The organism is Corallococcus caeni (assembly GCF_036245865.1).
GTDB lineage: Bacteria > Myxococcota > Myxococcia > Myxococcales > Myxococcaceae > Corallococcus > Corallococcus caeni.
Genome location: NZ_BTTW01000001.1, coordinates 1,601,636 through 1,659,306, shown reverse-complemented (window position 1 = coordinate 1,659,306; position 57,671 = coordinate 1,601,636). Strand labels below are relative to the sequence as shown.

Below are 57,671 nucleotides of genomic sequence, written 5' to 3'. Positions count from 1 at the left end.
GTACTTCTCCCCGTCGCGGCGCACCTGCCACTCGTCCACGGTGCTCTGGCGGTAGTCGAAGAAGTCCAGCTCGCCGTCGCGCATCACCAGCCGGAACTGGTCGCCCACGCGCGACTTGCGGAAGTCGAACACGCCCTCCAGCGCGGCGATGACGGCCTCCACCTGCGCGTCGGGCAGCGCCGCTTCATGCAGCGCGCCCGCCAGCGTCTGGCGCGGCTCGATGCGGCGGTTCTTGATTTCGAAATGGGTGGCGGCTTCGGACGTCGAAGCCACCCCGAGGGCGGCCAGGCAGAGGAAGGAAGCGGTCTTCATGGGGGGCGATACAGGAGTGTAGAGGACTGTTGGTCCTCCGCCCAAATCCTGACCGCACTCCCCGAGCCCGCCTGCCTGCTTCCGGTGCCCCGGCCTTACAGCTCCACTTTCTTTTCCGAGTGGTGCTGCCCGTCGTAGCGCAGCAGGGTCCCCTTGCCGTCGTAGCGGGTGACGATGTTCACCGGCCGGCGCCAGAGGCTCTGGAGGTTGCGCAGCGTCTCCCGCGCGTAGTCGCCCTTCAGGTCCTGCCCGTCGTGCTTGTGCGCGAGCAGCAGCTCCGAGCGGTTCTCGTAGTTGCCGTCCACCACTTCGATGATGGGCTGGCCGAAGTTGGTGAGCGACGTGAGCAGCTTGTTCTTCACCTTGCGGAACTCGCGGTCCAGGATTTCCCACGAGTTGCGCTTGTCGTTGAAGCCGTAGACGAAGAGCTTCTGCTGCTGGGCGAACTCGGCGGTGAGGAACGTGTCGATGAAGGTGATGTCGTTGTAGTGCTTGCGCACCTCGAAGATCTTCTCCCGCCCCGCGCCCAGCTTCCGGTCCCAGGCCTGGCGCGCGCGAAGGTCATCGCACTCGTCCCACTCCTTGCCGAACTTGCCCTTGTTCCACCGGTCCTCGATGTCCCGCCACAGCTCGATGCCCAGCTTGTACGGGTTGATGGCGCCGGGGCGCACGCCCATGGTGCCGGAGTGGTGGTCCGCGTAGTCGATGATCTCATCGTCCCGCAGCGCCCGGCGGGTCATGATGGTGGAGTGCCAGTAGCTGGCCCACCCCTCGTTCATGATCTTCGTCTGGCCCTGCGGCGCGAAGTAGTACGCCTCGTCGCGCAGGATGGAGAGGATGTCCACCTCCCACGGCTCCAGCGGCGCGTGCTCCAGCAGGAAGTAGAGCACGTCACGCTGCGGGCGCTCCGGGAAGCGCTTGCGCTGCTGCTTCTCGTCCTCCGCGCGCTTGCGCTGGGAGTCCATGAACTCGGAGGGGTTGATGAAGCCGCGCATGTACTCGCGGTTCACCTTGAAGCCCTCCACGCGCTCGTTGGACTTCGCCTCCTCCTCCGCGCGCTGCGGATCCGGGTTGCGGCGGATGTGGGGCGCGTGCTGGTCGATGAGGTTCTCCAGCGACAGCGTCCGGTCGATGAAGTCCTCCACCTTCTCCACGCCAATCTTGTCCACCCACCGCCGGACGCGGGTGGCGTGGTTGGCCATGTCGTCAATCATCCGGCGGTTGGTGTGCCGGAAGGAGAAGTTGTTCTTGAAGAAGTCGCAGTGACCGTAGACGTGGGCCATCACCAGCTTCTGGTCCACCTCCGGGTTGCTCTCCATCAAGTAGGCGTAGCAGGGGTCGTTGTTGATGACGAGCTCGTAGATCTTCGACAGCCCGTACTCGTACCCCTTCGCCAGCTGCTCGTACTCCATGCCCCAGCGCCAGTGGGGATAGCGGGTGGGGAAGCCGCCGTAGGCGGCCACCATGTTCATCTCGTCGTAGGACACCATCTCGAAGACGGTGTCGAAGAAATCCAGGCCGAACTCCTTGGCGTAGCCGTGGATTTCATCCCGAAGCGCTGCGAGTCGCGGTGTGAGGCTCTTGGGCATGGGGCGGTGGCTCCGGTGGGGGATGAGACAGAAGCGCTCTTCGTCAGCGCCCCTTGCCGAGGAAGTCCTTGATGGAGGCGTAGATGGCGTCCTTGTCGGAGATCTCGCTCAGCGCGACGTTGGTCGTGTCACCCACCGCCTCGCGCAGGTCCTTGATGAACTGCCCGCTGCCGTAGGGGGACTCCACCTGCCCGTAGGCGAACTGGTTCACCTGCGGGAGGATGTCGTTGCGGAGCATCTCGATGCACTGGCGCGTGTCGTCCGCGCTCCAGTTGTCCCCGTCGCTGAAGTGGAACGGGTAGATGTTCCACGCGCTCTTCGGGTAGTCCGCCTGGATGATGTCCCGGCACAGCTTGTACGCGCTGGAGATCATCGTCCCGCCGGACTCGCGGGTGTGGAAGAACGTGTCGCGGTCCACTTCGCGCGCCACCGCGTCGTGGATGATGTAGCGCGACTCCAGGCCCTTGTACTGGTGCTTGAGCCACGTATCGAGCCAGAAGCTCTCGATGCGGACGATCTCCTTCTGCTCGTCCCCCATCGAACCGGACACGTCCATCATGTAGATGATGACCGCGTTCGTCTCCGGCAGCTCCTGCAGCTTGTAGCTGCGGTAGCGGCGGTCCTCGCGCGTGGGGATGATGACCGGCATCTTCGGGTCGTAGGTGCCGGTGGCGATCTGCCGCTTCAGGGCCTGCTTGAAGGTGCGCTTGAAGTGGCGCAGCGACTCCGGGCCCGTGGTGTTGACGCCCGTGTACTTCACCTTCTGCGTGACGATGCGCTCGTTCTGCCGCCGCTCAATCCGCGGCAGCTGGAGCTCTTCCCCAAGGATCTGCGCCAGCTCCTCCAGCGTGACGTCCACCTCCAGGGCGTGGTCTCCCTCGCCCTGGCCGGCCTGGTGCCCGTCCCCGGGCTCTACCGCCCCGGGGCCGAGCTGCTGACCTACGTCACCGTCACCCTGTCCGACGCCGCCCTGCTCCTTGTGGCCGTACTTGAAGCGCGGGATGTCGATGAAGGGGATGGGGATGCTGATGGCATCCTTGCCCTTCTTGCCCAGCATCTCGCCCTTCTGCACGTACTTGCGCAGGTTGGCTTTGATCTTCCCGCGGACGATCTGTTTGAAGCGGGAGTGGTCCTGGTGGATCTTCAAGGTCACGGTGTCACGTCCCTCTTGGGCAAGTCGCTAGGCGTTACTCCTTGGCATCCCCGCGGGCGAAGATGCTGGCCACGAAGTTCAGCACGTCCGTGGAGCAGATCTCGCAGTACCCGTAGTTCTTCATCATCCGGTCCTTCACCAGGTCGATCTTCTCCTGGGTCTCCTTGTCCACGACGGAGGACACCAGGTTCTTGAGCTTGATGCTGTCCTTCTGGTCCTCGAACAGCTTCAGCTCCAGCGCCTTGTGCAGCCGCTCGTTGGTCCGGTAGTTGAAGGTCTTGCCCTCCACGGCGAGCGCGCCGATGTAGTTCATGATCTCCCCGCGGAAGTCGTCCTTGCGGCTCTCCGGGATGTCGATCTTCTCTTCAATCGACCGCATCAAGCGCTCGTCCGGCACCTCGTAGATGCCGGTGTACTTGTTGCGGACCTTCTCCTTCTGGGTGAAGGCCTTGATGTTGTCGATGTAGTTGCCGCACAGCTTGCCGATGGCGTCCTCGTCGGCGCTGATGGCGCGCTGGACCTCGTTCTTGACGATGTCCTCGTACTCCTGCTTCACCGTGGTGAGCAGCTCCTTCATGCGCTTGCGCGCGTCCTCGGTGTTGATGAGGGAGTGCGTCTTCAAGCCGGCTTCCAGCTCGTTGAGCACCATGAAGGGGTTGATGCAGCCCTCGCCCTTGTCGCTCACCAGGGCGTTGGAGATTTTATCCTGGATGTAGCGGGCGCTGATGCCCTCCAGGCCCTCGCGCACGGATTCCTTGCGCAGCTCCTTGATGTTGTCCTCGGTGAAGTTGGGCAGCGTCTTCCCGTTGTAGAGCTTGAGCTTCTGCAGGAGCGACAGGTTGTGCTTCTTGGGCTCCTCCAGGCGCGTGAGGACGGCCCACATGGCGGCCATCTCCAGCGTGTGCGGCGCGATGTGCTTGCCCTTGATGGCGCGGGAGTTGAAGTCCTTCTCGTAGATCTTCACCTCCTCGGCCAGCTTGGTGATGTACGGGATGTCAATCTTCACCGTACGGTCGCGCAAGGCCTCCATGAACTCGTTGTTCTCGAGCTTCTTGTACTCGGGCTCGTTGGTGTGCCCGATGATGACCTCGTCGATGTCCGTCTGAGGGAACTTCTTCGGCTTGATCTTGTGCTCCTGCGACGCGCCGAGCAGGTCGTAGAGGAACGCGACGTCCAGCTTGAGCACTTCGACGAACTCGATGACGCCGCGGTTGGCGATGTTGAACTCGCCGTCGAAGTTGAAGGCGCGCGGGTCGGAGTCCGAGCCGTACTCGGCGATCTTCCGGTAGTTGATGTCGCCGGTGAGCTCGGTGGAGTCCTGGTTCTTCTCATCCTTGGGCTGGAACGTGCCGATGCCCACGCGGTCCTTCTCGCTGAAGATGAGCCGGTTGACGTGCACGTGGCCCATGACCTTGGCGAAGTCACCGCCGTACTGGGTCATCAGCTCCTTGAAGACGAAGCGGCAGGCCGGGCACAGCTCGCAGCCGTTGGGAATCGTGTAGCCGGACTCCGGCGGGGACAGCTCCAAGAAGACCTTGTCACGCCACTCGCGCGGGATGAGGTTGAGGGGCTCCTCGTTCATCGGGCACTTCATCTTCTCCTTCGTCACCGTGCCGTCCGGCTGCTTCTTGTCGGTGAGCCAGGAGAAGGTGTACGCGGCGCCCTCCGGCGTCTTCGAGTACTCCTCCATGCCCTTCTTGAGCAGGCGGGCGATGGTGGACTTGGACGAGCCCACGGGGCCGTGCAGGAGGATGACGCGCTTCTCCGTGCCGTAGCCCTGGGCGGCGGACTTGAAGACGTTGACCAGCTTCATCAGCGGCACGTCCAGGCCGAAGATGGCGTCCCGGCCGCCGAAGCGCTCGTCACTGAAGAAGTGGTAGCGGGTGAGCTTCTTCTTGTTGTCGATGTACTCCGACTTCCCGTGGCTGAGGATCATGTCGTAGATCCTCTGGAAGGCAGTGCGGGTGACCTTCGGGTTCTTCCGGACGATTTCGAGGTAGTCCTCGAAAGAGCCCTCCCAGTTGAGTTCCGCGTAGGTCTTCACGTCCTGGAACGCGGCGATTCTGGAGACCCACGAGCCCTTCTCAGCGTCCTTCATGTCTCTCCCTCGTAGCCTCCCAGGAGGACGCGAGGACTCGCGTGCTTCCGGGGGGCCAACATGGTGAACCTGGAGGGCTGGAAGGCCATTCCACACCCACTCCGAAGAGGTCCCAGGCGACGACAATCGCGATGCTTCAGCCCCTTCGGGACCCCGCCGCGGAGTGGGACCGCGCGTTCGGCTCGTGTCGGAGGGGAGCCGCCCTCCTCCACGGGGTGAAAAGGCACTTCGATTATAAGGACCGGGACGCGCGCTGGGAGGAGCCCCCCCGGTGCGATGTGTCCGGTCCCACCTCGCTCAAGCGCGTACTTCCCGACGCTTGGCCTTCCGCTGGAGGACACCCCGTCCAGGCAGGCCCTCACTGTGGGGCGGCGTCCGTGTCCGCTCCACATGTCGGCGTGACGGCCGGCGCACCGGTTCCGTCCCGCCCGGAAGGGTGCGTAACGGCGCGAACCCCCCGGTGCCCGGGGATTTGGCGCGCGGGGCGGGGCAGGCGGGCGGGCATCAGGCAGGTGGGAGGGTCGCTGGCTTGGCTTTGAGCCCTGCCTGCGTATCCTCGCGCGCGCCATGGTTCCCGCATCGAGTCCCGCCGCCCTTGCTTCCCCTTCCGCCGCCGTGCCCGGCCTGTCCGCGGTGCCCGCACCCCAGCCCGAGCCGTCCACCCGGTGGTTGGTGGGCCTGTTGCTGGTAGCGGCGCTGCTCCCCCGGTTGGGGGTGTTCTTCATCAACGAGAACCTCTTCGGTGACGCGGTGGTGCGCACGGAGCTGGCGGAGCGGTGGCTGGCCGCGCCGCACGTCATCACCTCGTACAAGGACGGCACGTACCAGTTCGGCCCGCTGCACCTGTACCTGGTGGGCGCGGTGCTGTCGGTGTTCGAGCGCGACGTGGCGGGCCGGCTGGTGAGCCTGGTGTTCGGCGTGCTGTCGGTGGTGCCGCTGTTCGCGCTGACGCGGCGGCTGTTCGGCTGGCGCGCGGGCGTGGCCGCGGGGCTGGCCTTCAGCGCGTGGGGCATGCACCTGCAGTTCTCCACCACCGCGGGCAGCGAGGCGGTGTCGCTGTTCTTCATGCTGGCCGTCTTCGCGCTGGTGGCGGAAGGGGTGGAGGAGAACCGCTTCCAGCCGCTGTTCTGGGGCGCGGTGCTGCTCAACTTCGCGTGCGCGCTGCGCTACGACGCGTGGCTGTACATCCCGCTCATCACGGTGGCGCTGGTGTTCAGCAGCGAGGACCGGGTGGCGTCGCTCACGCGCGCGGTGGGCTTTGGCCTGGTGTGCCTGCCGTTCCCGCTGTTGTGGATGCAGGGCAACGAGCTGGCGCACGGCGACCCGTTCTTCCCCATCAAGGCGGTGGAGGACTTCCACAAGCAGTGGGTGGCCGACTCCGGCGGCGCGGGCGGCGCGCTGGGCTGGCGGCTGCAGCAGCTGGGGTTCTGGCCCGCGGTGGCGCTCTTCACGCTGACGCCGGGCGTGGCGCTCCTGGGCGGGGTGGGCATGGTGCGCGCATGGAAGAAGCACCCGGAGACGCGCTGGCTGGTGGTGATGGCGGTGCTGCCCGCGCTGTACTTCACCTTCCGCGCGGCCGTGCTCCTGAGCTTCGTGCCCCTGGCCCGCTTCACGGTGACGCAGCTGGTGCTGGTGCCCGTGTTCCTGGCGCCGGGTCTGGCGGCGGTGGTGGGCAGCCGGGGTGACTTCGCGCGCCGGGCGGTGGTGGGCGTGAGCGCGGTGCTGGCGGTGGTGATGCCGGTGGCGCTGGGCATCTACACCTTCCGCACCGAGGGCGGGCTGCACGACTCGCTGCGCCCGGTGAGCCCCACGTCCACGAACCCCGTGGCGGTGATGCAGGTGGCGCGCTTCCTCAAGGAGGAGGTGGCGGCGAAGGGCGGCGCGGCGGCCATCGACGACGACCCGCGCTACATGGACCTGCAGGTGGCGTTCTTCTCCGGGCTGCCGGAGATGCGCATGGCGCGCGTGCGCTGGGACACCTTCCGCCAGCGCCTGGGGGACGCGCGCCCGGAGGTGCTGGTGCGCTTCGACGGGGGCTCGCTGGTGAAGGACCCGGGCGTGAAGCTGGACGGGCGGATGCTGACGCTCGACGGCGTGGCGTACCATGAGCAGGACGGCTTCTCCTCGCCGCTGCACGTGTACCGGCGCCAGCCGTAGCAGGGCGGGTCGTTCCCGGAGGCGGGGACCAGGTGGTGCTCAGGCCTCCGGGTCGTAGTCGTCGTAGCCCGTGTCGTAGCCGTCCGTCCTGGGACGGTGCGCGTCCAGCCAGCCCTGAAGGATGAACTGCGCGGCCAGCTGATCAATGACCTCCCGCCGCTTCTCCCGGCGCACGTCCGCCTCCAGCAGGGTGCGCTGGGCGGCCACGGTGGACAGCCGCTCGTCCCATAGCTCCACGGGCAGCCCGAGCGCGCTCTCCAGCACCTCCGCGAACTTGCGCGTGGCCTCCGCGCGGGGCCCCTCCGAGCCGTTCATGTTGAGGGGCAGCCCCAGGACGAAGCGCGTCACCTCGTGCTCCTTCACGAGCCGGGACAGCTCCGCGAGGTCCGCCTTGAGCGACGCGCGCCGCACGGTGGTGACCGCCTGGGCGGTGAGCCCCAGTCCATCCGAGACGGCCACGCCGATGGTCTTGGTGCCGTAGTCCAGCCCGAAGGTGCGCATGGGCGCGGGACTCTAGCCGCAATCCTCCGCGACGGACCGGACCGTCCGCGGGTGGGGACGCGGACCGGGGGCCCTCGCGCACAACCCCCCGAATCGACTCGACCCGCGCGCTGCTGCGCCCGGCACCGCCGCTGCAATGCCTGCCCGCGTCCGAAGAGACGGCGCGCGGCACCCTGGCAGCACCCACTTCAACCCGTCGCGCGGGAGTATCGATGCTCGACATCCTCAAAGGCGTGGCGAACCTGCTGGGCGGTCCCATGGCCGCCGTGACCGACCTGGCGGGGGACGCACTGGGGCTTCCCCCCGTCCTCACGAACTCCATCAAGACGGCCGCGGGGGTGATGACCGGCAACGTGATGATGGCGGCCAGCGGCGCGCTGGGCGTGGCGGATGAGCTGAAGAAGAACCCCTCCGCGAAGACGGAGTACTGCGCGCCGCAGGACGTGGCGAAAGCGGGCCAGGGGTACGCGGGCGCCTCGTCGGCGGGGGGAGCGCAGGTGGGAGGCATGTCCGGGAGCCGCAGCCCGCTGGACCCCAAGCTGCTGGACTACGCGGACTCGCTGCGCACGCTGGAGGCGAACTTCGGCTACCTGGACCTGCTGGACGGCAAGAAGGACGGCTCGCTGTCGCACGCGGACCTCCAGCGCATCTCGCAGGACCGGAACGTGTCGCCGTCGCTCCGGGACGCGGCGAGGTTCCTCGTCGACAACCGCACCTTCTTCGAACAGGTGGACACGGCGAAGAAGAAGGTGCTCGGCCTGCCGATGCCGGTCTTCAACGACGACCGCATCGACCTGATGGGCCTCCAGCAGGAGTCCAAGCGGCTGGCCGCGGACTTCGCGAAGTACGGACGGCCGGACCGCCCGGGCCAGCCGTCGCCCACGCCGTCGGACTGCAAGCCGGCGCCGTCGGACTGCGCGCCGCCCTCCAAGGGCGGTGGCTCCGGGCCGGGAGGCGGGGTGGGGCGGCCGGGGAGTGGTGGCCCCGGGAAGCCGGGCAGCGGCACAGGGAGCACGGACGGCGTGTCGGGCCGGCCGGGCCATGGCAGCGGGGGAACCGGGGGCACGGGGCGGCCGGGGAGTGGCGGCGGGAGCAGCGGAGGCACGGGGGCGCTGGACCCCAACCTCGCGGGCTACGTCGACGCGCTCCAGGTGCTGGACCAGAACTGGGACACCTTCGATACGGCGGTGGGGGCGAAGGACGGCAAGCTGACGATGGCGAACCTGGAGGCGGTGCTGGCCAACCCGGCGGCCTCCCCCACGCTCAAGCGCGCCGCGCAGTTCTTCAAGGACCACCCGGAGTACTTCCGTCGCCTGGAGATGGCGGAGAGCGGCGGCGGCCCGGACGGCGTCGCCAGTTGGAAGGACCTGGACGCGGAGCTCGGCGAGGTGGCGAAGCCGCCGGGCGGCGGCCGGAGCACGGGCGGCTCGCGGGCGCGCGACATCGTGGACAACCCGAACATGAGCATCGAGCAGAAGGTGCAGGCCCTGCTCATGGGCATCACCGAGGACACCGACTCGGAGCTGCTGGGCGTGATGAACGAGATGGCCAGCGCCCGCGAGGAGCGCGCCACGCTGGGCACCAGCGACTCGGACAAGGCGCGCGGCGCGAAGCTGGACACGAGCATGCAGGAGCTGGAGCTGCGGCTGCAGACGCTGATGGAGAAGCGCAAGGCGATGTTCGACCTGATGAGCAACATGTCGTCGAAGTTCAACGAGATGGCGAAGACGGCCATCTCCAACCTGCGCAGCGCGTGAGGGCCGCCATGGGACGCATCATCAAGCACGAAGGCGGCGGGGAGCAGCGGATGGAGACCGGAACGGCGCGCAGGCTGAAGGCGTTCGCGCGGGGGGAGACGACCTGGGCGGAGGTGGAGGGGATGACCTTCGAGGAGGCGAAGGCCATCGCGCAGGTGGGCTGCGACCTGGCGGCGGCGGGCCGGCTGGAGGAGGCGCGCATCCTCTTCGAGGGGCTCGTGGAGGGGAACCCGAAGGACTCGGCGGCGCACGCGGCGCTGGGCACCGTGTACCAGAAGCTCGGGAGGGTGGAGGACGCGCTCACCGAGTACACGCACGCGCTGTCGGGCGACCCGCGCAACCCCGTGGCGCTCACGGGCCGGGGTGAGCTGCACCTGCGCCGGGGCGAGCGGCAGGGCTTCACGGACATCGCCAACGCAGTGGAGGTGGACCCGCACGGCGAGACGTCCGCGGGCCGCCGCGCGAAGGCCCTGGTGAAGGCCATCACCCTGGTGGCGGTGGAGAAGCTGAAGGAGGGCGCACCGCCGACGTAGCGGGCCGCTTTGCGCGCGGGCCGCCGTCAGGAACGCGGACGCCCGCGCGAGAGGAGCACGGAAGGGAGAGACGCTTTCAAGACGGATGTGCCGCCGGACAGTTGGGGAGCGGTCCGGGGGCGGCCGGCCGGAGGGTGGGCCTGGATGGCGAGGGGGAGTGGAGTGGAGGCCCATCCACCGGCGGCTTCTTGAAAGGCGGTCAGGGCGCGTCGAGCGCGGCGAGCCGTTCCCCGATGGGCGGATGGCTCATGCCCTTGAGGACGACCCAGCGGGGCGGCTCCGGGTCCATCTTGTTCACCCGGGCGGCCTTCACCAGCATGCGGCGGAAGGCGCCCGGGTCGCCGGTGAGGTTCAGGCCGTAGCGGTCCGCCTCGCGCTCGCGCTCACGGGAGAGGGCCCCCGACACGGGGGCCGCGAGCGTGATGAGGAGGAACACCCCGAGCGACACCAGCGGCAGGGTGCGGATGTCGCCCGCGCGCTGGACGCCCCACCAGCCCCGGCGGGCGGACAGGCGCAGCGCCTGGTCGATGAGGAAGAGCAGGGCCAGCACCGCGAGCGAGGAGGCGATGCGGCCGGACCAGCGGGCCTCGTTCACGTGGCCCGCCTCGTGCGCGACCGCGGCCAGGATTTCGTCCTCGGCCAGCTCCCGCAGGATGACGTCGTTGAGGACGATGGTGCGCGTGGGGCCCTGGCCGGCGAAGTACGCCTGGATGCGCTTGGACGACACGGACGTCTTCTCCACCAGCACGTCGGAGAAGGGGATGTCCGCCTTGCGCATCAGCGCGGTGATGCGCGAGCGCAGCGGCCCTTCCGGCAGGGGCGTCTGGTCGAAGTAGAGGCGGGCGCGGTACGGGTCCAGGGCGGAGGCGACCAGCATCAGCAGGGCCACGGGCACGCCCAGCACCAGCCACCAGCGGCGCACGCGGCGGGCCAGGCCGTACAGGCCGACCACGAGCGCGGTCAGGGCGATGGCGCCCACGAGGCTGCCCTTGAACCACGTCCACGCGAAGGTGGCGGGCGTGTCGTTGGACAGGCCGTGCCGGTGCTCCAGCACGTAGAAGAAGTACACGTTCGCGGGGGCGTAGAGCAGCTGGGTGGCCAGGTCGATGAAGAGCGCGAAGAAGATGGCGGTGCCCCAGCCGGGCTCGCCCCACAGCCGGTCCATGGCGCTGAAGAAGGCGCGGCTCACCGGGGCCGTGCGCAGCGCGCCACCGAACCTGTGCTCCAAGGCCGCCGCCGCGGCCGCCGCTCCCCGGTACACGGGCCGCACGAGCACGGCCAGCAGCAGCGCCGACAGGGCCAGCCGCACCAGCGGCTCCACCGCCGCCCGGATGTAATAGGGCTGGTGGTAGGCGTGGATGTCGGCCAGCTGCTCCGGGGTGAAGAGCGGTTCCATGTCCGGCGGAGGGCTTCAGCGGTGCTTCGCGCCCGCGTTGGAGGCGGGCATGGGCACGGAGACCTCTTCCGACTCCGCGTCGGCGTCCGCGAGCAGGAGCGACTTCACCTTCTCCAGGCTCTGGCGGGTGCGGTCCACGAAGGCGCTCTGCGAGCCGATGCGCTCGGCGGCCTCCAGCGTGCGCTCGTAGATGTTGATGGACTTGGTGAGCAGCACGCGGATCTTCTTGCGCAGCTCCTGGCGGTAGACCTCCGCCTCCTCGCCGTTGAGCTCCGGAGGCGTGGGCGAGTTCACCATGTGCTCGTAGAGGTTCTCGTAGAGGGCGCCAATCTGCGAGCCCGCGGCGGTGGCCCAGTAGCCGTTGCCCACGCGGATGGAGCGCAGGTAGTGGCCCTGCGCGGACAGCAGCAGCTCCGCCTTGTAGTTGAGGTCCTGCGCCAGCCCGTCGCTGCCCCGACTGGCCTCCAGCTTCACGGCCTCGTAGTGCAGCCGGTAGATCTCCCCGACGAAGAAGTGCGCCTGCGCGGGGAAGTAGTCCTCCACCTCCGCCTTGTCCGGCAGGGCGTCATACGCGGCCAGCGCCTTGCGCAGCGTCGCTTCCGCGTCGTCGGTGCGGCCGGCCTCCACCTGGCAGATGCCCTGCTGCACCTGGGCCTCGATGCGGCGGCCCGCGGGCAGGTCCTCTCGCGCGGCCAGCGTCGTCAGGAGCTTCGTGGCCTCCTCGTAGCGCTCCAGGTGGTAGAGCGTCTCCGCCACGCGGAAGGACGCGTCCAGCGCGTCGCCCTGGCCCTTCTCGGGCTCGGCCAGCTCGGAGAAGCGCCCGAAGGCGTCGTCCCATTCCTTGAGGCGCTGGTGCGCGAGGCCCGCGTTGTAGAGGGCCTGACGGCGGTGCGGGCTGTTCGGGTGGAAGTCCGCGAGCCGGCCGAAGTAGCGCGCCGCCTGCTTGAAGTCGTTGGCGGCGAACGCGGAGGTGCCGCCCGCGAAGAGCTCCTCGTCGTTGAGCTTGTCCAGCTCCAGGTCCGCCGTCACCATGACGGGGTCGAACTCCACGACCTGCTTGTTCGCCGTGGCGTCCGGCTTCGTCGCCGCGCCCGTGGTGCGGCAGCCCGTGAGCGTCAGGCCCAGGCCCAGCACGCCCACCCACAGCCACCGCCGGGCGACTCCGGCTGCCTCCATCCGCTTCCTGCCGTGCATGCACCTGCTCCCGTCCGGACGCCCGCGTCACCCGGCGTGGTCCCGGACATCGACACCCCGGAGACCCGACAGGTTCCCCGGATGGCTTCAAGCGCCCGCTACTCTAATGCGGGCGGGGCTCCGGTGCTCTGTCGCCCGCCTGCCCGGCATGAACGGCCGCGCGCGCCGGATATGCCCGGCGCTGGCGGCGTGTCACCTGAGGGTGGGGGAGGGCCCTCAGGCGAGGACGTCGTCGCCCAGGAGGTAGCGGCCGGTGCCCCACAGCGCGGTGAGGTCGTGCACGTCCAGCCCGAAGCGGGGCACCTGGATGAGGGGCGTGCCCGGGCAGGCCGCGCGCAGCTGCGCCATGCCCTCCAGGTCCTGCTGTGCCAGCACCTGGGTCTCGCGCAGCGTCTCCTCCACCTTCGCGCGCCGGGTGGGCGTCAGCGTGGCCGCGTCCGCCCACTGCGCGGGGGTGGGCATGGGGTGCACGCGGTTCACCACGATGGCCGTCATCTCCATGCGGTTCTGCCCGAGCAGCTTGTGGAAGTGGATGGCCTCGTCCAGCCGCTCCGGGTTGGGGCTCGTCACCAGCACGAACCCCGTCGTCTTGTCCTCCAACAGCTCGCGCACGCCGCGGGCGCGCTCGCGGAAGCCCTCGTTCATGGAGGAGAGCGTCACCATGAAGGAGGACAGCTCCTGGAGCATCTCCGTGCCGGTGAAGCGCGACAGCGCGCGCGTCACGTAGCTGCCGCCCAGGTTGAAGAGGGACAGGCCCACCTTGCCCGCCTTCAGCGCGGGCGTGAGGAGCCACTTGGCCGCTTCGTTGTCCAGGAAGTCCAGCACCCGGTTGGGCGCGTCCAGGAAGTCCAGCGCGTGCGCGGTGGGCGGCGTGTCCAGCACCACCAGCTCGTAGTCCGTGCTGCGGCGCAGGTCCCAGACCTTCTCCATGGCGATGTATTCCTGGCTGCCCGCCAGGGCCGTGGAGAGGGACTGGTAGAAGCGGTTGGCGAAGATGCGCTCGCGCTGCTCCGGCGGGGCCACGCGGGTGATGAGGTCGTCCCAGGTGGCCTTCATGTCCAGCATCATCGCGTGCAGGGCGGCCTTGGGCTTCACGCCCAGCGGCTCCAGCACCGACGCGGGGACCTCCGCCTCCGTGTTGCCCAGGCCGGACAGGCCCAGGGAGTTGGCCAGGCGCTTCGCCGGGTCGATGGTGCACACGATGCTGGGGCGGCCATCCACCGCCGCGCGCAGCGCGAGCGTCGCCGCCACCGTCGTCTTGCCCACGCCACCGGAGCCCACGCAGATGAGCACGCGCTTGTTCGCGAGCGCCGCTTGCAGCGCCGTCATGCTCCCGCGCCTCCCTTCACCATCGCGTCCAGGTGCCCCATCACCGTCTCCACCGCGTCGCGTCCGAAGCGCGGCACGAACAGCCTGGGCACCGTGTACACCGGCGCGTGGAGGTTGCGCTCCAGCTTCGTGCCCGCGAGCACCGCCTGCGACGCCCGGTCATGGTGCGCCTGGGCCACGCGCAGGAGGTCCGGGTGGCCGGAGAGCGCCTCCAGGTCCGCCTCCGTGAAGCGCAGGGGGAAGGCCTGGTTGAGCACCGCCGCGTGCGTGCGGATGTGCACCCGGTCCCGCAGCGCGCCGTGCAGCTCCAGCGCCTCGTTCACCGGCATCTCCTCCGGCAGCGCCACCAGCACCGCGGCGGTGACGGAGGGGTCCACCAGCAGGTCGCGCATCTTCATCGCCTCGCGCGTCATGGGCCCCGGCGGCACCGTCTGCAGCAGCACCTGCGGCACGCTCAGGAAGGAGATGGCGTGGCCGGTGGCGGGCGCGTCCAGCACCACCGTGTCGTACTTCCAGCGGCCGTCCGGCAGCTTCTCCTGGAGGTGGAACATGATCTTCCCCAGCAGCACCAGCTCCTGGAGCGACGGGATGAAGCGCAGGAAGTAGCGCACCAGTCGGTTCTCGAAGACCGTCTTGTAGAGGGTCTCGAAGCGCAGGACCATCAGGCCGTACTCGCGCATGGCCTCCTGGGGGCGCACGTTCACCGCCCAGAGGTTCTCCTCCAGCAGCTTCACCTCCGGGCCCGCTTCGGGCAGCTCCAGGAAGCGGCTGACGCGCTCCTGGGTGTTCACTTCACACACCAGGGTGCGCCGGCCGGCGCGCACCGAGGCGAGGGCCAGGGCGGCGGCGACGGTCGTCTTCCCCACGCCCCCCTTGCCAGAGACGATCCACAGGCGTTTGTCGAGCAGTCCGGCCATAGAGGGCGCGCGAACCGTAGGGATGGCCCCCCGGAGAGTCAACGAGAGTCCACGAGGAGAAATCCCCATTGTTCCCCTGCTTGACACGTCGCGTTGGCCCCTCCCAGAGTGCGGCGTCCTCTTCCTGACGTCCCGCCTGTCCCGCCGGCCAAGTCGCTTGGACCGGGAGTGGGCCGGACCTGAACGGTTCCAAGACCATGCTCAAGAACAACCCGGTGATGAAGAAGCTCGTGGAGACGGGCGAGGAGCGCGTGGGCAAGCTCGCGCAGCAGCTGCTCTCCAACGAGAAGTTCGTGGCGGCGGTGCAGGGGCTGGTGTCCCGCTCGCTCGCGGCGAAGGGCACGCTGGACTCCGCGCTGCGCACGGCGCTGTCGGCCATGAACCTGCCGTCCACGGCGGACCTGGAGCAGCTGCGCTCGAAGGTGGACGACCTGGAGCGGCTGCTCGCGTCCGTCGAGGGCAAGGTGGACACGCTCGTGTCGAACACGTCCTCGAAGAAGAAGTAGGGCGCGCGTCTTCCGCTTCCCCGGAGGAGCCATGCGGCGCATCGCGTTCATCAACGAGAAGGGCGGCACCTGCAAGACGACGCTCGCGGTGAACACCGCCGCGTGGCTCGCGCTCGAGCAGCGCCGCCGCGTGCTGCTGGTGGACCTGGACACGCAGGGCCACGCGGGCAAGTCACTGGGGGTGGACGTGCGCACGCTGCCGCGCAACGTCTTCCACCTGCTCACCGACAGGGAGGTGTCGCTGTCTTCCGTGGTGCGGCCCACGGGCGTGAGCGGGCTGGACGTGCTGCCTGCGTACAGGGAGATGGCGGAGTTCCCGGTCGTGGTGGCGCAGGACCCTCGGCGCGCGCACCGGCTGGCGGACCGGATGCAGGAGGCGGAAGCCGCGGGCTATGACGTGGTGCTGTTCGACGCGCCTCCGTCCATGGGGCTCACCACGCGCAACATCCTGGTGGCGGCCACGGAGGTGGTGGTGCCGGTGGCGCTGACGTACCTGGCGCTGGACGGGTGCGCGGAGCTGGCGGAGACGGTGCGCCAGGTGGGCGAGGCGGAGGGGCGCACGGACCTGCGCGTCACCAAGGTGGTGCCCACGCTGTACCGCAAGACGGCGCTGGCCACGGCCATCCTGGAGCGCCTGCGCGCGTACTTCCCCGGCGCGCTCGCCGCCACGCCGCTGGGCTACAGCGTCAAGGTGGACGAGGCGCAGAGCCACGGGAAGACCATCTGGGAGTACGCGCCCCGGAGCCCGGGGGCGCGGATGCTCGCGGCCATCGCGGCGGAGATCGACGGCGGCTCTACTCCGACGAAGCGCAAGCGGACCGCGGCGAAGGTGGCCTGAGCGGCGGCGCCCGCTTCCTCGCGGGCGCCACGTGCCTTCAGCCGCACCGGCGCTTGCTTCAGGACGCGCTGGTGTCCTTCTTGTCGCCCTTCTCCACGGCGTCGAGCTTCTTCTCCAGCTCCTCCAGCCGCTGAGAGAGCGCCTGCATGTCGCGGCCCAGGGCGGGGAGGTTGCCGGTGAGGTTCTCCACCACCTGCTTCACGCGCTCGTCGATGCGGCGCTGGAAGTCCTCGAAGGCGCGCTGGCTGGCCTTGAGCAGCTCCGCCGGGTTGAGGCTCGCGGCGTTGCCCTCCGCCTGGGGCGCGGGCGTGGCGGCGGCCGCCTCCGGGGTGGCCTCCTGGGGGCTGCCGTCCTCGCGGCGCAGCAGCTTGTCCAGCCGCTGCTCTGCCTCCTCGCGGATGGAGGCCACGCGCGGCGTGACCTCCTTCTGGATGAACCCGGAGATGGACTCGCCGGGGTGGCGGATGATCTCCCGCAGCACCGACAGCGGCATCTGGTTCTTCTTCTTCTCCTCCTCGAAGATGATCTGCGCGAGGGTGACGGAGGTCAGGTCTTCCTTCGTGCGGTTGTCGACAATCCGCACCTCGGTGCCCTCCTTGATCATCGCGGCGATCTCATCGAGCGTGACGTACCGGCTCTCCACGGTGTCGTAGAGTTTCCGGTTCGTGTAGCGCTTGATGATCTTCGGCTCCTTGTTGCTGGGAGCGTTTGCTTGCTCGGCCTCGCTCATGTCTGTCGTCTCCGACCCCGGCTGCGCCTTGGCATTTACTGGTTTACTACCTGATTTCCAAAGGGGCGAACCTCGTATCAAAGGGGTTGGAAGCGAGCAAGTTGCCCGGGTCCGACTCGCCGTGGTTGGCGGGTGGGCCTATGCTTCGACTCCCCCCGACCCGACCCCATGATCGTCCAGTGTGAACAGTGCCAGACGCGGTTCAAGATCCCCGACGAGAAGGTGACGGAAAAAGGGGTGAAGGTCCGCTGCACCAAATGCCAGAACACCTTCCGGGTGGCGCGTGAGCCCGCGCCCGCGCTGAGCGCCCCCTCGCCAGCCGTCCCCCCGGCCGGGCAGGCGGACCCGTTCCAGGCATTCGGAGACGCCCCGGAGCCCACCGGGGAGGTCACCCGGCCCGGGTCCGCGTACTACGCGCCCGGCGCGCCCGCGGTGAAGACCCCGGTGAAGACCTGGGGTGACGTGGACGTGGACATCGACGTGGACACGGGAGGGGCGACGATGCCGTTCGACCCGCCCACGTCGTCCCCGGGCATCGCGGCCCGGCGGCCCGCGGCCCCGCTGCCGTCGCCCACGAACCTGTCCGGGCTGGACCTGGAGGACCCGTTCGCGGACTTCATGTCGGATGCGCCCGCGCCCGCCGCTCCGGTGGCGGCTCCCCGGCCCGTGGCCTCTCCTCCGTCGGGGACCTTCCGCGCGGTGCCTCCGGGGGCCTTCGCGCCTCCCGCGGCCCGGGCCGCTCCTCCCGGGGCGTTCGCCGTGGCTCCCACGGGCGCGGCCCGTCCGGCCGCCGTGGCTCCGGGTGGACCTTCCGCGCCGGTCTCCCGTCAGGCCGTGCCGCCTCCGGGGCCTGTGTCCGGTGGAGCACGGCCGCCGGCCGTCGTCGGCCAGGGCGTGGGTGCGCCGGCTTCTGACTTTGGCAGCGTGGATGATCCGTCGTTCCTGGGCCTGGATGACTTCCCCGGGACCGATTCGTCCGCGATGGGGCTCGGGGCTGCTCCGGGTGCCGTTGCGCCCAGGGGGCCGGCTGCGTCCACTCTGGGTCCAGCGGCCTCTGCGTCGGGTTCGGGACCTGCCATGGCGCGCACCGCTCCGGGGGCTGTGGCTCCTTCCGGGACGGGCGCTGCTCCGGGGCGCGCTCCCATGCCTTCGGCTCCCGGCGCCTCCGCGGCCGGGAGCGTGGGGGCTGCTCCGGCACGCGCTGCCATGCCGCCGACTCCCGGAGCCCCTGCGGCCGGAGGCGCGGCGCGCGCGGGCATGCCGCCGACTCCTGGAGCCCCTGCTGCTGGAGGGGCGGTACGCGCATCCATGCCGCCGACTCCTGGCGCCCCTGCGGCCGTGAGCGGGGCTCCGGCGCGTACCGCTGCTCGCCCGGGTGGCGCGCCCGTGGCATCCCCGGGCCTTGCCGCCGCGGGTTCGACGGAGCTCGCGCCGGATCCGCTCTTCGACTTCGCCATGGACGCTCCCGCGGCTCCGGACGCGGGGTCGCTGCGCCATGCCGCGAACGTCGCCGTCGCGCCCTCACCGAGCGGCGCCACGGCGGTGGGGCCGGTGGTGCCCTCGCCGGGCTTCGAGAGCGACGACCCGTTCGCGTCCATCGACGTGGCCGCTCCGGCCCCGGACCCGGACCTGTCCGCCGCGCCCATGATGGACTCCGGCGCGGCTCCGGATCCGATGGGCGACCTGTTCGACTTCTCCGGCGCGGGTGCTTCCGGCGAGGAGGGGATGGCCCCCACGGACACCGGCCGCGCCGCGCTCCTGGGAGACGTGCCTGCGGAGGCTGGCGCGGACGAGCCCGGTGGCATCTCCCTGCTGGGCGACGTGCCCGTCTACGACGACGGCGATCCGTTCAAGATCACCACGCCGCGCCGCGAGGTGGTGGACCTGGCCAACATGCGCGGCGGCCCCGCCGTCACCGTGGCCAAGCCGTCCGCCCGGATGGAGGACGTGGGCATGCCCCAGCGCCGGCTGCCCGGCCGCGCGCGGAAGGTGACGGGGCTGGTCCTCAACCTCGCCATCGCCACCGTGCTGGTGGTGGCCCTGGGCGCGCTGGGCACCGTGTACCTGCGCGACGGCAAGGTGGACCCCTCCACGCTGTCCCCGGACCGGCTGCGCACGCTGGTGCTGCCCGCGTCCCGCCCGTTCATCGCGAGCGACGTGTCCAACGGCCTCTACGAGACGCGCGACGGTCGCATGCTCTTCGTCGTGCGCGGAGAGGCGGAGAACCGCAGCGGTGCCGCCGCCGCCGTGCGCGTGCGCGCCGCCCTGTTCGACGGCGACCAGCGGGTGCGCTCGGCGGAGGGGCTCGCGGGCGCGCTCGCCACGCCGGAGGAACTCCACGCGGTCACCACCCGCGAGGCCGCCACCGCGCTCCGCCAGCGCATGGACGCCGCCGCCCTCCCGGTGCCCCCAGGCGGCAAGGTGCCCTTCCTGGTGATGCTCCAGGAGTTCCCCGCCGACCTCTCCGGCTTCCGGCTGGAGGTGACGCTGGAGCCCGTCCCCTCCGAACCCACCGCCGACCGCACGGGAGGCTGAGCCGTCATGCCCACGCTGGAGGAGGCCCGCGCGCTCGCGCGCAACCTGCACGCCCTGGGCGGAGGCGCCACCGTGCGCCGCAAGGCCGCCGCGCGCGAGCTGGCCCGGCGTGAGCCGTTCGACACGAACGAACTCATCGGCCACCTGCTGACGCTCTCCCGCGCCGGGCAGGCCCCCGCCACCTGCGTGCTGTCGGACTTCCTGGCCGCGTTGGATCAGGAGGCCGAGCACATCCCCCACCTGGTCGCGCTGCGGCGCATGGCCCACGTGCAGTCGCTGGAGGCGGTGGCGGACCTCTTCGCGCAAGGGCCCGCGCGCAAGGAGCTGGACGCGGACGCCGCCGCCCGCGCGGACGCGCTCGCCGCCAACCAGTCCCTGGGTCACCTGAAGCAGCAGGCCCGCCTCACGCGAGACCCGGACGTGCTGTCGCGCCTGGCCACCGTCAGCAACCCGGCCGTGCTGCGCAACGTGCTGATCAACCCGCGCCTCACCGAGGACCTGGTGGTGCGCATCGCGGCGCGCAGGCCCGCGCGTCCGGAGCCGCTCGTCGAAATCTGGAAGTCGCCGCGCTGGTCCGTGCGCCACAAGGTGCGCCGCGCGCTCGCCTTCAACCCGTACCTGCCGCCGGAGGTGGGCGCGAAGCTGGTGCCGCTGCTCACCACCGCGGACCTGCGCGAGCTGGTGGAGGACACGGGGCTGCTCCCCGCGCTGCGGCAGCAGGCCGCGCGCCTGCTCCTGGCGCCCGCGCCCGGCAGTCCGCCCGGTCCGCTGGTCCTCCCGACGGGGGAGGAGTTCTAGGAGCGGCGGTCCTTGTTGGGGCCTTCGGTGAAGTCCGCGTCGGTGTGGCCCCGGCGCGAGTGGGGCAGGTGCTTCACGTCCACCAGGTCGTCGCCGCGCGACGCCTTGCGGAACGAATAGACGAACTTCCCCACCGCGTTGCCCAACTGCCCCATCCGGGCGGCCGAGAAGACCACCAGCAGGATGAAGCCGAGGACGATGAATTCTCCGAGGCCCAGCATGCTTCCGACACTGCAATAAACCCCCCCGCGAGGCAAGTCGCGCCCGCGTCCACCCCTGGACGCCCGTCCGACGTGGACGCTGCGCCGGGGGGCCGTTCCAGCGCACACTGCGCGCCCATGCTCCTGCTCGCTCACCGTGGTGCCAGCGCCGACGCCCCCGAGAACACCCTGGAGGCCTTCGCGGAGGCCGTGCGCCAGGGCGCCGACGGCGTGGAGCTGGACGCCATGGTGTGCGGCTCCGGCGAGGTCGTGGTGTGTCACGACGAGCGCCTGGACCGCCTGGCCCATCAGCCCTGGGAGGTGCGCACCACGCCCTGGTGGAAGCTCTCCCGCGCGGACGTGGGCACGCCCCTGGGCTTTGGCCCCGCGCGCATCCCGCTGCTGGAGGAGGTGCTGGACGCGCTGCCGGAGCACTTCCTCATCAACATCGAGCTGAAGTGCGACCGCTTCGACGATGGCGGCCTGGCGGCGGGCGTGGCCCGGCTCCTGGGGGACCGCGACCTGGCGGGCCGCGTGGTGGTGTCCAGCTTCAACCCGCTGTGCCTCTTCCGGCTGGCGGCGGTGGCGCCTGGCTTGCGCCGGGGCTTCCTCATCGACCCGGACAAGCCCTGGGCGCTCCAGGCGTACGCGCTGAGCCCGCTGGTGTCCTCGCACTCGGTGCACCCCTTCCACGAGGCGTGCACGCCGGAGCGCGTGGCCGCGTGGAGGGACGCGGGCTTGAGCGTGGCGGCGTGGACGGTGGACGACCCCCAGCGCGCCCGCGAGCTGCGGGACCTGGGGGTGTCCTACCTCATCACCAACCGCCCGGGCCTCGTGCGCCAGGCCCTGCGCTGACTAGAAGTCCAGGCCCAGCGTGGTGTTGAAGGCGAAGACGGACGGCAGGTCGCGGTTGCCGGCGCCCTCCTGGTCGAAGCTGCCCAGGTTGGTGAGCGACAGCTCCGCGCCCAGCTGCAGCACGCCGCCAATGAAGCGCGCGCCCGCGTAGAAGCGCGGGGTGAGGTTGTCGCTCGCGTTCACCCGCGAGTACGGCGCGGCGTTGGTCAGCGCGTCGCGCGAGTCGTTGCCCGCCGAGTCCGCCACGCTGCGGCTGGGGTCGAAGTCCAGCGTGCGCGTGGTGGCGCTGACGAAGTTGAGGTCCAGGCCACCGTAGGGCGTCAGCGTCACCATGCCGCCCAGGGGGAACTGCTTGCCCACGCCGATGTCCAGGCCCGTGGTGGCCAGGTCCAGGTTGTGCGCGCCGAACAGCTTCGTCACGTGCAGGCGCAGGCCCACGTCCGGCAGGTAGGTGAAGCCCTCGTTGACGGCCCACTTCAGCTCGCCCGTGGCCGTCACCATGCTGCTCTTCTCGATCCAGCCCACGCGCCCGCCCAGCTCCAGCGAGAAGGGCAGGCCTTTGCGCACGTGGAGCGACGGCACCAGCATGGAGCCCGGCTGCTCCTTCTCCGTGGGCAACTGCACGTCCTCCGGCAGAGACACCACGGACAGCTCCGCGTTGAACGCGAAGCCCGAGTGCCCCGTGGTGCGCGGAGGCATCAGGTTCGCCGACGTCATCACCGCGCCGAACGTGCGCGCGAAGGCCCGGAAGTCCGCGCTGGCTTCGGCGAACTCCGTGGTGGTGATGACGGCGGTGGCGCCCCGGCGCTCGACGCCGAAACGGGAAAGGACCAGGTCGTTGTCGTCCGCATGGGCCGCGGCCCCGGAAAGCGCCGTCGCGAGCAACAGGCACCGACTGAACGTCCGCATGGGGGAATCACGCCTCCGGGACGCATGCCGGCCAAGCGGGCGCCCACCTGCGGCGGACCCTAAATCGGCCCTCGGTGAAGCGTCAACAAAACGGGCGGCCCTCCCCCAGGGAAACGCCCCCTTTCGAAGGGGGACGTCCGCTGGAAGCGAGCCGCCCGTGGGTCAGGCGGTCCGGGAGCGTGCCCGGAAGGCTACTGCTGGCGCGGCTTCACCGGCGTGGTGGCCGCGGCGGCGGGCGTCACGACCTTCTGCGCCACCTCCGCCGGACGGCGGCGGATGACCAGCGTGCGGCGGCTGGCGAACTCGCTGCTCTCGCGGGCCACCACCAGCACGTTGTTGTTGCCCTCCTTGAGCGTGAAGTCGGAGGTGAACTTCAGCGTGTTGGGCTCGCCGCCCTTGGGGTCCACGGCCTTGAAGTAGACCTTCTGGTCGTTGACCAGCACGTAGACGTCCAAGAGGCCGTTGGGGTCCTTCACCGCGCCGGAGAGGGTGAACTTGTCGCCGTTCACCACCACGCCGCCGTGAGAGGGATCCACGTCCAGCTTGATGTCCGGCGGCTGGTGCGAGGTGCTGTACGCCACCGTCTTGGGCGCCGCGGCCTTGCCGGACTTCACTTCCTTCGCGTCCTGCGTGCGCACGAAGGCGAAGCGGTCCTTCTCCAGCGCGACCTTGTAGTAGCCCTTGGTGGTGGCCTCCAGGGCCAGCGTCGCGCCCTGCGGCAGCTTCGCCACCGGCCGCGCGTCCGCGGTGGGGGAGGCGAACAGCTCCGCCTTGTCCGACAGCTTCACCAGGCCCTTCTTCGCCTCCAGCGGGGCCACGGGGCCGTCCTTCACCGGCAGCTGGAGCTTCTCCAGGACGAACTCCTCCAGGGGCTCGTCGAGGATGGCCAGCTTCAGCGGGAAGGTGTCGCCCTTGAAGCCCTTCTTCAGCGACACCTGGAAGCGCGCCGTCTTGGTCTCACCGGGCTTGATCTCCCCCAGCTTGAAGCGGCCCTTCTCGATGAAGATGTTCGCGTCGCCGCCGTTCTTGATCTGCGCGAAGGAGTCCAGCGCCGGGCCCACGCCCGTGTTGGTGACGTCCATCACCACCGTGACGTCCTCGCCGCGCTGCACGACGCCGTCGCCGTTGCAGTCGGCGCAGTCATCCACCACCTGCCAGTTGAAGGCGAACGTGGGGCGGGGCAGCTCCACGAAGGACAGCTCCGACACCAGCGTGTCGCGCAGCGGGCCGTTGTCGTCGAACAGCTTCACCTTCACGTCGTCGCGGCGGCTGGTGAGGTCCTTGGGCAGGCGCACCTGCACCTTCCAGGACTTCTTCTCACCCGGGGCCAGCGCGCCGAAGAGGAACTCGCGGCGGTCGAGGAACGCGTTGTCGCTCTCCGTCCAGCCACGCACGCGCTTGAGCGGCTCCGTGCCCTTGTTCTCCACGTGGATGACCATGTCCAGCTGGTCGCCCGCGGCGATCTTCGCGTCGTTGCCCGGGGAGAAGCTGGCGTCCAGCTGCACGTTCTTCGGCGTGGGACCGGGGCTCCAGTCCAGGCCGAGCGCGGCGATGGCGCCGTTGATGCGCTGCTCCTCCTCGTTGCGCTTCTGCTCCACGAACTGCTTGCCCTTGGCGATCTGCTCGCCGCGCTTCACGGCCGGCACCTTCAGGACGAAGTCGCGGGCGAACTGGACCTCGAAGTCCTCCTTGATCTCCTCCTGGGACTCCGCGTCCAGCTGGTCGTCCAGGTCCTCGCCCTGGCCGGCCACGTCCACGTCCAGGAGCGGATCATTCTCGCCGTGCTCCTTCTTGTCCTTGGCGCCCGGCTTGGCGGCGACCTTCTCCTTGGGCTCCTCCTTCTTGGCGGCGGCGGCCTGGGCGGCCTTCTCGTCCACCTTGAGGTACTTGAGGCTGGTGCCCGGCTTCTCGCGGTCCAGGACCTCCTCGCGCTTCTTCGCGATGGTGGCGGACTCCGGGTTGCCGAAGTGCTGATCCAGGTCCGCCTCGCCCATGGACTTGCGGGGCGCGAACACGTCCACCCGGTCCGCGGTGACGCGCGTCGGCACGAGCTGGATGTCCGGCACGATGCCGACCTCCTGGATGGAGACGTCGCCCGGGGTGAGGTACTTCGCGATGGTCAGCTTGAGCGCGCTGTCGTCCGGGAAGTCGTACAGCACCTGCACGCTGCCCTTGCCGAACGTCTGGCGCCCGATGATGACCGCGCGGTCCAGGTTCTTGAGCGCGCCCGCGACGATTTCAGAGGCGGAGGCGCTGCCCGCGTTCACCAGCACCGCGATGGGGTAGTTCTCCTCGCCGTCCGTGGGGCGCGCGCGCTTCTCCTCGCGCAGCTTGTCGCTGAAGCCCACCGTCGCGACGATGGTGCCCTTGGACAGGAACGTGTCCGACACCTGGATGGCCTGCTCCAGCAGACCGCCCGGGTTGCCGCGCAGGTCCAGCACCAGGCCCTTGAAGCCGCCCTTGGCCTCCGCCTGCTTGCGGATGTCCGCCAGCGCCGACTCCAGGTCGCGCGTGGTGTTGCCCTGGAAGTTCTTCAGGCGCACGTAGCCCACGCCGCCCGCGAGCAGCTTGTGCTGCACGGACTCGATGGAAATCATGGCGCGCGCCACCGTCATGTTGCGGGGCTTGTCCCAGCCGTCGCGCTCCACGGTGATGGTGATGCGGCTGTCCACCGGACCGCGCAGCTTGGACACGGCCTCGTTGAGGTCCATGTTGACGGTGGACTCCTCACCAATCTTCTTGATGCGGTCGTCCTTCTGGATGCCGGCGCGGGCCGCGGGCGTCTTGGGCAGCACCTTCACCACGGTGAGGTTGCCCTCCTTCATCTGGATGACGAAGCCCAGGCCGCCGAACTCACCCTTGGTGGACAGCTTCATCTCCCGGTACAGCTCCGGGCGCAGCAGCACCGAGTGCGGATCCAGCGTGGAGAGCATGCCGTTGACGGCCGCGTACTCGATGTCGCGCGTCTCCTCGATGGGACGCATGTTCTTGGACAGGAAGTCGAACACGTCCTTCAGCGCGAAGGACATCTTCCACAGGGAGTCCACGTGGGAGATGTCGAACTCCTTCTGCTTGCCGTTGACGTTGACGTTGAGCTTGCCCGTCTCCGGGTTGCCGTCCACGAGCACGTCCGGGACGCTCTTCTCCACGTACTCCAGGGAGGCGATCATCATCTCCTTGGGCTTCACCCGCTTGGGGTCGACGTAGTTCTCCTTCACGTAAAGGATGACCTTCGTCAGGACGCGGAGGCTGTTGAGGTCGTGAGGTGCCTTCTCGCCCTTGTTGGCGGAAGGCAGCGCGCCGTCCCAGGAGTCCTGCCCCGCCTCCGCCGCTCCCACGGTGAGCGGGAGGGGGGCACGGTCACTGCCTGCGAATGCCCAGGCCCCCAGAAGAACGGCGACGGCGGTGATGCGGCGGAAGATACGCGGCATGCGGTTCATCCCAGCTGGGGCGCGAGGGGCGCCCCGGGTGATGCGTGAAAAGCCCTGTGAATCCGAACGGTTCGACGAGTGCCAAGGGACCTGGCAGCGGCCGGGCAAGCCTAATCACGGCTTCCAGGTGCTTCAAGGCGTGGCCTTGTCACTAGCGACCGAGAACGTCTGCCGCAGGCAATGCGTTCCCGGGCGGCCTGCATGTACGGACACCCGGCATGCCCCTTTATTTCGCTTCAGGACGTCCCCCGGACGGAGGGTTCGCCGGTCCCAGCGCATCCGGGGGCGGGGGCAGGTCCCCGGCCTCCCGCAGGCCCCGGTACAGCAGGGTGCCCCCGACGACGGCCACCGGGAGGAAGAAGGTGTTGAGGATGGGCACCCAGAGCAGCAGGTAGACGCCCGCGCCGAAGCCCAGGCAGAGGGCCCGGCGCTCGCGCAGCATGCGGCGCACCTGGGCGAAGGGGTACAGGTGACGCGTCATGGGCGCGGCCAGGTGCTCCGCCGCCATCCAGAGCATGGTCCACACGCTGGCCAGCACGGTGAACGCGAGGCTCCCCACCCCCGGCACCAGGTTCAGGGGGAGCAGCACCGCCAGCCCCAGGAAGAGCAGCGCCATGCGGGCGAGCGTGTGCAACAGCCCTGTCGTCATGCTCCGCAGGAAGGAGGCGGGGCAGAGGACGGCGTCCGCTTGCGCACACTCGGCCTCCGTGGCCTCCGACAGCGGGTCCTGCAGCGGCGTCAGCAGGAGGGGGGGCACCACGTTGGCGCCCACCACCCAGGCGACCAGCGCGCCCAGGATGAGCGCGACGGACCAGGCGGCGCGGCCGTACCAGGACTCCGGCCGGGCCCACACGGACTCCAGGAGGCCGGGGGCGTAGCGGTAGAGGAGGACGGCCAGGGCCACCAGGGCGACGGCGGTGAGCGCCGCGCACAGGCTGGACAGGAGGAAGAGGCGGCGCGAGCCGAAGATCAGCCGGAAGGCGCGGCCGAGCACCCCCACCCCCTGGAAGAAATCCGACAGACGGGGCCGCGGGGACAGGGTGGGGACGGGGGACGCAGGACGCATGGGGGCGGGGTGCTCAAATGAGGGCAAGGCCAACGGCCCCCGTTATATAGGGCGCCCTCATGTCCCTCGACCTCAAGCGCGTGGCCTCCGAGCCCCTCACCTCCACTGCCCCCCTGGTGGAAGAGCTTCGCAAAGGGGAGAAGCCCCGGGCCCAGCACCGGCTGGGGCTGGAGCACGAAAAGTTCGTCTACCCCGTGGGGTCCGCCCAACCCCCGACCTACGAGGGACCGAACGGCATCGGCGCCCTGCTGGAGCGCATCGCCCCGGGCGGCTACGAGCGCTTCCGGGAGACGCCCCAGTCGCCGGTCATCGCGCTGCAGCGTGGCATGGCGGCCATCTCCCTGGAGCCGGGCGGACAGTTCGAGCTGTCCGGCAGCCCGTTCCGCACGGCCCGGGAGGCGCACCAGGAGAACCTTCAGCACCTGAAGGAGACGAAGGCGGCGGCGTCCGAGCTGGGCCTGCGGCTGGTGGCGCTGGGCTACCGGCCGGTGGGCACGCCAGGGCCTGGGGGCGTGGAGATGCCCTGGATGCCCAAGACGCGCTACCAGGTGATGCGCCGCACGCTGCCGGAGCGCGGCCGGCTGGCGCTGAACATGATGCTGATGACGTCCACCGGGCAGGTGTCGCTGGACTGGGCGGATGAAGCGGACTGCGTGCGCAAGACGGTGGCGGTGGCGCGCCTGTCGCCGCTGCTCGTGGCGCTGTACGCGAACAGCCCCCTCGTGGAAGGCAAGCCGTCCGGTTACATGTCCTTCCGCAGCCGCGTCTGGGAAGAGGTGGACCCCACGCGGTGCGGCTACCTGCCGTCCTGGTTCGACGGCTCGTTCTCCTACAAGGCCTACGTGGACTGGGCGCTGGACGCGCCGCTCCTGTTCCTGCGCCGCGAGGGCGAGTACCGCCACCCGAAGCTCACCTTCCGCCAGCTGATGCAGGAGGGCTACGAGGGCAAGCCGCCGGACATGGGGGACTGGACGGACCACCTGTCCACGCTCTTCCCGGAGGTGCGGCTCAAGAAGGTGCTGGAGGTGCGCGGCGCGGACTGTGCCAGCGCGGCGATGACGGGGGCGCTGGGCGCGCTCTGGCGCGGCATCCTCTACGACGCGCAGGCGCTGGAGGAGGCGGAGCTGCTCTTGCCCCGGCTGACCTTCACCGAGCACCTGGCCTTCCACGACACCGCGCGCCGCGAGGGCCTGGCCGGGAAGCTGGGGCCGCGCGAGCTGCACCGGCTGGCCGGGGAGATGGTGGCCATCGCGAAGCGGGGCCTGCTGCGGTTGGACCCCGAGGACGCGCCGCTGCTCGCTCCGTTGGAGGCGGTGGCCGCGTCAGGCCGGTCGCCGGCGCAGGCGGTGCTGGACGCGTGGAAGGAAGACCCGCGTCCGGAAGTGCTGATGTCCCGCTTCGAGCTGTGAGGCTGTGAAGCCAGCCGCGTCCGCGGCGGTGTGCCGCGGACGCGACGGGGCGCTAGAAGCGGCCGCCCACGGTGAGGTTGCCGTTGAAGAGGCTGCCCTTGGCCTCGTCCGTGGTGCCGGGGATGGTGGTCAGGTCCTCGCCTCCGACGAGGCGGTAGGTGCCGCGCACGCCGGCGGACAGGTGGCCCATGCGGTATTCGATGCCCGCGGCCAGCGGCCACTCCACCTGCCAGTCATTGCCGTAGACGGGCTGTGAGCCCTGGGACGCGTGCAGGTAGCTCAAGCCGAAGCCCGCGCCCACGAAGGGGTGCCACTTGTGGTCGATGAAGGGCCCCAGCTTGGCCAGGCCCGAGCCGTTGTTGCGCCAGATGTGATTGCCGCCGAGGACGCGGGCGTCATTGATGGGGATGTTCTGGCCTTCGTAGCCGAACTCCAGGCCGATGTACTCCCACGGCTGGGCGTTGGCGGTGATGTTGAACAGCCCGCCCACGCCCGTTTCATTGCCCAGCTTGCCGGTGTAGCCGCCAAAGCCCACGCCCACGTCCAGGCCGGGCGCGAGGTCCTCATTGCTCGCGCTGTACTTGCGCGTCATCTGCGTCGCGTCCACCGCGAGCGCGGGGCCGGCCACGCAGACACCGGCCACCGCCACTCCAGCCACCATCGAAGTCATTCGCATGTCCAGGTTCCTCCTGAGGGATGTGTGGGACCTGGACTGGAAGCTGGGGCGACGGGGCCCGACAGGGTACCTGCCCGCGCGGTGGAGCCAGGAGGCCGAGGGCCTCAGCGCCGGCCGAAGAGCTTCTTCAAACCGGAAAGCAGGCCGCTCGGCCGGGCTTCCGGTTCGGTGTGGAAGGGCGAGCGGGCGATGAGGGCCTCGCGGGAGGCGTCGTCCAGGTCCTCCGTCGCGAGCACCACGGGCTGCCGCTTCGCGCCGGGCAGGGTGGCGCTGAAGGCGAGGGTGCCGTCGGTGGACAGCTCCAGGTGGACCTCCACCTCGCCGGGGCGCTCCACGGTGAGGGTGAGGGCGCCGAGCCATTCGTTCTCCACGGCGGTGGCGGCGGTGCCCTGGAAGACGGCGAGCGCCAGCGGGCCGGGGGCGGTGACGGGGATGACCAGCGTCTTGGCGGTGGGCAGGCGGGTGTTGCGCTCCAGTACGCGGCGGAAGGTGCCGGCGTCCTCGGCGATGCCGATGGGGGCGGTGAGCACCTCCGAGACGCTGGCGGCGGGCTTGCCGGTCTCCGATAGCAGCAGCGCGTGGCCGAGCAGCGCGGCACCGCGCACGACGGCGGTGCGGGCGTCCACGTCGTCGTCGCGCACGGGCACGCCCAGGCTCTCCTCCAGGCGGCGGCGCACGAGCGGCGCGCGGGACTGGCCGCCCACGAGGAGCACGGCGTCCAGGCCTTGAGGGGAGAGGGCGTTGGACTCCAGCACCTCGCGGGTGACGGAGACGACGCGCTGGGCGAGGTCGGCGGTGAGGGCCTCCACGCGCTCGCGGTCGAGCGTGGGGCCGGGGCCCGTGGGCAGGGTGACGTCCACGGAGTCCTTCGTGGAGAGGGTCTCCTTGGTGGACTCGGCGAGCGTGCGCAGGGGGCCCCAGTCGAGCGGGTGTTCGGGGCGCGGGTGGCCCTGTTCGGAGAGGTCGCTGACGAGCGCTTCCGCGATGCGGCCGTCGAAGTCCATGCCGCCCAGCGTGGGGTCACCGCCGGTGGTGACGACCTCGAGGTCGTCGCCCGTGACCTGCACGACGCAGACCTCCAGGCCGCCGCCGCCCAGGTCCACGACGAGGACGCGCTTGCGAGCCAGGCCCCGGCCGTGCGCGTACGCGAGCGCCGCGGCGGCGCTGTTGGTGAGCACGCGGGGCACGTCCAGGCCGGCCATGGTGGCGGCCTCGCGCAGGGCGGCGCGTTGGCGTTCGGTGAAGTGGGACGGGGCGCAGAGGACGGCGCGCGTCACCTTGCGGCCGAGGAACGTGGTGGCCGCCTCGCGAAGCTCGCGCAGCAGCATCGCGGTGAGGAGGGTGGGCGCCACGATGCGGCCCCCCAGCTCCACGCCCGCGTCGCCGTGGAGGTCGGTGGCGATGGGGAAGGGCAGCTGCGGGGAGAGCCAGCGCAGGTTCGGGGAGCGGGCGCGCACGCCGAGCAGGCGCTTGAGTCCGACCGCGGCGCGGCGGGGAGCGCGGGCGGCTTCGACGAGCGCGGCGGCGCCGACCTGGAGCTCCCCGGAGCTGGCCACCGCGATGACGGAGGGAATGCCCGCGCCGTCGGTGCCGGGGATGGGGATGGGCGTGGCGACGCCGTTGATGAACGCGGCGACGCGAGCGTGCGAGGTGCCCACGTCGATGCCGAGCACGACCTCCGCCGCCGCGGGAGTGGTGACGGGCACGGCGGGAGTCAGGTCGAAGAGCGTGCGGCGCCGGCTGCGCGCGGTGGTGGTGCTGCTCGGTGCATCAGCGGCGGGCGGTGGGGCGGCTTCGTCGGCGCGCGGGGCCTGTGTCGCGGCGGAGGCCTGTGACGAGGCCGCGCTGCCTGGCGCGGTGGCTTCGCTGATGCGGGAGGGCTGCTCCGTGGTCGGCGGCTGTGACGAAGCCGTGTTGCTTGGTGCCGCGGATTCATCGAGGCGGGAGGCCTGCTCCGTGGCCGGCGGTTGTGACGAAGCCGTGTTGCCTGGCGCTGCGGTTTCGTTGATGCGGGAGGCCTGCTCCGTGGCCTGCGGTTGTGACGAAGCCGAGCTGCCTGGCGCTGCGGTTTCGTTGATGCGGGAGGCCTGCTCCGTCGTGGCCTGCGGTTGTGACGAAGCCGAGCTGCCTGGCGCTGCGTTTTCGTTGATGCGGGAGGCCTGCTCCGTGGCCAGTGGCTGTGACGAAGCCGAGCTGCTTGGCGCTGCGGTTTCGTTGATGCGGGAGAGAAGCTCCTCGGTGCGCGGTTGTGGTGGAGCCGTCCTGGTGGGCTCCGTGGCTTCGCCGACTCGGGAGGACTCCTCCGTGGCCGACGGCTGTGACAATGCCGTGCCGAGTGGCGCCGTGGCTTCGCTGACGTGCGAGGACTGTTCCGTGGCCAGCGGCTGTGACGAAGCCGTGCTGACTGGAACCGTGGCTCCGGTGGCGCGGGAGAGAAGTTCCTCGGTGAGCGGTTGTGACGGAGCCGTGCTGATGGAAGCAGCAGCTTCTTTGGCGCGGGAGGGTTGCTCCTCGGTGAGCGGCTGTGACGAAGCCGTGCTGAAGGGAGCCGTAGCTTCGGTGGCGCGGGAGAGTTGCTCCTCGGTGCGCGGTTGTGACGGAGCCGTGCTGATGGAAGCGGCAGCTTCTTCGGCGCTCGGAGACCTCGTCGAGACGGGTGCTTGAGAGGGCAGTGATTCCGACGCCGTACTGTGCGGAGCGGCGACTTCGTCGGCGCTCGGAGACTCTGTCGTGGTGGATGCCCGCGCAGGGAGTTGCTCCGAGCCTGCGCTGGCCGGAGTGGCAGCTTCGTTGGCACCGGGCTCGCGCGCGGCAGCAGGCTGCGTGGCTTCTTCCGGAACCGGCTGGGACTCGATGACGGGCGAAGCGGAGGTCCCGTCCGGAACGTGGAGCGCCGCTGTTGCGCTCGGGAAGCCCTCAACCGATGGCCTCGTGTTGGATGCGAGCGCAGTCGAGGAGTCCGGGACCGTGGTGGTGGAGACCGACTGAGGCGAAGCCTCCTCGTGGCTCCCCGTGACCGGTGCTACCGGCGATGCGTACAGCGTCTCTTCGAGAGACCTGCTCGACGGAACCGGGGCGCTCGAGGAGCGCGCTTCCGCCTCGTCCGGAGTCGTGACGACGGACGACACTTCGTCTGGAGCAAAAGCGGTAGGGGGCGCCGCGCTCAGCGCCGCTTCGTCCTCTGTCGCTCGGACCCACGCCCGTTCGGATTCGGGCGAAGCGTCATCCGCAAGCGCTGCATCCGCCGCAAAGGGCTTTTCTGCTTCGGCGGCGGTCGGGTCGTTGGCCGGAGCAGGCGCCGCGGATCCGACAAGCGCCGTCCAGGCATCCTCCGTCGGCAGTTCGACCACGACGACTGTCGACGACTCGTCCTCGTCCTGCGGAGGTGCGGAGTCGGATCCAGGCGCAAGGTCCTGGTCCGCCGTGGGCTCAGCGGCGGAGGTCGTGAAGGCTGGCGAGCCGAGCACGGGCTCCGTGTCCGGCCCGTGCATCGGTTCATCGACGAGTGACGTGGAGACGTCTTCGCTCGATGCCGGCGCCGTGGCTTCGACAGCCTGCTCAAGCGCCGCGCTGAATGGATCCACGTCCTCCGACGCCGTGCCGATTTCGTGCGGAAGGGAATCCGGGTCGATGCCCCACGCGCGAAGGCGGTCGGCCTCCCGTTGGTTCGGCGTCGCAACCGGTTCCGGGGGCGGAAGCGCCTCCTCCGAGCCGCCCATCGCCTCCGCGTCTGGCGCTGCGGAGAAGGACTCCACCGCAGGAGGCGTTGCTTCAGCGTCGACTCCATCCGCGCCGGAGTTCAGTTCAGCCGTGGAGTCGCGCGCTTCAAGAGGCAACGCTGCTTCAGTGGCGACTTCCTCGGAGCCGACGTCCGCTGCCTCCCAGGAACGGAGCTCTCCCTCATGCGGCGCTGTTTCCGCCGCGAGTCCCCCCGCGTCGGAGCCCGGAGCAGCCCATGCACCATGCTCTTCCGGAGGGAGCGTCGCGTCCGCGTCACCTTCCGCCGGGTTGTGCGCCGGTTCGAACGAGGAACCGGGCACGGCCGGAGCGGGTTCCTCCTCCGGCTCCATGCTGAGGTCGACATCGAAATCGAACGATGCATCGGGCGCGGTCGCGGCCTCGGCGCGTTCCGGTTCCGCTTCGCCCAGAGTGCCCGCGAATGCCTGGTCGCCAGGCTCCTCCGGGCTGGCTTCGGAGGCCCACTCGGAATGCTCGGGAGCGTGCGGGGCTCCGAGCACGGCGTTCGGATCAAACGCCTCCACTGACGCGGGAGTGAAGTGGACTGCCGCGGATGCATCGCCCTCGTCAGGGGGCTCCGTTGCTCCCGTCTCCCGTGGAAGCGCTTCGTCCGTGCGAGGCTCCGGACCGGAGGCCTCCCACTCCGATGCCGCGGACCTTGCTTCCGTGGCGGCCTGCTCCCAGGACGCTGCTTCCGCTCGGCCGTCATCACCCTCTGAAGCAGTCGCCGCGTCCGGATTCGAATCCCATGCGGAAGCTTCGGCATCGCCGAACGACTCCGCCGCGACATTCGAGATACCGGCGGACGGCTCCTCCCAGGACGACGCTTCCGCACGGCCTTCATCGGCCGCCGCTGAACCGGACAGCGCATCCGTCCCCAAGGCCTCGGCGGTCCCAGCGGCCTCCCAGGAAGGCGCATCCGTCCCTGACTCACCCGCGTCCCCCGAGGACTCCAGCGGCGGTTGATCCGCGGGAGGCTCAGCCGGACCCGCTCCCTCCCACCCGGCCTCGACCGGAGGCGGCATCACGGCCGCGAAGGTGCCGGAAGCCGCGGGAGGCCGCGCCACGGTGGGCTCCGGCACCGTCGGCTGGACCGTGAACATCTCCTGGGTCGCCCGTTGGGCCCCTTCTCCTGGCGGATTGCGCCGCACCTTCCGCGAAAGGCCGACCTCCGGAAGGGGCGCGAGCGCCTCCTCCTCGTCGACCGGCTCCTCCGGAAAGAGCGACACCGGCTCATCCGGTTCAGCCAGGTCCGGCGCCGCGACGGCGTCGGGCACCGACACGGCCGGCAACGTCATGGACGCTTTCGGCGGCGCGGCGCGCGTCTCCGGTGCCTCGCGGGAGGCGCTCGCCGGAGGCTCCAGCGGCGCCGGAGCCGCGGGCACTACTGCCTCCGCCCCGACGCGTGCGGCGGGCCGTGACGGATTCACGGCCGGAGTCCGCCGGACGAGCCCGGGCGGCAGCGGCGCGGCCTCCGTCCTGGGCGCGGCAGGCGGCGAAGCCACTGCCTCCGTCCCGCTCCGTCGCGCGACGATGCGATCGATGAGCGCCTTGCTCACGGCATCCAGCTTGGTGAAGCGCACCGTCATCCCGGTGCGGGGACTGCCCCCTTCCGGCTGCGCCTTGGCCACCACGCCTTCACCGCGCAACAGCCGCGTGCCGTCCGCGAGGACGAACTCGAACGCCAGCCCCGTGCCCTCCGGCTTGAGCGCCTTCGTGGCCACGAAGACCCCACCGCGCCCCACGTTCGAGCCGTACCGCTCGATGAACTCCTCCTCCTCCGTGTACGGGAGTCGGATGCGCAGGGGGAGGAGCTTGGGGGCCGGCCCGGTCATCGCAAGGGGATCCGCACGTCCCCGCCGGAGCCCTGCACCACGAGCGCCAGCCCATCGTCTTGCACGGCGTCCGGCGGCACCTCGAACAGCAGCACCACTTCCGTGCGCTGCTCGGGCGCCCATGTCGTGGGCAGGGGCTTCGTGCCGGCCACCGCCTGCGCGTCACGCGCCAGCGGGTACGTCTGCCCCTTCGCGTCCGTCAGCTTCGCGCCGTCCAGCGTCAGCGGCGCGGGCATCCCGCCCACGTTCTGGGTGATGAGCTCCACGCGCAGGAACAGGTCCTCCGTCGTGAGTCCCAGCCCCACCTTGCCGGAGCCGCCCTTCACCGAGTGCGACGCCTCCAGCCCCGTCACCTTGAACGCCACCGTGTCCACGTGCACGGTGTCGTTGCGCTCGGGGAGCCGCAGCTTGCGCGGCCCGGAGTCGCCCATGCCCGCGGCCAGGCCCGCCAGCTTCGACTCCTCCGGCTCGCGCTGGGCCGGCTGGGGACGCGTGGTCACGGCGCCGCCCTGCTTCACCCGGTCCGCCTCCGCGCGCAGCTTCTGGAGCGTGCGCGCTTCGGCCTCCTGCCCCTCTTCAGGCGTGGAGGTTTCCTTCGTGCAGCCCCCCAGGAGGAGGGCCGCCGTCAGGAACGTCAGGGAGCGGGATGAAGCGCGGGGACTCACGCCGGGCTCGCGCCCTTCACCAGCTCGTAGAGCTTCTCGAGCGCCACGGGCAGCTTGTCCGCGTCCGGTCCACCGGCCTGCGCCATGTCCGGCTTGCCGCCGCCCTTGCCGCCCACTTCCTTGGCCATCTCGCGCACCAGGTTGCCCGCGCTGATGCCCTTGGCGACGAGGTCCTTCGTGGCCGCCACCAGGATGACGGCGCGGCCGTCCTTCTCACCGCCAATGGCGATGATGCCGGAGCCGATGCGGTCGCGCAGCTGATCCGCCATGCCGCGGAACACCTTGTCGTCGGCGGGGTCCACGCGGGTGGCCAGCACCTTCATGCCGTTGACCTCGCGCGCCTGGTCCATGAGGTCCTTCTGCGAGGCCGACTGCGCCTTCACCGAGACCTCCTCCACCTTGCGCTCCAGCTCCTTCACGCGCTTCTGGGTGGCCTCCACGCGGGTGGCGACCTCCTTCGGGTTCGTGCGCAAGAGCGCCGCGACCTTCTTGAGCTCGTGCTCCTGCTCGCGCACGAACTGGAGCGCGCCCACGCCCGTCACGGCCACGATGCGACGCACGCCGGAAGCGACGCCGCTCTCGCTCGTGACCTTGAACAGGCCGATGTCGCCGCTGCGCTTCACGTGCGTACCGCCGCACAGCTCCGTGGACTCCGGGTGCACGGTGACGACGCGCACCGTGTCGCCGTACTTCTCACCGAACATGGCCACGGCGCCGGACTTCTTCGCGTCGTCCAGGTTCATGACGCGCGTCTGGGCATCCGCGTTGTCGCGCACCCAGGTGTTGACCAGGTCCTCCACCTGCTCCAGCTGCTCCTGGGTGGCGGGGGAGAAGTGCGAGAAGTCGAAGCGCAGGAAGTCCGGCGCGACGACGGAGCCCGCCTGCTTCACGTGCTCGCCGAGCACGCGCTTGAGCGCCTTGTGGAGCAGGTGCGTGGCGGAGTGGTTCGCGCGGATGGACTTGCGGCGCTCCACGTCCACGGACGTCTGCACCATGTCGCCGACCTTCAGCGTGCCTTCCTTCACCTCCACGCTGTGGACGATGAGCCCCTGCACCGGGCGCTGCGCGTCCTTCACCTGCGCCACGGTCTTGCCGCCGTGCGCGACGATGCGGCCGGTGTCGCCCAGCTGGCCGCCGGACTCGCCGTAGAAGGGCGTGCGGTCCAGCACCACGTCCACCGTGGCGCCCGCGGAGACCTGCGGCACCTCCACGCCGTCCTGCACGAGCGCGATGACGCTGCCCTCGCCCTCGTGGCCCTCGCCCTCGTAGCCCAGGAACTGGGTGGGCGCGGTGCGGGCGAGGACGGTCTGGAAGACCTCCGTGGTGGACTTCTTCTCACCGTGGAAGTCCTGGCCTTCGGCTTCCTTCTCCTTGAGCTTGTTGAAGCGCTCCAGGTCCACGTCGTAGCCGCGCTCGCGCGCGATGATCTGCGTGAGGTCCCACGGGAAGCCGTAGGTGCCGTGCAGCAGGTAGACGACGTCGCCGGAGAGCATCTTGCCGCCGGAGGCCTGGAGCTTGGCCAGCTCCTCGTCCATCAGCTTGAGGCCGCGGTCGAGCGTGCGGCGGAAGCCCTCTTCCTCGTGCTTCGCGACTTCGAGGATGAAGGTGCGGCCGTCGCGCAGCTCGGGGAACGCGTCGCCCATGAGCTCGATGACGCGGTCCACGACCTTGAAGAAGAAGGGCTCCTTGATGCCCAGCTGCGTGTCACCGTGGCGGATGGCCCGGCGCATGATGCGGCGCAGGACGTAGCCGCGCGCCACGTTGGAGGGCTGGACGCCGTCGGCCACGAGGAACGCGGTGGCGCGGGCGTGGTCGGCGACGACGCGCTGGGACGCGCCGGTCTCCTGCGTGTACGGCTTGCCGCACAGCTCGCTGACGGTGGCGAGGATGCCCTGGAACAGGTCGGTGTCGTAGTTGGAGCGCTTGCCCTGCACGACGGACGCGATGCGCTCCAGGCCGGCGCCGGTGTCGATGGACGGCTTGGGTAGCGGGATGAGCGGCGCGTCCTTCTCCTTGCGTTCGAACTGCATGAACACGAGGTTCCAGATTTCGAGCCACCGGTCGCAATCACACGCGACGCCCTGGCACTTGCGGCCCGCGGCCTCTTCGACACAGGGGATGTCGTCGCCCTGGTGGTAGTGGATCTCGGAGCAGGGGCCGCACGGGCCGGTGTCGCCCATGGCCCAGAAGTTGTCCTTGTAGCCGAGCTTCAGGATGCGGTCGCGAGACACGCCCTCCTTGGCCCAGAGCTCGAAGGCCTCTTCGTCCCAGGGGATGTTGTTCTCGCCGTTGAACACGGTGACGGCGAGCCGGTCGACGGCCAGGCCCAGGCGCTTCGTCACGAACTCCCAGGCGAAGGAGATGGCTTCGGCCTTGAAGTAGTCGCCGAAGGAGAAGTTGCCGAGCATCTCGAAGAACGTGTGGTGGCGCGCGGTGTAGCCCACGTTGTCGAGGTCGTTGTGCTTGCCGCCGGCGCGCACGCACTTCTGGGACGTGGTGGCGCGGCGGTAGTCCCGCTGCTCGCGGCCGGTGAAGACGTCCTTGAACTGGACCATGCCGGCGTTGGTGAACAGTAGGGTCTGGTCGCCAACGGGCACCAGCGAGGAGGAGGCGACACGGCGGTGGGCGCGCTCCTCGAAGAACTGGAGGAACGCCTCGCGGATCTGGGAGGCGGTGAGGGCGGAAGGCATGGTGTGGGTATATGCCACAAGAGGGCCGGGCGCAGCAGTTCCTGGACGGGTCATCCCCTGGGGGACGGGGCATGTAGGCAGGGCTGACGACCGCAGGGCAGGGGAGCGGCCAGGGCCCGGCCAGGTACCCTGCTGACGACGCTTGGGGTTCCAGGTTCCTGGAAGACGCTGCCCTTGGGGTTCCAGGTCCGCTATCGGTGGGCTCGCCTGGTACGAACAGCCGGAGTTCTGAGAGGAAACGATGACTCATTTTCTGAACATCGACCTGGAGCTTCGCGGCACCGCCGGTGTTCGTGAACTGGTCCAGGCGCTGGAACCGTCCATGCTCGTCCTCCGGGTGACGGACACCGAGGCCAGTTTGGAGCACCGCGAGCAGCCGCAGTCCGTGGAAGAGGGACTGCATTGGCTGGCTCAGGTGGTCGAGAGCCTTCCCTCGGATGCTCGGAAGCATTGGGATGCTTGCGAAACCCGGACGATGGACGTGGGAATCCAGGCCGATTCGCAGCCGACCGCGGCGCTGTTTCCTGTCTCCCGCGATGCCATGGCCGCGCTGCTGCGGATTGGGGCGGAGTTGCTGTTTACGGTCTATGCCCCCATCACTGGCCGGCCTGCTACACCGTGATGCCAAGGCTGCGATGAGGGTTGCGAAAGCGTTCGAGGACAGCGTTGGAGGCGTATTCCCCGGAGCGAAGCAGCCGGTGGGCTCGTGAGCCAGAGCGCCACCTGCTTCAAGCGCAACAAGGAGTGGAAGGGAAGCATTGCCCCCTGGCTGCTGACGGGGTGTGCAGCGCTGATGCTCCTGGCCCTGGCGTTCAGGGAGCATTGGCTGCTGCTGACGCGGACCGACCTGGGCGTGCCTCGTGGGCTCTATCCGTGCGTGGTCCGCATGTCGCATGGGACTCGCACGCGGCAGTGCAACATCGGAGCGGATGGCATCATCTTGCGCGAGGAACAATTCGCGGATGGAACCGTTCGCCGCACCTGGTTCGCCGAGGGGCGAGAGGCTTTGAGCAGGTGATGCGCTCTCCGGAGTCGGAGCGATTCAGGCCCTGGGGCCGCAGTGCTCTTGAATCGCAGCGAGCAGGGCGTCCAGCAACAGGGGCTTCTTGAAGACCCCCGCGACGCCGCAGGCTGCGGACGCGGTCGCCCAGGTGGCCCGCGCTCAGGACGAAGCCGGGGATGTGCTTCAGTGCCGCATCCTCGCGCTGGACCTCGCGGAACGCGGAGCCGTCCATCACCGGCATCACTGGAAAGCAGTGCTGATGCGCTGCGGCATGTGTCTGGGCTCTTGGCTTCTCACGGCCTGAAACGGAGCACGCAACTCCTGGAGCCATTTACCGACAATGTAGGCAAGCCTCCCTGCTGCATTGCTCGGCTCCCCCTCCCGAGGTCCCCTCATGGTCCAGGTCACGCGTCCTTCCAACACCACGTCGCTCCCCCAGACGCGGGTCGCTCCGGAAGCCCCTGCCCGGGCCAGGGGCGCGCAGGGATTCAACGCGGTCGTGAAGGGCGACAGCTTCAGCTCGGCTGTTCCGGCGGGTTCGCAGCAGGTCAATGCCCTGCGCCTTCCCATCCCCTGGCCCGGCAAGGGCGAGGCGGACAAGATCGGCTGGATCCAGAAAGCGTATCCGCCCGCGAAGGACTCCACTGCGGAGTTCATGAAGCTGAACCAGGCGGTGCGCGCGGGCCAGAACGTGATGCCTCCCGAGGCCAAGAACTGCGTGTTCCTGGCGGTGGGCGGGCTGCTCTCGGAAGCGGCGCCCAAGCAGATCTACTTCGACAAGAACCTGGACGCGCTCGAAGCGCAGGGCCTGCAGGTGGGCCGCGTGCCCGTGGACACGGACATGGGCGTGGAGCACAACGCGGCCATCGTCCGGCAGGCGGTGCTGGAGGCCTCCAAGAACGGCAAGCAGGTGGTGCTGATTGGCCACAGCAAGGGCGGCCTGGACTCCGCGGCGGCGCTGTCGATGTACCCGGAACTCAAGGAGCACGTCCGCGCCCTGGTGACCATCCAGTCGCCGTACGGCGGTTCGCCCATGGCGCAGGACCTGCTGGACAACCCGCTGGTGCGCTACGGCGTGGGCGGCGCGGTCGAGGCGCTCGGCGGCAGCATCCAGGCCGGTGAGGACCTGACGTACGACTCGCGCAAGAAGTTCCTGGCCGAGCACCCGATGCCCGCGGGCATCCCCACCGTGTCGATGGCCTCCACGACCGCGAACCCGACGTCGCCGCTGTTCGCGATGCAGGAGTACATGCACCAGCGCTACGGCGTGAAGTCGGACGGCCTGGTGTTGCCGCAGGACGCGTTCATCCCCGGCTCCAAGTCCGTGACGCTGTCCGGGCTGGATCACCTGGACTCGACCGGGACGACACTGAACCCGTTCAAGCCCTACCAGCCGGAGGACCTGACCCTCTCGCTGGTCGCGATGGCGCTGAACATGCCCAAGGGCAGCTGAGCGTCACGTCCCCGTGGGCGGTTCTTGCCGCTTCAGCTCACGCGCCGGAATCCCCGCCACGGTGGCCCCCGGCGCCACGTCCTCCAGCACGAGGGCGTTGGCGCCAATCTTCGCTCCGTCTCCAATCGTCACCGGGCCCAGAATCTGCGCGCCCACGCCGATGTAGACGTCTCGGCCGACTCGCGGCACGCCATCGCGTCCGGGCAGGGGCTCCAGGCTCACGTTCTGGGAGATGAAGCTCTTCTCTCCAATCTCCACGCCCGGCGCGATGATGACGCCGATGCCTCCGTAGCCCAGCTCCACCGTGGGGTGCAGCGCGGCCTTCGTGTCCACGTGGCTGTTGTGGATGCGGTCGCCCACCGTGGCCACCACGTTCGCGAGCCTTGGCACCTGGAGCGCCTGGAGCCGCTTCGCGGCCCTGTAGAACGTCAGCGCCGTCGGACCCATCTGCCCACCATCCTTTTCGCTACCGGCGCCCAGCGGAACTTCGACCGCTGCAACGTCTGTCCCATCCAGGTGTCCCGGTAGATGAACAGCCAATGGTGCTGCCGCACCTGCTCCGTCCACTCGCGCTTGTAGGGGGCGTCGTCCCCCAGCAAGTCCAGCTCGCTCAAACCCCTTCCGATGCAGTCCTGGACCAGGCTCTCCGTCAACAGGTGCCCCGGGCTCACCTCCGCCAACGCCTCGTCGTAGCCCGGCTTCATCGCCAGATAGCGGCCGCCGTACTCCAGCCCGTACTGGAAGGCGATGGGCCGCCCGTCCAACCGCAGGAAATACAATCCCAGCCAGCCGCGCTCCGCCGCCGTGCGCGCCAGCCCCGTGTAGAAGCCGCGCCGGTGCTCGGCCTGCGCGATCGCCGTGCCCTCCTGCGCCTTCCAGCCGCTCTGCTCCAACGCGAAGGCCTCCTCCAGCTTCGACCCCAGGCCCTCGATTCCGGCCACGCGCTCCACCTCCACGCGGCCCTTTTCCTCCAGACGCCTGCGTCTTCGCCTGAGCGGCTTCGCGTTGCTCCGGCCCTTCGTCCACGCCGCCACCGTGGAGGGCAGCGCCAGGTACGGCGAGCGCGCACTCGGCCATGCGCCCCAGGGCATCCCCGCGCCCTTCGCCGCGTGCACCAGCTCCCATGCCGCGCCGCCTTCCGGTACGTCCGACAGCCGGAGGACCTCCCAGCTCGGGTCGCCCATCAGGTGCGACAGGAAGGCCACCGCGGCGCGCTTGGGCTCCTCGGCGACGAGGTCGAAGCGGCAGGAGTGCTTGTTCGTCAGCGACGACAGCTGGCGCACCGGCAGCCCGTACTGGTGGCCCTGCTCCTCCTTGAGGCCCAGCACCGCCACCAGCGTGCCCAGCGCGTTCCTCGCCGCGAGGATGCGCAGGCGCGCTCCTGTCGCGAAGTGCTCCAGCCAGCAGCGCACGAACTCGTGCCGGTAGAACACCTGGTCGTCCACGCGCTTCACCAGCGCGTTCCACTCCGTCTCCAGCGCGTCGAAGGCCGGAAGGCTCCGGACCTCCTCCACGCACAGGGGCTCCACGCGCCCGCGCGGCGCGGGCTCCACCGCCTTCAAGCGGGGAAGGGAAGGGACGCGCTCCCCGAGCATCGCGTCCGTGATGGGACTCTCCTCCATGTACGTCTCTCCTCGGGTGTCGCGCTCGGGGGGACTCAGGACAGCGGCTCGCCCGCGTCATCCGCCGCTTCGGGGGCGGGGAGGTCCGGTCCCTGCTTCTTCAATGGCTCGTCACGCAGCAGCACGGGCCCCTCGCCCTTCGTCAACGCGTTGGTGTCCATGGAGACGTGGCGCACCTGCACCGGGACCTTCGTGCTGGGGAGCTCCACCGTCGTCTTGAACACCGCCTCCGCTGGCGCCTCCGCCACGACGGGCACGGGCGCCTCCACCACCGGCACCGGCGCCAGCCGCTTCGGCTGCTTCTTGAGGCCGCGGAAGAGCCAGCCGCCCTTCTGGCGCTCGTACAGCTTGCGCGTCTCCACCGCCGCTCGCGCGTGCGACACGCGGCCCGTCTCCAGGTCCTCCAGCAACATCTCGCTCAGCCGCCGGCGCGTCACGCTGTCCAGGTAGTCGAACACCTTCTCCAGCTTGCGCACCACCACCTGCGTCGCGCCGCCCGCCGCTGTGTGCGTCAGCGCGTTGATCTTCAACTCGTGCCGCGCCCGGGCGCGCTCCGCCAGCTTGCGCAGCCGGTCCGCTTCGTCCGGCGACGCGGCCTTGCCCACCAGCCCCGGCAGCACCGTGCGCGCCAGGCCCGCGTCCACGAAGCCCGAGTCGTCGAACGTCTCCAGCGACTCCAGCGCCCGCCGCCGCGCCTCCACCGACGTGCCCTCCAGCGCCTTGAGCGCCGTCGTCACGCGGTCCAGCGCCATCCAGCGGTACACCCAGTCCAGGCCCGTGCCCTTGATGTTCTGCGCGCCCATGATGCTCACCTGCATCCCGGGCGGCACCGCGCGGGCGCACGCGTCCACCACCTGGTCGCCCGTCGCCTGCGAGTCGGACACCGGCACCAGTTGCTCCAGCATCAGGGCCTTGTAGGCCTCGCGGAACTTCGCGTGGAACGCCTTCACGCGCCCCTGCGCATCCGCTTCACCCCGGGGCAGCAGCGCCTTCAGCCGCGCGTGCACCGCCATGCGCGCCAGCAGGTACAGCGCGTGCTCGCGCACCTCGTCCTTCGTCGCGGCCGTCAGCACCTCCGGCAGCGCCTGCGGCTGCGCACGCGACACCGGCGACAGCGCCTCGTCGATGAGCGGGCCCACCTCGCGCTCCAGCGCGCGGCGCACCTTCTCCACGCCCACGTCGTCGTCGCCGCCCTCCAGCGCCTTGCCCACCGCCGCCGTCAGCGCCAGCGTGGCCGTGGCCTGGAGTCCGGCGCCGGCCGCGTACCGCTCCAGCCGGTCCATGAACGTCGCCATCGTGGGGCGCGGTACCTTCAGCTTCGCCAGCTCCCTCGCGAGCCGCGCCTCCGCGCGGGCCTGACCCTCGGGGCTCGCGACCTCCTCCGCCGCGACGACCTCCGTGCTCAGGAGGTGCTTGTCCAGCGCGTCGCGCACGTACTTCTGGAGGCCCTCCAGGTTCGTGCCGATGAGCACGTGCCGGTCCGCGGGCGCGTCCTCCACCATGATGCGCGCGAAGACCTCCGAGCGGGACACGCGGTCCCAGCGGTTGTTGATGACCGTGATGACCGCGCGCTCCGGGTTCGCGTCCGGATCCACGTCCCCCAGGCCCGTGCGGATCCAGTTGTTCATGAAGCCCGTGCGCTCGTTCGCCGAGTGCCCGTTGATGAACTGGAGCTGACGGCCGCGCACCAACGCCGGCGGGAAGACCTTCAACACGCCGATTTCGGGCTGCACGTGCTCGGCCATCAGCGCCAGCGCGTACGGCCGCGACACGCCGAGCTGCTCGGCCAGCGTCGCCACCAGCGCCATGTTGCGCGGGTGCTCGCGGTAGGGGAACAGCGCGAGGAACTCCTCCGGGATGAGCTCCGCCTCCCACCACGCGCTGTGCAGCAGCGTCGTGTCCTTCTCCTGTGCCGCCTGCTTGAAGAGCGGCAGGAAGTGGTCCTCCGTCGTCACCACCCGGCCGCCCTTGGGCATGAAGTTGGTGATGACCGACGCGACGTTGATGCCCGCCGGCCCCTGGATGTCCTCATGGTCTGGGTAGGCGTTGGTCAGCGTGGCGAAGTCGTCCTTCATCCAGTCGTTCTGGAGCAGCTCGACGAAGTTGGGCTGCAGCGCCATGCACTCCCAGAGAAAGACCTCCGTGCCCAGGCGCGCGCCCAGCTCCACCATGTCCTTCTGCTCCCAGATGGTGGCCTTGTCGTAGGGGCGGAAGATGAAGAACTCGGACGGTCCGGCGCCCGGGGCGCTGTGCACGAACATCGCCTCCGAGCCCGTCGTCTTCGCGAAGACCTCGAAGCCCATGCCGGAGAAGAGCGCCGCCTTCAGGCGCTCCGTGCCGGACTTGCCGCGCGTGCCCCAGCCGCCGATGACCAGCGGAATCTTCTCCCGCGACTTGCGCACGTTCTGGCGCTTCACGTACGTGTCGCCCAGGAAGATGGAGAAGAGCGCCGCGGTGAAGAGGCCCAGCGCCGCGATGCCGTTGCCTCCCATCCCCAGGAAGTAGCCCTCGTTCTCCATGATGCGCTCGGTGAGGAGCGCCAGGAACCCGCTCTGCAGGCCCAGCAGCGCGGGCGTGTGCAGCGTGGACGGGGGCTTCGGCGCGGCCTCCGGCTCGTGGAAGAGCGTGGCGAGCGGAGAAGGCACCTGCTTGTTCTGACCGTACGGCGTGAAGCGCACCTGGACGCCCAGGTCCTTCTCCACGTGCTCCACGAAGCGGCGGCGCTCGCGGGGCTCCTCGCCGCCCAGCGAGTCCAACCGCAGCGTCGCGAGCCGCCGGTAGTCCTTCGACACCTTCAGGCGGTTCGTCAGCCGGCGCAGGCGCGAGGCGGGCGGCACCAGCACCGTCTCGCCGTGGCTGCTGAAGAGGTGGACCTTGCCGTCCTTCGACAGCGGCATGTCCAGCAGGTCGTCGATGGTGGGCAGGTGGCGGCCCCAGCTGCCCTGGCTCGCCACGTGGACGCGCTCGCCGGGGACCAGCGTCTCCGTGATTTCGTCCAGGTGGCCCGGGTGCGCGCGCAGCGTGCCGGACATGACGCGGCCGGTGGTGTGCAAGAACGCCTGGCGCTTGTTCGGCGCGGGGCGGCCCAGCTCGTGCCACATGCGCCACAGGCGGCGCTCCTGCCGGTCGCCGTGCCACAGCGTCAGCGTCTTGTCCGTGCGCTCCGCGTACAGGCCGTGCCCGTCCTGCGACAGGTCCGCGAGGATGGCACCCAGCCACGCGGCGTCCTCCGGCATCGGCGGCAGGGTCTCCGGCGCGGGCTGGAGCGGGATGCGCGTGCGGCTTCCCGGACGGAGCTTTGAGACGCGGCCCGCGAGGAACGCCGTCCACGCCTGGCGCACCGGGTCCTTCACCCGGCGCAGCACCTGCGCGGCGGCGGCGGCGGCCTCCACCACCGGGCCCGAAGCGCCCGGCTGCGTCGTCAGCGACTCCACGGCATCCAGCAGCGCCGCGTGCGCGGGACCCAGCCCGGCGGCGCCCAGCGCTTCGGCCAGCGCGGCGGCGCGCTCGCACGACACGCGCAGCACGAGCGGCGCGCTGTCACGGCCGAGCACGTCCACCAGCACCTGGAGGGCAGGGCCCTTCACCTTCGGCGATGCGAGCGCCGCGTCCACCGCGGCCAGCACGGCGGCGGTGCGCACGCGCGGGCTCGGCTCCGACAGCGTCTGTCCCGCGACGGCGTGCATCGACTCCAGGCCCGCCAGACGGCGCAGCAGCGGCTGGCCGTCCGGACGCTGCGCGATGAGGGCGCACAGGCCCATGCGCACGTACTCGCTGGGGTCGTGGTGCGCGACCTCCGTGAGCAGCGGCAGGCGGTGCTCCTCCGACAAGAGCGGCGCGCACTGCTCCAGCACCTGACGGCGGAAGAGGAAGTCCTTCTCCGAAGGGGCCTGCGCGCGCAGCCGCTGGCGCAGCAGGGCCAGGCCCGTCAGCGCGTCCACGGTGAGCAGCGCGCGAAGGGCCTCCGCCTGGAAGAACGGGCTCACGTCCTCCTGGCCCGCGAGGCTCGTCAGCGTGGGGCCCACCTCGGGCAGCGACGCGGCGACGCCCGGCATGGCTTGCGCGAGCTGCCGGAAGGCCTCCAGCGCGGCGAAGCGGTTCTGCGCGCGGGGCGCGTCCACGGCGCGGTCCAGCAGTTGCCTCGCCAGCGGCACGGCGGCGGGCTGGAGCTCCTCGGGGTGGGCCGTGGCCAGCACGCCCGTCAGCGCGCGCAGCGCCGTCTCTTCTTCGATCAACAGCTTGTGGCGGCGCTTCTCCTGGCGCTCGCGCAGGGCGTCGAAGCCCATCCACCGGTCCAGGGCGCGCAGGTCCTCCTTGCGGTCCTTGCGGTCCTTCACCGTGGCCTTGAGGTGCTCCACCAGGACCTGGCGGCGCGCGGCGTCATCCACCGCTTCGTTGTGCTGGCGGGTGAACTGGACGATCTCCGCGTGGATCGCGGCCAGCTCCGTCTCCAGCGCCTCCAGGGCCACGCCCAGCCACGGGGCCAGCCCTTCCAGGCCGGCGGGGCGAGGGCAGCCTTCCACCAGCCGCCGGGCCAGGACTTCGACCGAGGCCCCCCGCACACGGCGGTGCAGGGGGGGCAGGGCTTCCAGCAGCTGGGCTTCGAGAGGTTCGTTCGCCGGGTGCATGTCGCGGCCAGAGCTATTCATTGCTTGAGAAACCTGCCCGGCCGCCCCAGGCACGCGTTCGGATCAGGACAGCTCACGACCCTTCAAGGCTGCAAACGTTGTTCATCCAGCAGCTCTTCGAACTCCTCCTCGGTGGGCGTGACGTCCTGCAACCCACGTCCACCCGTCCAATCCCACCGCGCTCCGAGTGAAAAGACGTTCTGCGTGCCGTACGGGCCGGAGAGGAACGCGCGGTCCTCCGCGAAGAGCATGAGGCGGTTGCCGCCCTTGCCCATCCACACGTTCCAGTCCAGGCGGCCCGACACGCGGTGGCGCAGGTAGGCCGTGGAGCGGTGATCATCCTGGAAGCGCTGCGACGCGCCGTAGCCCAGCTCCACGCGCGTGCCCTGGAGCCTGCCGCCCAGCAGCGCCGCCCAGCTCGCGTAGGCGCCCGCGTTGTCCACCGTGTAGAAGTTGGCGTTGCTCACCGCGGCCATGCCCAGCGTGGCCACGTGGTCCTGGAACGGCTGCCAGCGCAGGGACAGCCGGGGCGACAGGCGCCGCGGGTGGTCCTTGCCGTAGAGCCAGTAGACGTTCTGGTCGTAGCGGCTGGCCTCCACCGCGCTGCCGCCCTGCATGGACTCCAGCGTCAGGCCCAGGCCGGGGATGAGGCCCACGTCCGGGGACAGGCGCAGGTAGCGGTCCGCGGCGATGCGGCCTCGCGCGCTCCAGCGCATGGCGCCGTCGAGGGTCTGCGAGAACACGGAGGCCTGCATGGACAGGCGCAGGTCACCGGGCAGCTGGTTCACGTAGCCGGCCACGGTGCCACCGAGCACGGCGGTCTGGTTGAGCGGGTAGCGCGCCTCGGGCGTGAAGCGCAGCCACGCGCGGCCCGGGGACAGCTCGCGGCGCAGGGACAGGCGGACCTCCAGGCCCGTCTGGAGCGGGCGGTTGAGCAGCTCGCCTTCCTCCACGTCCTCGCTGCGGTAGCCCATCTCCGCGGACACCATGCCCAGGCCGCCCGTGCGCGCCTCCGGAGGCATGCCCTCCGGCAGGAGCGACAGGCCAGGCGGCAGCGCGGGCCAGGGCAGCGGCTCCAGGCCCGTGGTGCCCTGGGCCCATGCCGGGGCCGCGAGGGCGCTCGGATCCGAGGCGACACCCAGTTGCACCTGCACCAGGGCTTCACCTTCGGGCGACTCCAGGCTCACGCGGTGCGGACCGCGCGAGGGCAAGAGCAGCCACGTCTCACCCATGCGGCCCAGTGGCTGGGACGCGCCCTGGAGGCCGGGGTCGGCGTCCGCGGGCAGGCCCAGGTGCATGAGCGGGCCGTCCTCCGCGCTGGAGCCGCCGGTGCCGTCACCCGAGGGCAGCGGCGTGCTGCGCAGGAGCAGCTCCCGGCCCGACGAGGGGGCCAGGGCAGAGGCGCGCACGCGCAGGGCGGTGGGGCCCAGCACGGTCATCACCACCGGCGCACCCGGACGGCTGCGCAGCAGGGACAGCGGCTGCGGGGCGGCCACGACGCGGGCGTTGGCGCTGGCTTCCTCGGACTCCACGAAGCGGACAAGGCCGGTCTGCTGCGTGTCGGCGCGCGCCATCACGACTTCCACCTGGTGGCGGCCGGGGACGTCCAGGCGCGTGCCCAGGATGGCCGTCTCGCCTTCGGCGACCTTCAGCTCGCGCACCACGCGGCCATCCACGCGGAGCGCGAAGGCGCAGGTGCCGGCGGCGTCCACGCCCGGACGCGGGGTGGTGCCACAGAGGACCTCGGCGCCCAGCGGCCGGGGCTGCTTCACCACCAGGCTCATCACGCGCGAGGCACCGGCGGGCAGCAGCTTCGCCTCGGACAGCTTCCAGGGCGGGGCGAGCAGCGCCTTGCGCACGGACATGGCGACGTCCTCGTCGTCCGTGCCGGCCTCCGACGTGGCCACGAGCGAGCCCGCGGTCTCCTCCGCGTCGCGCAGGCCTTCCCAGCGCGTCCAGCGGCCCGCGGTGAAGCGCATGCGGCGCACGTCGGGATGATCCGCCCACGCCTGGAGCTGGCTCGCGAGCGCGGCACCGAGCGGCGCACCGCCGTCCTTCCACGCCTGCGGCGAGTCCTGCAGCCGCTCCAGCATGCCGAGCGCTTCCAGGCCCACCTGCGGCAGGCCCGTCTCGCGGTACAGCGCGGCCATGGCCAGCGCACCCGCCGCGTCCTCACCGGAGGCCGACAGCAGCCGGGCGCGCAGGTAGCGGCCCTGGAGGCTCTTGTCGCTCGACACCGCCGCGAGCGCCGCGTCCTCGTGGCCCTCGCGCACCTGGGCGCTGAGCGCGGCGAGCGTCGTATTGCCGGCCTGCGCTGAGCGCGCATCCATCGTGTTGTTGCTCGCGGCAGGCGCTGCATTGCCCTGCGTGTCCACCGTGCCGCCGTTGCGTGCCGAGGCGCTGGTGGCGGCGAGCGAGCCTTCTGTGCTGCCATTGCCCGCCGAGGCGCTGGGTGCCGGCAGTTGTGAGCCGCTCATGTCCAGCGCCGGGAAGGCGGGGGACACCAGCGTGGGCTGCGTGATGGCCTGCGCGAAGCGCACCGTGCGCGGGCCCACCTGCGACAGGCGGTCCATCAGCGCGAGCAGGCGCCGCTGCTGCTCCGGCGTCAGCTTCGCCTGCGCGTCCAGCAACCGACCCACGTCCGCGCGGGCGAAGCCGTCCTCCTGCAGCGACGAGAGCAGCTCGGCGCGAGCGAGGCGCGGCTCCACCTCATCGGGCCCCGTGCGCAGCGTGCGCGAGAGCGCCTGGAGGGATTCGTACGCCGTGCCCGCGGCCTGCGGCTGTGGCGGGGCAGGGGACTCCTCGGGCGTGGCGACCTCCGCGCGGCGCACCGCCAGCGAGACGGCGAGCTGGACCTTCGGATCCTCGGGCTCGAACCACACCTCGCGCGCCTGCGCGGGCAGCGTCACCACCGCGGACACCGGCGCGGACGACGTGCCCTTCGCGCCCTCCAGCGCGAGGTGGCGCGCACTGGCGGCGCCAGGCATCAGCACCAGCCGGCGCGGGTGGCCCACGTCGGTGTTCATGCGCACCACGATGGGCTTCCCCGCTTCCGCAGCCAGCGGACGGAACTGCACGCGCACGGGCGAGGGCAGCTTCGCGTCAGGCACCCGGAAGCGCACCGCCTTCTTGTCCACCTTCACCGGCCACTGCGAGCGCACGTAGCCCACTTCGCCCGGCACGCCGTCCGCCTTCGCGGGCGCGAGCGACAGGAACGCGCGCGTGCCCTCCGCGCCCTCCAGCTTCAGGGCGTGCTCGCCCGGAGGCAGGGCAATCTCCACCGGCTCCACCGCCGACAGCGGCAGCAGCGGGAAGGTGTTGCTCCCCACGCGCAGCACCGGGTTCGCCTTCGCGCCCGGCGGCGTCATCACGTAGGCGCGCAGCAGGGTGGGGGCCTCCGCCAGCCCCGTGGCCTGCACGCGCGTGGTGCCGCCCGCTGCGAGCGGCCACAGCGCGCTGCCCACCATCGACGCGTCCGCCTCCATGCCCTGGAGGTCCAGCCACTGCGAGGCCTTCACCTCGGTTCCATCCTCACGAGGCGCGGGCGTCACCTGCGACCAGCGGCTCGCGCGCCACCACGCGGCGCGGTAGCCGCGGCGGATGTCCTCCGACAGCGGCTCGGCGCGCCACGCCAGCTCCAGCGCGGCCAGCTCGCGGCTGCGCAGCGGGTCTCCCAGCGGCAGGCGGGCCACCAGCTCCGACGCCTCGGCGGTGAGGAAGCCCGCGTCCGGCAGCGCGGGCGCGGTGCCCAGGAGCGCGTGCGCGACGTCGGCCTTGCCCGAGTCCAGCAGCTTCTTCGCGGTGAGCAGCCGCAGGTGCCACGCGAGCGGTGACGCGTCCGTGCTCTTCAGCTTCTCCGCCGCGACGTCCGTGTCACCGTCAACCAGGGCGGCCATCGCGTGCAGGAGCGGCGGCAGGCCCTCCGTCTTGATCCGCCCGTACGTGCCGCGCGCCAGGTCCGGCATCAGCGTCACCAGCCGCTGACGCAGCAGCGACGGCCGAGCGGCGGTGTCCTGCTTCACCACCTCCCACGCCTTCTCCGCCAGCTCCGTCCAGTGCGTCTGGTGCGACAGCGCCTCGGACAGCGTGGGCCGGCGCGTGGCGACGCGCGCACGCACCATGGGCGCCGGGCCCTTCCAGCTCACGCGGTAGTTGTGCTTGCCCGGAGGCAGCGCCACGCGCATTTCCTCCACGATGCCCACGCGCTCACCCGACGCGAGCACCCGCGCGGTGCGCCCGTCCGGCAGCGCCGCGCCCTCGGGCGCCTCCGCCCACGCCGGCTGCGGCGTGAGCTGCGCCTGCGCGAGCACCCCGCCCACGCCGTACACCTCCACCGTCGGTGCCTCGGCGGGCGCGCCATTGCCCAGCACGGCGCGCGCCTCCAGCGAGAACACGCCCGGGCCTTCCAGCTCCAGCGCCCAGACCGAGCCCTTCACCTCCGGGCGGACCCAGGGCGCGTCCATCCCCTCCAGCACCACCTCCGTGCCGGTGGGACGCGGACGCTCCACGCGCACCGCCTGCCCGTAGAGGGGCGACACCAGCGCCCACTCGCGCAGCGCCGCGGCCTTGCGCCAGTCGCGCACCGCGGTCCGGAAGGGCGAGGACGCGGGCTCGTCCTTCACGAGCTCCGCCTCCAGCGCCGCGTCCACGTCCAGCCGCGCGCGCGTGGCCGCGTCGAAGGCCAGCGCCGGACGCGGGCCCTTGCCGTCCACCCACTTGAGGAGCGCGTCGCGCATCCGCTCCTCGGTGTGCGCCGTGGACGTGTGCGTCGGGCGCTCCACCACGATGCGGGCGTTCTTCGGCGCGGTGATCCACCAGATGCTGCCGGCGCCCATGGGCTCCGCCAGGTACCAGCGGCCCGGACGCTCCGACACGCCCTCTTCCTCCACGCGCAGCTCGGGCGCTTCGTCGCCCTCCGACAGCGGCACGCGGGTGAAGCGCAGCGCTCCGGCGGGGCCGGTGACGCGCACCACGTCCAGCGGGCCCAGCCACACGGCGGCGCCCTTCTTGGCGGACACCTCCATCGCGCCCGTCACCTGGGGGACGCCGGAGGGCACATAGGGCGCGTGGCCCCGCAGGTCCTCCAGCGCCACCGGGCCCCGGATGGCGCGCGGCTGCCACGTCATGCCCTCTTCGCTGCGGGCGATGACGGACGGCTGGGAAACGGCGGGCTGCGCGATGACGGGCAGCGCCGCGAGCGCTCCCACGAGCAGGGTGGTGTATCGGGCGCGGCGTCGAACAGGAAACATCGGCGCTCAGTCCTCCAAGGGTGCGAACAGAATCTGGGCCAGCCGGTCCAGACGCGCCGGGCTCGCCAGCGCTTTGCGCGTACGGGATGACATTTCCAGGTGCAGGAAGCGGGCGAGCGGGTAGGCCTGGAGCAGCCGGGCCTGCGCGTTCTGTGTCCCACCGAGCACCTGCACCCCGTCCGGGAACAGCTTCACTCCGGGGCCGAGCGAATGCTCCAAGGGTGCGGCCACCTTGCGGGCCCACGCGCCGGGCTTGCGGGTCCCGTCGCTCACCACGGCCGCGAGCAGCTCCGTGCGGCCCTTCTGGACCTTGGACTCGCCGAAGCCGTGCAGCTGCACCACGCGCGGGGCGGGGAGCTGGCGCGCGGCCAGGTCGGTCACGGTCTGGAAGAGGTGCTCCGGGTTGTGCGCGACGTCGGCGGGGTGCTCGGGGTCTTCGGGCGTCTCACCGGGCGTGCCCTTGTAGCGGTGCGCGGTGGCGGTCATGAACAGGCGCGGCGCGCGGCCCTCCGGCGGGCAGGAGAAGAGGCTTGCGCCGATGTCCTCCGTGCCGATGTCGAAGTACGGGTGGGGCACCTGCACCACGTCGTCGGTGGCCTCGCCCGTGCGGATCACATACGCGCCCGCGCCGTGGAGGTTGTCCGTGCGCTCGCGCAGCACCCAGAAGGTGTCGCGCGGCGTGGTCCACGTCTCCAGGAAGAAGCCCGCGGACGCGGCGACGTTGGTCAGCTCCGGGGGCACGTCCTTCTGCTTCGGCGCGGCGGTCAGCAGCGCGGGGATGAGCCTGGAGAACGCCGCCCGCTCCTCCAGCGTGGTGGGGTGGAACATCACGGCGTCCACGCGGGGCCACAGGCCGGAGAAGCGCGCGTCCACGCGGCACCCCGAATGCTCGGGCACGTTCACGGATGGATCCTCCTGCGGCACGCGCTCCGGCGCGGGCCGTGTCGGGGACTTCGCGCGCATGCCGCCTCGCGAGGCGTCCTGCTTCGAGGCCTTCGCGGCCGGCGCGGTGTTCGAAGCCGACGCGGTGTTCGAGGCCGACGCGTCGTTCACGGTTGTCGGGGCGGGCGATGCGGACGTACCGCTCGATGCCGTCGAGGCGCTCGGGGCCGTCTGTGCGTGGGCGCTCACCGCGGCGCTCAGCACGGACACGACCCCCGCGGCCACGAGCGGGCGCCACGACCCGGTCTTCCCGGGGGACTTCACAACATGTCCTCGTCAGGCTGCCAGCCACCCCGGTTCCACATGCGCGGCGCGGTGTTCTCCACCGACGGGCCGAACATGAAGAACCGCGCCCATAGAGACTCGGAGCCCAGCGCCTGGATGCGCACCGTGTGCACGCCCGGCGCGATGTCCTCGCCCAGCGTCACCGGCACCGTGCGCGCGTACCACTTCACGCCCGGACGGCCCGCCGGCATCGCGGGGTCCCGCTCGGAGGCCGGCAGCACCACCGTGCGCTCGGCGCGGGTGACGTGCGGCACCAGCACGCTGGCGCGACGCACGGGGTTGCCGCCGTCCACCGTCACGGACAGCTGGGGCGCCGTCGCGCCCTCCGCCACCGGCGTGTAGACGACCACGTTGAGGGTGACGGCGCCCGGCCCCGTCTTGCGCACCGGCACGCGCAGGCCGCCCTGGCCCACCGGATACACCGTGCGCGAGCGCAGGCCGCTGCCCGTCGCCGGAGGCCGGTTGAGCATCGCCGTCAGCCCCGGCGCCGTGGAGCGCAGCAGCACCTCATGCTCACCCGGAGGCAGCGGAGGCAGGAGCTCCCGCGTCCGCGTGGAGCGCACGGTGAAGCGGTGCAGGGGCTCGCCGTCGAGCAGCACCTCCACCTCGTTGCCCAGCGCCGCCGCGTCCTTCAACGACAGGCGCACCTCCGGACGGGTGGGCGTGCGCGCATCGAAGCGCGCCCGCACCGCGCGGCCCGGCTCCAGCACCGTGGACAGCGCCTTCACCATGTCCACCGTGTCCGCCTGCGCGGACTCCAGCACCTCCACCACCGCGGGCGAGCCATAGGGGCGCACCACCATCGCGTCACCCGACGGCGGAGGCGTCTCCTCCTCCGGACCCACGGGCTCCAGGCGCACCTGGCTGAGCAGCTCCAGTCGAGCCCCCGCCTGCATCAGCGCGGGCAGGTTCGCCGGACGCATCGGGTGCCACGCGCGAGCGTCCACGGGCGCGTTGCGCCAGCGCACGGCCGTGAGCGCGTCGTTCGTGTACGGCGCCATCGCCGTCAGGGCCTGGCCGCTGGAGAGGAAGCTGTAGAGCTGCACGATGGTCGCGCGCGGCGCCTCCACGCGCAGCTTGCGAGCCCCCATCGGCAGGAACACCCGCGCGCTCGCCGTGCCCGACACCCAGGCCGGCAGGTCCGTGACTTCGCCCGTGCCCGCGTCCTGGGCCACCTGCGCCATCGGCGTGCACGGCAGCGCGCCCCCGGGCAGCGGCGCCAGGGCCGCGCTCTCGAACGGCGCGGGCTCCGGCGTGGCGTCCAGCGAGGCCTGGCCCAGCGACTGGCCCTGGGCATCCAGCACCGTGAGGCTCAGGTGCAGCGGCTCGCGCGAGGGCGCGCGGTCCAGCGTGCGCGCGTCGATGCGCACCAGCCGCCCCACCGCGTCCATGCGCGGATCGATGTCCAGCTCCAGCACCGGGCACGCCGGGCCGGTGGCGAACGCCTCCGTGCGGCGCGTGTCCGGCAGGAAGGCCACGCGGCCCTCCGACGCGACACCGGGCGAGGGGTGCGACTCGGCGGGCAGGAGCCACGACTCGAACGGGCCCTCCACCGTGTAGCGCAGGTCCTCCTGGCCGTCGTTGCGCACCATCACCGTGTGCACGCCCGCCGGCAGCTCCAGCGGATGCGACATGGGCGAGCCCGCCACGGGGCCCGGCAGCTCCAGCGTGTGGGCCGTGCCGTCCGCGGACAGCGTCTGCACCGTCACGGGCCCGTGCGGCTGCGCCTTCGCGTCCGTCGCGTCGCTCCACAGCCACAGCACCGGCTTCGCGGGCCCGGTGACGTTGAGGGCCACGGCGCGGCCGGCGCCCAGGCGCTCCTGCACGGACTCGGTGGCCTCCACCAGCGGCAGCCGGTAGGCGGTGCGGTAGACGGGTTCAATCTGGTAGTCGGTGCCCGCCTCGCCCTCCGCGTTGAGGCGCTCCCAGTGCTCCTCCGCGAGCCAGCGGCGCGTGTCGCCGGAGAGCTTCTCGAAGGGCTCGAAGGTGGCGCGGCCGGCGCGCACCTCCGCGCGGGCCTGGGCCAGCTTCTGCGACGCGAGCAGCGGCAGCGTGCGGTGCGCGCGGACGTACACGCGCGCGAGCAGCGTGTCGTTGGTGCCCGCGGGCCGCAGGTAGAGCACGGAGTAGTCCGGCCGCTCCTTGGGCAGGCGCAGCACGAACTCGCGCTCGTCCGTCACCTGCTGATCCGCGTGCGTCGTGAAGGCGCTCTCCTCCAGGAACGTGCCGTCCTCCTGCGGCTGGCCCTTGCTCTGGCGCGTGCGCGTGAAGATGGCGCGCTCCAGGAGGACGCCGTCCGGTCCGCGCAGGATGGCCTTGAGGCCGTACTGGTACTGCTTCTCCGGCGCGTAGGGCGTGCCGTCGGGGAGCAGCTCGTGCGTGACGACGAGCAGCTCCTCCGCGTCCGCGGGGACGCGCACGCGCATCTCCCGGCCCGGCTCCAGGCGGTAGAAGATGAGGCGCTCGGCGTTGACGAACTTCGCGTCGCGCCGCGCGGTGGGCGTGTCGGTGTTGCCCAGCACGGCGAGGCTCGCGCCCCAGATGAGGGCCAGGCCCACCATCAGGCCAAGGAGCGCCACGAGGGCGCGGCTGCGGGTCTTCATCGACGGGCCTCTTCGCGGGAGACTTCCCCGGTCAACACCACCGGACGGCGGTGTCGCAGCGCCAGGTCCACCGTGCTCGCGAGCTCCGCGTCACCCGCGGTCAGCTCCGCGCGCTTCGCCGGCGACGGGTGCTGCTGAAGGAAATAGACGGCGCGCAGCACCTGCTTGCCCTGCCGCGCTTCCACCAGGAGGAAGGGCAGGCCGTATTCGGCGCTGTAACCGGACTTCACCTGACGCGTGATGTTGCCCACGCGCTTCGTCTGCGCCAGCGCGCGAAGGTCGTGCACGTTCTGCTGCGCGACGTAGCGCTCCGCGCTGGCGGTCAGCTCCGCGAAGTGCTCCTTCAGCGCGGAGGACACGGGCTGCGTGGGCGCCACCAGCCGGTCCGCCAGGAGCGCGCGCTCGGGAGACTCGCGCGGCTCCTCGGGCGTCAGGCCCGTGAGGGCCAGCTCCTCCGCCGCGAGCCGGGGACCCACGAAGGCGCCGCGCAGCGGCTCGGACAGCCACAGCGTGGCCAGCCGCGCCCCGCCGAAGGTGCGGGAGAAGACCTGCTGCGGGCTCGCGTCGTTGAGGCCCGTCAGCTCCGGGGAGCCGTCGTGGTAGCGCACGCGCTGCCCCAGCCAGCCCAGCGGGCCTTCCTTCGACAAGAGCTTTTCCAGGTCCGCCGGCCGCTGCGCCGGGGTGAGCACCGGGCTGCCCACGTCCACCAGCACGTCCGCGTCCACGGAGGGCCGGCCGGAGAAGCCGCGCAGGTGCAGCACCCAGCCCTGCTCCTTCGGCAGCGCGCGGTGCACCGCCTGGTGGAACGCCTGGAAGCTCGTGCGCAGCTCACCGAAGGTGGCCGGGTGGGGCATGTCGCCCGAAGCGGTGGCGAACACCATCGCGGTGGCCCGCGACTCGTGCCACACCTCGGCGGCCACCGGCAGCGTGCCCGCCTCGCGGGCCGGCGACGGCACCTCCAGCGCGAGCGGCGAGCCGCCCGGCCGCACCATCAGCCCCGCGCCCAGCCGGCCCGGCGTCCCTTCCGCGTCCGTCACCCACCAGCATCCGGCCGCGCCCGCGCACTCCGTCACGGGGTGCACCCGCAGGCCCATGAGCGCCGCCATGGCGCCGGCCCAGCGCGTGCGCAGCTCCACCGGCACGTCCGCCGTCCCGCCGCCCAACAGCGGCGAGGCCACCTGCTGCTCCAGCACCAGCAGCTCCGCGTCCGAAGGCTGCACCGCCGGCACGCGCGCCACCTCCGGCGTCACCATCAGCGTGCCCAGCGCGTCGCGCTCCGTCATCGGCTCGGCCAGCGCCTGCGCCTGCTTCAGCACCAGCGAGGCCAGGTCGAAGGCGCCTGCGCGCAGCACGCTCACGCGCGCCTCGCCCCAGTTGCCACCGGGCTCCGGCGGAGCCTCCTCCGTCACCTTCGCGCCCGGCCACAACGCGTCCAGGCCCTGGGGCGCCTTGCCACCCGGCGTGTGCAGCACCACCTGACCCGGCTTCAGCGAAGGGTCCACGCGCAGCTGCACCCGCTCCCGCGAGGACAGCGCGTCGTGGGCGTGGCGCAGCGGCGTCTCCGACTGCGCCAGCGCGTCGCCCAGCACCAGGCCCGCGCGGTGGGAATCCACGCCGCTCACGATGATGGCGCGGCAGCTCACGCGCTCGCACAGGAGCGCGGCGGCCTCGGCGCTCGGCGCCTCCGTCAGCGGACGCGGCACCTCCAGCACGGGCCCCTGCGCGCCGGGGACGAGCAGCGACGTGTCCCAGCCCGCCTTGCCGTCGCCCTCCACGCGCTCCACCAGCGCGAAGCGCGCGGGCCCGCCGTCCTGCTTCGGCAGCTCCCGGAGCTCCAGCCCCAGCGCCACCGCCTGCGTGCGCAGCGAGGACACGGCCTCCGCGCGGCCCGACTCCAGCCACGCGTCCAGCCCGTTCCACAGCCCGGTGTACGCGCGCAGGTCGCCGTGCTTCAGCCGCAGCGAACCGCCCACGTCGCTCTCACGCGCGGTGGCGCGGCCCATCACCATCACGCCCAGCGAAGACTGGTCCAGGCCCAGCCCCGGCACGTGTTCGTGCGGCGCGTCCGC

General features: G+C 70.9%; 39 protein-coding genes and 1 pseudogene (2 of these 40 running past the window's edge). 14 read left to right on the top strand and 26 right to left on the bottom strand.

From position 1 onward, the window contains the following. From AABA78_RS06600 to AABA78_RS06585, 4 genes are all read right to left on the bottom strand, one after another. Positions 1 to 312 carry the 5' portion of a M23 family metallopeptidase gene (locus AABA78_RS06600; RefSeq protein ID WP_338262119.1) on the bottom strand. 879 nt of this gene lie to the left of the window's left edge, so only the first 312 of its 1,191 coding nucleotides appear in the window; its start codon is at positions 310 to 312; its stop codon lies beyond the left edge, outside the window. A gap of 95 nt (positions 313 to 407) precedes the next feature. Continuing rightward, positions 408 to 1,901, bottom strand: a complete 1,494-nt coding sequence (locus AABA78_RS06595) for a SpoVR family protein (protein WP_338262118.1) — start codon at positions 1,899 to 1,901, stop codon at positions 408 to 410. Positions 1,902 to 1,944: 43 nt separating this feature from the next. Next, on the bottom strand, positions 1,945 to 3,054 hold the full coding sequence (locus AABA78_RS06590; RefSeq protein ID WP_171415174.1) for a DUF444 family protein: 1,110 nt from the start codon (positions 3,052 to 3,054) through the stop codon (positions 1,945 to 1,947). Positions 3,055 to 3,088: 34 nt separating this feature from the next. Continuing rightward, on the bottom strand, positions 3,089 to 5,152 hold the full coding sequence (locus tag AABA78_RS06585; RefSeq protein WP_338262117.1) for a PrkA family serine protein kinase: 2,064 nt from the start codon (positions 5,150 to 5,152) through the stop codon (positions 3,089 to 3,091). A gap of 567 nt (positions 5,153 to 5,719) precedes the next feature. Here AABA78_RS06585 and AABA78_RS06580 point away from each other — a divergent pair. Beyond that, the gene (locus AABA78_RS06580) at positions 5,720 to 7,309 is read left to right on the top strand and encodes an ArnT family glycosyltransferase (protein ID WP_338262116.1); all 1,590 of its coding nucleotides are present in this window, start codon (positions 5,720 to 5,722) and stop codon (positions 7,307 to 7,309) included. Between the two features lie 39 nt (positions 7,310 to 7,348). Here the strand turns inward: AABA78_RS06580 and ruvX are convergent, their stop codons facing one another. Then, positions 7,349 to 7,810: a Holliday junction resolvase RuvX gene (ruvX, locus tag AABA78_RS06575; protein ID WP_338262115.1), complete on the bottom strand. Its 462-nt coding sequence runs from the start codon at positions 7,808 to 7,810 to the stop codon at positions 7,349 to 7,351. Positions 7,811 to 8,022: 212 nt separating this feature from the next. On the opposite strand from ruvX, the gene AABA78_RS06570 reads away from it, so the two are divergent. Further along, entirely contained in the window at positions 8,023 to 9,567 is a 1,545-nt protein-coding gene (locus tag AABA78_RS06570; RefSeq protein WP_338262114.1) for a hypothetical protein, read from the top strand. An 8-nt stretch (positions 9,568 to 9,575) separates the two neighbouring features. Continuing rightward, positions 9,576 to 10,100, top strand: a complete 525-nt coding sequence (locus tag AABA78_RS06565; protein ID WP_120607020.1) for a tetratricopeptide repeat protein — start codon at positions 9,576 to 9,578, stop codon at positions 10,098 to 10,100. 199 nt (positions 10,101 to 10,299) lie between these two features. On the opposite strand, the gene AABA78_RS06560 is transcribed toward AABA78_RS06565, so the two are convergent. From AABA78_RS06560 to AABA78_RS06545, 4 genes are all read right to left on the bottom strand, one after another. Then, positions 10,300 to 11,496: a M48 family metalloprotease gene (locus AABA78_RS06560; protein WP_338262113.1), complete on the bottom strand. Its 1,197-nt coding sequence runs from the start codon at positions 11,494 to 11,496 to the stop codon at positions 10,300 to 10,302. Positions 11,497 to 11,511: 15 nt separating this feature from the next. Further along, a complete protein-coding gene (locus tag AABA78_RS06555) occupies positions 11,512 to 12,690 on the bottom strand; it encodes a tetratricopeptide repeat protein (protein ID WP_338262112.1) in 1,179 nt (392 codons plus the stop codon). 216 nt (positions 12,691 to 12,906) lie between these two features. Next, complete coding sequence (locus AABA78_RS06550; protein WP_338262111.1) at positions 12,907 to 14,019, bottom strand: ArsA family ATPase; 1,113 nt, start codon at positions 14,017 to 14,019, stop codon at positions 12,907 to 12,909. Next, positions 14,016 to 14,936, bottom strand: a complete 921-nt coding sequence (locus AABA78_RS06545) for an ArsA family ATPase (RefSeq protein ID WP_338262110.1) — start codon at positions 14,934 to 14,936, stop codon at positions 14,016 to 14,018. Before AABA78_RS06545 ends, AABA78_RS06550 begins: the two co-directional genes overlap by 4 nt. Before the next feature lie 197 nt (positions 14,937 to 15,133). On the opposite strand from AABA78_RS06545, the gene AABA78_RS06540 reads away from it, so the two are divergent. Together AABA78_RS06540 and AABA78_RS06535 are read left to right on the top strand one after the other, a co-directional pair. Beyond that, the gene (locus AABA78_RS06540; protein WP_338262109.1) at positions 15,134 to 15,442 is read left to right on the top strand and encodes a hypothetical protein; all 309 of its coding nucleotides are present in this window, start codon (positions 15,134 to 15,136) and stop codon (positions 15,440 to 15,442) included. Between the two features lie 31 nt (positions 15,443 to 15,473). Beyond that, on the top strand, positions 15,474 to 16,280 hold the full coding sequence (locus tag AABA78_RS06535; RefSeq protein ID WP_338262108.1) for a ParA family protein: 807 nt from the start codon (positions 15,474 to 15,476) through the stop codon (positions 16,278 to 16,280). A 58-nt stretch (positions 16,281 to 16,338) separates the two neighbouring features. On the opposite strand, the gene AABA78_RS06530 is transcribed toward AABA78_RS06535, so the two are convergent. Beyond that, entirely contained in the window at positions 16,339 to 17,010 is a 672-nt protein-coding gene (locus AABA78_RS06530; RefSeq protein ID WP_338262107.1) for a polyhydroxyalkanoate synthesis regulator DNA-binding domain-containing protein, read from the bottom strand. A 168-nt stretch (positions 17,011 to 17,178) separates the two neighbouring features. Here AABA78_RS06530 and AABA78_RS39185 point away from each other — a divergent pair. Beyond that, a pseudogene (locus tag AABA78_RS39185) lies at positions 17,179 to 17,277 on the top strand (zinc-ribbon domain-containing protein); the annotation flags it as partial. 143 nt (positions 17,278 to 17,420) lie between these two features. Here the strand turns inward: AABA78_RS39185 and AABA78_RS06525 are convergent. Next, entirely contained in the window at positions 17,421 to 17,630 is a 210-nt protein-coding gene (locus tag AABA78_RS06525; protein WP_244982034.1) for a hypothetical protein, read from the bottom strand. 766 nt (positions 17,631 to 18,396) lie between these two features. Between AABA78_RS06525 and AABA78_RS06520 the strand changes: the two genes are divergently transcribed. Beyond that, positions 18,397 to 19,545: a hypothetical protein gene (locus AABA78_RS06520; RefSeq protein WP_338262106.1), complete on the top strand. Its 1,149-nt coding sequence runs from the start codon at positions 18,397 to 18,399 to the stop codon at positions 19,543 to 19,545. A 6-nt stretch (positions 19,546 to 19,551) separates the two neighbouring features. Further along, complete coding sequence (locus AABA78_RS06515; RefSeq protein ID WP_171418298.1) at positions 19,552 to 20,343, top strand: hypothetical protein; 792 nt, start codon at positions 19,552 to 19,554, stop codon at positions 20,341 to 20,343. Here AABA78_RS06515 and AABA78_RS06510 read toward each other — a convergent pair. Next, on the bottom strand, positions 20,340 to 20,564 hold the full coding sequence (locus AABA78_RS06510) for a twin-arginine translocase TatA/TatE family subunit (RefSeq protein WP_338262104.1): 225 nt from the start codon (positions 20,562 to 20,564) through the stop codon (positions 20,340 to 20,342). The two genes, AABA78_RS06515 and AABA78_RS06510, sit on opposite strands and share 4 nt — an antisense overlap. Before the next feature lie 117 nt (positions 20,565 to 20,681). On the opposite strand from AABA78_RS06510, the gene AABA78_RS06505 reads away from it, so the two are divergent. Further along, positions 20,682 to 21,398, top strand: a complete 717-nt coding sequence (locus tag AABA78_RS06505; protein WP_338262103.1) for a glycerophosphodiester phosphodiesterase — start codon at positions 20,682 to 20,684, stop codon at positions 21,396 to 21,398. Here AABA78_RS06505 and AABA78_RS06500 read toward each other — a convergent pair whose 3' ends face one another. The 3 genes from AABA78_RS06500 to AABA78_RS06490 form a co-directional block, all read right to left on the bottom strand. Then, on the bottom strand, positions 21,399 to 22,307 hold the full coding sequence (locus AABA78_RS06500; RefSeq protein ID WP_338262102.1) for a hypothetical protein: 909 nt from the start codon (positions 22,305 to 22,307) through the stop codon (positions 21,399 to 21,401). 191 nt (positions 22,308 to 22,498) lie between these two features. Further along, positions 22,499 to 25,747, bottom strand: a complete 3,249-nt coding sequence (locus tag AABA78_RS06495) for an MXAN_5808 family serine peptidase (RefSeq protein WP_338262101.1) — start codon at positions 25,745 to 25,747, stop codon at positions 22,499 to 22,501. Between the two features lie 217 nt (positions 25,748 to 25,964). After that, positions 25,965 to 26,804: an EI24 domain-containing protein gene (locus tag AABA78_RS06490; protein ID WP_338262100.1), complete on the bottom strand. Its 840-nt coding sequence runs from the start codon at positions 26,802 to 26,804 to the stop codon at positions 25,965 to 25,967. Positions 26,805 to 26,863: 59 nt separating this feature from the next. Between AABA78_RS06490 and AABA78_RS06485 the strand changes: the two genes are divergently transcribed. Beyond that, positions 26,864 to 28,213: a glutamate--cysteine ligase gene (locus tag AABA78_RS06485; RefSeq protein WP_338262099.1), complete on the top strand. Its 1,350-nt coding sequence runs from the start codon at positions 26,864 to 26,866 to the stop codon at positions 28,211 to 28,213. A gap of 52 nt (positions 28,214 to 28,265) precedes the next feature. Here the strand turns inward: AABA78_RS06485 and AABA78_RS06480 are convergent, their stop codons facing one another. The 4 genes from AABA78_RS06480 to alaS form a co-directional block, all read right to left on the bottom strand. Beyond that, positions 28,266 to 28,889, bottom strand: a complete 624-nt coding sequence (locus AABA78_RS06480; RefSeq protein WP_338262098.1) for a hypothetical protein — start codon at positions 28,887 to 28,889, stop codon at positions 28,266 to 28,268. A 104-nt stretch (positions 28,890 to 28,993) separates the two neighbouring features. Further along, a complete protein-coding gene (locus AABA78_RS06475) occupies positions 28,994 to 34,462 on the bottom strand; it encodes a TIGR02266 family protein (RefSeq protein ID WP_338262097.1) in 5,469 nt (1,822 codons plus the stop codon). Next, on the bottom strand, positions 34,459 to 35,127 hold the full coding sequence (locus AABA78_RS06470; RefSeq protein WP_338262096.1) for a DUF4352 domain-containing protein: 669 nt from the start codon (positions 35,125 to 35,127) through the stop codon (positions 34,459 to 34,461). The genes AABA78_RS06475 and AABA78_RS06470 overlap by 4 nt, the downstream gene beginning before the upstream one ends. After that, complete coding sequence (alaS, locus tag AABA78_RS06465; protein ID WP_338262095.1) at positions 35,124 to 37,817, bottom strand: alanine--tRNA ligase; 2,694 nt, start codon at positions 37,815 to 37,817, stop codon at positions 35,124 to 35,126. Before alaS ends, AABA78_RS06470 begins: the two co-directional genes overlap by 4 nt. Positions 37,818 to 38,058: 241 nt before the next feature. Here alaS and AABA78_RS06460 point away from each other — a divergent pair, with 241 nt between their 5' ends. The 4 genes from AABA78_RS06460 (at position 38,059) to AABA78_RS06445 (ending at position 40,273) form a co-directional block, all read left to right on the top strand. After that, complete coding sequence (locus AABA78_RS06460) at positions 38,059 to 38,439, top strand: hypothetical protein (RefSeq protein ID WP_338262094.1); 381 nt, start codon at positions 38,059 to 38,061, stop codon at positions 38,437 to 38,439. An 84-nt stretch (positions 38,440 to 38,523) separates the two neighbouring features. Beyond that, complete coding sequence (locus AABA78_RS06455; RefSeq protein ID WP_338262093.1) at positions 38,524 to 38,835, top strand: hypothetical protein; 312 nt, start codon at positions 38,524 to 38,526, stop codon at positions 38,833 to 38,835. Between the two features lie 88 nt (positions 38,836 to 38,923). Beyond that, positions 38,924 to 39,124 (top strand): hypothetical protein, encoded by a 201-nt coding sequence (locus AABA78_RS06450; RefSeq protein WP_338262092.1) that lies wholly within the window; start codon positions 38,924 to 38,926, stop codon positions 39,122 to 39,124. A 90-nt stretch (positions 39,125 to 39,214) separates the two neighbouring features. After that, on the top strand, positions 39,215 to 40,273 hold the full coding sequence (locus tag AABA78_RS06445; RefSeq protein WP_338262091.1) for an esterase/lipase family protein: 1,059 nt from the start codon (positions 39,215 to 39,217) through the stop codon (positions 40,271 to 40,273). A gap of 3 nt (positions 40,274 to 40,276) precedes the next feature. Here AABA78_RS06445 and AABA78_RS06440 read toward each other — a convergent pair whose 3' ends face one another. The 7 genes from AABA78_RS06440 to AABA78_RS06410 all read right to left on the bottom strand — a co-directional run. Beyond that, on the bottom strand, positions 40,277 to 40,720 hold the full coding sequence (locus AABA78_RS06440) for a serine O-acetyltransferase (protein ID WP_338262090.1): 444 nt from the start codon (positions 40,718 to 40,720) through the stop codon (positions 40,277 to 40,279). Beyond that, positions 40,702 to 41,895, bottom strand: coding sequence for a GNAT family N-acetyltransferase (locus tag AABA78_RS06435; RefSeq protein ID WP_338262089.1), 1,194 nt, complete (start codon positions 41,893 to 41,895; stop codon positions 40,702 to 40,704). Before AABA78_RS06435 ends, AABA78_RS06440 begins: the two co-directional genes overlap by 19 nt. 35 nt (positions 41,896 to 41,930) lie before the next feature. After that, complete coding sequence (locus tag AABA78_RS06430) at positions 41,931 to 46,544, bottom strand: hypothetical protein (RefSeq protein WP_338262088.1); 4,614 nt, start codon at positions 46,542 to 46,544, stop codon at positions 41,931 to 41,933. A 62-nt stretch (positions 46,545 to 46,606) separates the two neighbouring features. Continuing rightward, entirely contained in the window at positions 46,607 to 51,772 is a 5,166-nt protein-coding gene (locus tag AABA78_RS06425; RefSeq protein WP_338262087.1) for a hypothetical protein, read from the bottom strand. Between the two features lie 6 nt (positions 51,773 to 51,778). After that, complete coding sequence (locus tag AABA78_RS06420) at positions 51,779 to 52,939, bottom strand: hypothetical protein (RefSeq protein ID WP_338262086.1); 1,161 nt, start codon at positions 52,937 to 52,939, stop codon at positions 51,779 to 51,781. A gap of 35 nt (positions 52,940 to 52,974) precedes the next feature. Continuing rightward, entirely contained in the window at positions 52,975 to 55,602 is a 2,628-nt protein-coding gene (locus tag AABA78_RS06415) for a hypothetical protein (RefSeq protein WP_338262085.1), read from the bottom strand. Beyond that, a protein-coding gene (locus AABA78_RS06410) for a poly-gamma-glutamate biosynthesis protein PgsC/CapC (protein WP_338262084.1) crosses the window boundary here: on the bottom strand, positions 55,599 to 57,671 show its 3' portion. It continues 1,110 nt past the right edge of the window; only the last 2,073 of its 3,183 coding nucleotides appear in the window; its start codon lies off the right edge, out of view; the stop codon is at positions 55,599 to 55,601. Before AABA78_RS06410 ends, AABA78_RS06415 begins: the two co-directional genes overlap by 4 nt.

Bases quoted from the DNA above. Each gene is read 5' to 3' on its own strand.
- AABA78_RS06595 (WP_338262118.1), bottom strand. From the start codon at position 1,901: ATGCCCAAGAGCCTCACACCGCGACTCGCAGCGCTTCGGGATGAAATC.
- AABA78_RS06585 (WP_338262117.1), bottom strand. From the start codon at position 5,152: ATGAAGGACGCTGAGAAGGGCTCGTGGGTCTCCAGAATCGCCGCGTTC.
- AABA78_RS06580 (WP_338262116.1), top strand. From the start codon at position 5,720: ATGGTTCCCGCATCGAGTCCCGCCGCCCTTGCTTCCCCTTCCGCCGCC.
- ruvX (WP_338262115.1), bottom strand. From the start codon at position 7,810: ATGCGCACCTTCGGGCTGGACTACGGCACCAAGACCATCGGCGTGGCC.
- AABA78_RS06570 (WP_338262114.1), top strand. From the start codon at position 8,023: ATGCTCGACATCCTCAAAGGCGTGGCGAACCTGCTGGGCGGTCCCATG.
- AABA78_RS06565 (WP_120607020.1), top strand. From the start codon at position 9,576: ATGGGACGCATCATCAAGCACGAAGGCGGCGGGGAGCAGCGGATGGAG.
- AABA78_RS06560 (WP_338262113.1), bottom strand. From the start codon at position 11,496: ATGGAACCGCTCTTCACCCCGGAGCAGCTGGCCGACATCCACGCCTAC.
- AABA78_RS06555 (WP_338262112.1), bottom strand. From the start codon at position 12,690: ATGCACGGCAGGAAGCGGATGGAGGCAGCCGGAGTCGCCCGGCGGTGG.
- AABA78_RS06550 (WP_338262111.1), bottom strand. From the start codon at position 14,019: ATGACGGCGCTGCAAGCGGCGCTCGCGAACAAGCGCGTGCTCATCTGC.
- AABA78_RS06545 (WP_338262110.1), bottom strand. From the start codon at position 14,936: ATGGCCGGACTGCTCGACAAACGCCTGTGGATCGTCTCTGGCAAGGGG.
- AABA78_RS06540 (WP_338262109.1), top strand. From the start codon at position 15,134: ATGCTCAAGAACAACCCGGTGATGAAGAAGCTCGTGGAGACGGGCGAG.
- AABA78_RS06535 (WP_338262108.1), top strand. From the start codon at position 15,474: ATGCGGCGCATCGCGTTCATCAACGAGAAGGGCGGCACCTGCAAGACG.
- AABA78_RS06530 (WP_338262107.1), bottom strand. From the start codon at position 17,010: ATGAGCGAGGCCGAGCAAGCAAACGCTCCCAGCAACAAGGAGCCGAAG.
- AABA78_RS06525 (WP_244982034.1), bottom strand. From the start codon at position 17,630: ATGAAGTCCGCGAACGGGTCCTCCAGGTCCAGCCCGGACAGGTTCGTG.
- AABA78_RS06515 (WP_171418298.1), top strand. From the start codon at position 19,552: ATGCCCACGCTGGAGGAGGCCCGCGCGCTCGCGCGCAACCTGCACGCC.
- AABA78_RS06510 (WP_338262104.1), bottom strand. From the start codon at position 20,564: ATGCTGGGCCTCGGAGAATTCATCGTCCTCGGCTTCATCCTGCTGGTG.
- AABA78_RS06505 (WP_338262103.1), top strand. From the start codon at position 20,682: ATGCTCCTGCTCGCTCACCGTGGTGCCAGCGCCGACGCCCCCGAGAAC.
- AABA78_RS06500 (WP_338262102.1), bottom strand. From the start codon at position 22,307: ATGCGGACGTTCAGTCGGTGCCTGTTGCTCGCGACGGCGCTTTCCGGG.
- AABA78_RS06495 (WP_338262101.1), bottom strand. From the start codon at position 25,747: ATGAACCGCATGCCGCGTATCTTCCGCCGCATCACCGCCGTCGCCGTT.
- AABA78_RS06490 (WP_338262100.1), bottom strand. From the start codon at position 26,804: ATGCGTCCTGCGTCCCCCGTCCCCACCCTGTCCCCGCGGCCCCGTCTG.
- AABA78_RS06485 (WP_338262099.1), top strand. From the start codon at position 26,864: ATGTCCCTCGACCTCAAGCGCGTGGCCTCCGAGCCCCTCACCTCCACT.
- AABA78_RS06480 (WP_338262098.1), bottom strand. From the start codon at position 28,889: ATGCGAATGACTTCGATGGTGGCTGGAGTGGCGGTGGCCGGTGTCTGC.
- AABA78_RS06475 (WP_338262097.1), bottom strand. From the start codon at position 34,462: ATGACCGGGCCGGCCCCCAAGCTCCTCCCCCTGCGCATCCGACTCCCG.
- alaS (WP_338262095.1), bottom strand. From the start codon at position 37,817: ATGCCTTCCGCCCTCACCGCCTCCCAGATCCGCGAGGCGTTCCTCCAG.
- AABA78_RS06460 (WP_338262094.1), top strand. From the start codon at position 38,059: ATGACTCATTTTCTGAACATCGACCTGGAGCTTCGCGGCACCGCCGGT.
- AABA78_RS06445 (WP_338262091.1), top strand. From the start codon at position 39,215: ATGGTCCAGGTCACGCGTCCTTCCAACACCACGTCGCTCCCCCAGACG.
- AABA78_RS06440 (WP_338262090.1), bottom strand. From the start codon at position 40,720: ATGGGTCCGACGGCGCTGACGTTCTACAGGGCCGCGAAGCGGCTCCAG.
- AABA78_RS06435 (WP_338262089.1), bottom strand. From the start codon at position 41,895: ATGGAGGAGAGTCCCATCACGGACGCGATGCTCGGGGAGCGCGTCCCT.
- AABA78_RS06430 (WP_338262088.1), bottom strand. From the start codon at position 46,544: ATGAATAGCTCTGGCCGCGACATGCACCCGGCGAACGAACCTCTCGAA.
- AABA78_RS06425 (WP_338262087.1), bottom strand. From the start codon at position 51,772: ATGTTTCCTGTTCGACGCCGCGCCCGATACACCACCCTGCTCGTGGGA.
- AABA78_RS06415 (WP_338262085.1), bottom strand. From the start codon at position 55,602: ATGAAGACCCGCAGCCGCGCCCTCGTGGCGCTCCTTGGCCTGATGGTG.